This is a genomic window from Neogemmobacter tilapiae (genome assembly GCF_014652215.1).
In the GTDB taxonomy this organism is placed as follows: Bacteria; Pseudomonadota; Alphaproteobacteria; order Rhodobacterales; family Rhodobacteraceae; genus Neogemmobacter; species Neogemmobacter tilapiae.
The window spans coordinates 223098-279029 of sequence record NZ_BMYJ01000002.1 but is presented as its reverse complement, the minus strand read 5'-3'; the positions used below and the strand labels follow the sequence as shown (position 1 = coordinate 279029).

55 protein-coding genes, 2 tRNA genes, 1 pseudogene and 1 riboswitch (2 of these 59 running past the window's edge) are annotated in these 55932 nt (G+C 60.8%); of the genes and pseudogenes, 29 read left to right on the top strand and 29 right to left on the bottom strand.

The genetic code is table 11. The annotated features are described in order from the left end of the window. Positions 1-242, bottom strand: partial view of a nucleoside deaminase gene (locus IE095_RS04445; RefSeq protein WP_229804527.1) — the 5' portion only. 193 nt of this gene lie to the left of the window's left edge; 242 of the gene's 435 nt are visible here — the first part of the coding sequence; it begins with the start codon at positions 240-242; its stop codon lies beyond the left edge, outside the window. A 79-nt stretch (positions 243-321) separates the two neighbouring features. Between IE095_RS04445 and IE095_RS04440 the strand changes: the two are divergent. The 4 genes and pseudogenes from IE095_RS04440 to IE095_RS04425 form a co-directional block, all read left to right on the top strand. Beyond that, positions 322-1083, top strand: a pseudogene (locus IE095_RS04440) (pseudouridine synthase); the annotation flags it as partial. A 304-nt stretch (positions 1084-1387) separates the two neighbouring features. Then, on the top strand, positions 1388-2362 hold the full coding sequence (locus tag IE095_RS04435) for a threonine ammonia-lyase (protein WP_189410412.1): 975 nt from the start codon (positions 1388-1390) through the stop codon (positions 2360-2362). Continuing rightward, entirely contained in the window at positions 2362-3150 is a 789-nt protein-coding gene (gene pcaD / locus IE095_RS04430; protein ID WP_189410411.1) for a 3-oxoadipate enol-lactonase, read from the top strand. Before IE095_RS04435 ends, pcaD begins: the two co-directional genes overlap by 1 nt. A 103-nt stretch (positions 3151-3253) precedes the next feature. After that, entirely contained in the window at positions 3254-4489 is a 1236-nt protein-coding gene (locus IE095_RS04425; protein WP_189410410.1) for a mandelate racemase/muconate lactonizing enzyme family protein, read from the top strand. On the opposite strand, the gene IE095_RS04420 is transcribed toward IE095_RS04425, so the two are convergent. The 3 genes from IE095_RS04420 to IE095_RS04410 all read right to left on the bottom strand — a co-directional run bounded on the left by IE095_RS04420 (position 4490) and on the right by IE095_RS04410 (position 6307). Next, positions 4490-4566, bottom strand: a tRNA-Arg gene (locus tag IE095_RS04420). An 83-nt stretch (positions 4567-4649) separates the two neighbouring features. Beyond that, positions 4650-5732, bottom strand: coding sequence for a calcium-binding protein (locus tag IE095_RS18560; RefSeq protein ID WP_189410409.1), 1083 nt, complete (start codon positions 5730-5732; stop codon positions 4650-4652). 113 nt (positions 5733-5845) lie between these two features. After that, a complete protein-coding gene (locus tag IE095_RS04410) occupies positions 5846-6307 on the bottom strand; it encodes a GNAT family N-acetyltransferase (RefSeq protein WP_189410408.1) in 462 nt (153 codons plus the stop codon). A gap of 133 nt (positions 6308-6440) precedes the next feature. Here IE095_RS04410 and IE095_RS04405 point away from each other — a divergent pair, with 133 nt between their 5' ends. Next, the gene (locus tag IE095_RS04405; protein ID WP_189410407.1) at positions 6441-7634 is read left to right on the top strand and encodes a hypothetical protein; all 1194 of its coding nucleotides are present in this window, start codon (positions 6441-6443) and stop codon (positions 7632-7634) included. Here the strand turns inward: IE095_RS04405 and IE095_RS04400 are convergent, their stop codons facing one another. Both IE095_RS04400 and IE095_RS04395 read right to left on the bottom strand, forming a co-directional pair. Beyond that, complete coding sequence (locus IE095_RS04400; protein WP_189410406.1) at positions 7635-7952, bottom strand: DMT family transporter; 318 nt, start codon at positions 7950-7952, stop codon at positions 7635-7637. It lies immediately after the preceding gene. A 106-nt stretch (positions 7953-8058) separates the two neighbouring features. Beyond that, positions 8059-8370, bottom strand: coding sequence for an ETC complex I subunit (locus IE095_RS04395; protein WP_189410405.1), 312 nt, complete (start codon positions 8368-8370; stop codon positions 8059-8061). Positions 8371-8689: 319 nt separating this feature from the next. Here IE095_RS04395 and uvrB point away from each other — a divergent pair, with 319 nt between their 5' ends. The 3 genes from uvrB to IE095_RS04380 are packed head-to-tail and all read left to right on the top strand — an operon-like array spanning position 8690 to position 11395. Then, positions 8690-10870 (top strand): excinuclease ABC subunit UvrB, encoded by a 2181-nt coding sequence (gene uvrB, locus IE095_RS04390; protein ID WP_189410404.1) that lies wholly within the window; start codon positions 8690-8692, stop codon positions 10868-10870. 38 nt (positions 10871-10908) lie between these two features. Further along, entirely contained in the window at positions 10909-11130 is a 222-nt protein-coding gene (locus IE095_RS04385; protein ID WP_189410403.1) for a hypothetical protein, read from the top strand. Further along, positions 11123-11395: a type II toxin-antitoxin system RelE/ParE family toxin gene (locus IE095_RS04380; RefSeq protein WP_268247708.1), complete on the top strand. Its 273-nt coding sequence runs from the start codon at positions 11123-11125 to the stop codon at positions 11393-11395. The genes IE095_RS04385 and IE095_RS04380 overlap by 8 nt, the downstream gene beginning before the upstream one ends. A gap of 75 nt (positions 11396-11470) precedes the next feature. On the opposite strand, the gene IE095_RS04375 is transcribed toward IE095_RS04380, so the two are convergent. The 3 genes from IE095_RS04375 to IE095_RS04365 form a co-directional block, all read right to left on the bottom strand. Continuing rightward, the gene (locus IE095_RS04375) at positions 11471-11725 is read right to left on the bottom strand and encodes a GlsB/YeaQ/YmgE family stress response membrane protein (RefSeq protein WP_189410401.1); all 255 of its coding nucleotides are present in this window, start codon (positions 11723-11725) and stop codon (positions 11471-11473) included. 88 nt (positions 11726-11813) lie between these two features. Then, complete coding sequence (locus IE095_RS04370) at positions 11814-12272, bottom strand: Lrp/AsnC family transcriptional regulator (protein WP_189410400.1); 459 nt, start codon at positions 12270-12272, stop codon at positions 11814-11816. Then, the gene (locus IE095_RS04365; RefSeq protein WP_189410399.1) at positions 12269-12727 is read right to left on the bottom strand and encodes an Lrp/AsnC family transcriptional regulator; all 459 of its coding nucleotides are present in this window, start codon (positions 12725-12727) and stop codon (positions 12269-12271) included. The genes IE095_RS04370 and IE095_RS04365 overlap by 4 nt, the downstream gene beginning before the upstream one ends. Positions 12728-12851: 124 nt before the next feature. Between IE095_RS04365 and ilvC the strand changes: the two genes are divergently transcribed. Continuing rightward, positions 12852-13874: a ketol-acid reductoisomerase gene (gene ilvC, locus IE095_RS04360; protein WP_189410398.1), complete on the top strand. Its 1023-nt coding sequence runs from the start codon at positions 12852-12854 to the stop codon at positions 13872-13874. A gap of 58 nt (positions 13875-13932) precedes the next feature. On the opposite strand, the gene IE095_RS04355 is transcribed toward ilvC, so the two are convergent. After that, on the bottom strand, positions 13933-15906 hold the full coding sequence (locus IE095_RS04355) for a hypothetical protein (RefSeq protein ID WP_189410397.1): 1974 nt from the start codon (positions 15904-15906) through the stop codon (positions 13933-13935). A gap of 241 nt (positions 15907-16147) precedes the next feature. On the opposite strand from IE095_RS04355, the gene IE095_RS04350 reads away from it, so the two are divergent. Continuing rightward, entirely contained in the window at positions 16148-16912 is a 765-nt protein-coding gene (locus IE095_RS04350; protein ID WP_229804492.1) for an SDR family NAD(P)-dependent oxidoreductase, read from the top strand. Here IE095_RS04350 and IE095_RS04345 read toward each other — a convergent pair whose 3' ends face one another. The 4 genes from IE095_RS04345 to IE095_RS04330 all read right to left on the bottom strand — a co-directional run bounded on the left by IE095_RS04345 (position 16913) and on the right by IE095_RS04330 (position 20950). Further along, positions 16913-17848, bottom strand: a complete 936-nt coding sequence (locus IE095_RS04345; RefSeq protein WP_189410396.1) for a LysR family transcriptional regulator — start codon at positions 17846-17848, stop codon at positions 16913-16915. A 9-nt stretch (positions 17849-17857) separates the two neighbouring features. Next, complete coding sequence (gene phaR, locus IE095_RS04340) at positions 17858-18412, bottom strand: polyhydroxyalkanoate synthesis repressor PhaR (RefSeq protein WP_189410395.1); 555 nt, start codon at positions 18410-18412, stop codon at positions 17858-17860. A 136-nt stretch (positions 18413-18548) separates the two neighbouring features. Then, entirely contained in the window at positions 18549-18998 is a 450-nt protein-coding gene (locus IE095_RS04335; protein ID WP_189410394.1) for a Phasin, read from the bottom strand. 152 nt (positions 18999-19150) lie between these two features. Continuing rightward, positions 19151-20950, bottom strand: coding sequence for a PHA/PHB synthase family protein (locus IE095_RS04330; protein ID WP_189410393.1), 1800 nt, complete (start codon positions 20948-20950; stop codon positions 19151-19153). A gap of 96 nt (positions 20951-21046) precedes the next feature. Here IE095_RS04330 and phaZ point away from each other — a divergent pair, with 96 nt between their 5' ends. The 4 genes from phaZ to IE095_RS18555 all read left to right on the top strand — a co-directional run bounded on the left by phaZ (position 21047) and on the right by IE095_RS18555 (position 25423). Beyond that, the gene (phaZ, locus tag IE095_RS04325; RefSeq protein WP_189410392.1) at positions 21047-22327 is read left to right on the top strand and encodes a polyhydroxyalkanoate depolymerase; all 1281 of its coding nucleotides are present in this window, start codon (positions 21047-21049) and stop codon (positions 22325-22327) included. Between the two features lie 61 nt (positions 22328-22388). After that, the gene (locus tag IE095_RS04320; protein WP_189410391.1) at positions 22389-23363 is read left to right on the top strand and encodes a calcium-binding protein; all 975 of its coding nucleotides are present in this window, start codon (positions 22389-22391) and stop codon (positions 23361-23363) included. A 68-nt stretch (positions 23364-23431) separates the two neighbouring features. Then, entirely contained in the window at positions 23432-24391 is a 960-nt protein-coding gene (locus tag IE095_RS04315; RefSeq protein WP_189410390.1) for a calcium-binding protein, read from the top strand. Positions 24392-24574: 183 nt separating this feature from the next. Continuing rightward, positions 24575-25423 (top strand): M10 family metallopeptidase C-terminal domain-containing protein, encoded by an 849-nt coding sequence (locus IE095_RS18555; RefSeq protein WP_189410389.1) that lies wholly within the window; start codon positions 24575-24577, stop codon positions 25421-25423. A gap of 6 nt (positions 25424-25429) precedes the next feature. Here IE095_RS18555 and IE095_RS04305 read toward each other — a convergent pair whose 3' ends face one another. Together IE095_RS04305 and IE095_RS04300 are read right to left on the bottom strand one after the other, a co-directional pair. Further along, positions 25430-26161, bottom strand: a complete 732-nt coding sequence (locus IE095_RS04305; RefSeq protein WP_189410388.1) for an alpha/beta fold hydrolase — start codon at positions 26159-26161, stop codon at positions 25430-25432. After that, the gene (locus tag IE095_RS04300; protein WP_189410387.1) at positions 26158-26904 is read right to left on the bottom strand and encodes an alpha/beta hydrolase; all 747 of its coding nucleotides are present in this window, start codon (positions 26902-26904) and stop codon (positions 26158-26160) included. The genes IE095_RS04305 and IE095_RS04300 overlap by 4 nt, the downstream gene beginning before the upstream one ends. A 135-nt stretch (positions 26905-27039) precedes the next feature. Between IE095_RS04300 and thrS the strand changes: the two genes are divergently transcribed. The 6 genes from thrS (at position 27040) to IE095_RS04270 (ending at position 31989) form a co-directional block, all read left to right on the top strand. Beyond that, a complete protein-coding gene (gene thrS, locus IE095_RS04295) occupies positions 27040-28983 on the top strand; it encodes a threonine--tRNA ligase (RefSeq protein WP_189410386.1) in 1944 nt (647 codons plus the stop codon). A 201-nt stretch (positions 28984-29184) separates the two neighbouring features. Next, positions 29185-29475, top strand: a complete 291-nt coding sequence (locus tag IE095_RS04290) for a BufA1 family periplasmic bufferin-type metallophore (RefSeq protein WP_189410385.1) — start codon at positions 29185-29187, stop codon at positions 29473-29475. A gap of 51 nt (positions 29476-29526) precedes the next feature. Then, positions 29527-30381: an MNIO family bufferin maturase gene (gene bufB / locus IE095_RS04285; RefSeq protein WP_189410384.1), complete on the top strand. Its 855-nt coding sequence runs from the start codon at positions 29527-29529 to the stop codon at positions 30379-30381. Continuing rightward, positions 30378-31082: an HvfC/BufC N-terminal domain-containing protein gene (locus tag IE095_RS04280; RefSeq protein WP_189410383.1), complete on the top strand. Its 705-nt coding sequence runs from the start codon at positions 30378-30380 to the stop codon at positions 31080-31082. Before bufB ends, IE095_RS04280 begins: the two co-directional genes overlap by 4 nt. Continuing rightward, complete coding sequence (locus IE095_RS04275) at positions 31079-31642, top strand: DoxX family protein (protein WP_189410382.1); 564 nt, start codon at positions 31079-31081, stop codon at positions 31640-31642. The genes IE095_RS04280 and IE095_RS04275 overlap by 4 nt, the downstream gene beginning before the upstream one ends. A gap of 140 nt (positions 31643-31782) precedes the next feature. Further along, positions 31783-31989: a cold-shock protein gene (locus IE095_RS04270; protein ID WP_189410381.1), complete on the top strand. Its 207-nt coding sequence runs from the start codon at positions 31783-31785 to the stop codon at positions 31987-31989. Positions 31990-32037: 48 nt separating this feature from the next. Here IE095_RS04270 and IE095_RS04265 read toward each other — a convergent pair whose 3' ends face one another. From IE095_RS04265 to IE095_RS04255, 3 genes are read right to left on the bottom strand one after another with little or no spacing between them, the layout of a single operon-like run. Continuing rightward, a complete protein-coding gene (locus tag IE095_RS04265) occupies positions 32038-32364 on the bottom strand; it encodes an arsenate reductase family protein (RefSeq protein ID WP_189410380.1) in 327 nt (108 codons plus the stop codon). Between the two features lie 48 nt (positions 32365-32412). Next, on the bottom strand, positions 32413-32808 hold the full coding sequence (locus IE095_RS04260; RefSeq protein WP_189410379.1) for a DUF2177 family protein: 396 nt from the start codon (positions 32806-32808) through the stop codon (positions 32413-32415). A 54-nt stretch (positions 32809-32862) separates the two neighbouring features. Continuing rightward, positions 32863-33621, bottom strand: coding sequence for an NAD kinase (locus tag IE095_RS04255; protein ID WP_189410378.1), 759 nt, complete (start codon positions 33619-33621; stop codon positions 32863-32865). A gap of 143 nt (positions 33622-33764) precedes the next feature. Between IE095_RS04255 and glyA the strand changes: the two genes are divergently transcribed. The 3 genes from glyA to IE095_RS04240 all read left to right on the top strand — a co-directional run bounded on the left by glyA (position 33765) and on the right by IE095_RS04240 (position 36564). Continuing rightward, on the top strand, positions 33765-35060 hold the full coding sequence (glyA, locus tag IE095_RS04250) for a serine hydroxymethyltransferase (RefSeq protein WP_189410377.1): 1296 nt from the start codon (positions 33765-33767) through the stop codon (positions 35058-35060). A gap of 164 nt (positions 35061-35224) precedes the next feature. Next, entirely contained in the window at positions 35225-35620 is a 396-nt protein-coding gene (locus tag IE095_RS04245; RefSeq protein WP_189410376.1) for a DUF805 domain-containing protein, read from the top strand. An 80-nt stretch (positions 35621-35700) separates the two neighbouring features. Beyond that, complete coding sequence (locus IE095_RS04240) at positions 35701-36564, top strand: DUF817 domain-containing protein (RefSeq protein WP_189410375.1); 864 nt, start codon at positions 35701-35703, stop codon at positions 36562-36564. Here the strand turns inward: IE095_RS04240 and IE095_RS04235 are convergent. Next, positions 36515-36880 carry a hypothetical protein gene (locus IE095_RS04235; RefSeq protein ID WP_189410374.1) on the bottom strand — a complete coding sequence of 122 codons (366 nt, stop codon included), beginning with the start codon at positions 36878-36880 and terminating at the stop codon, positions 36515-36517. The two genes, IE095_RS04240 and IE095_RS04235, sit on opposite strands and share 50 nt — an antisense overlap. An 80-nt stretch (positions 36881-36960) precedes the next feature. On the opposite strand from IE095_RS04235, the gene IE095_RS04230 reads away from it, so the two are divergent. After that, a complete protein-coding gene (locus IE095_RS04230; protein ID WP_189410373.1) occupies positions 36961-37728 on the top strand; it encodes an alpha/beta fold hydrolase in 768 nt (255 codons plus the stop codon). A 40-nt stretch (positions 37729-37768) separates the two neighbouring features. Here the strand turns inward: IE095_RS04230 and IE095_RS04225 are convergent. From IE095_RS04225 to gltX, 8 genes are all read right to left on the bottom strand, one after another. Continuing rightward, positions 37769-37844: transfer RNA gene (locus tag IE095_RS04225), tRNA-Ala, on the bottom strand. A 94-nt stretch (positions 37845-37938) separates the two neighbouring features. After that, positions 37939-41124 carry a beta strand repeat-containing protein gene (locus IE095_RS04220; protein WP_189410372.1) on the bottom strand — a complete coding sequence of 1062 codons (3186 nt, stop codon included), beginning with the start codon at positions 41122-41124 and terminating at the stop codon, positions 37939-37941. 198 nt (positions 41125-41322) lie between these two features. Beyond that, entirely contained in the window at positions 41323-44163 is a 2841-nt protein-coding gene (gcvP, locus tag IE095_RS04215) for an aminomethyl-transferring glycine dehydrogenase (protein ID WP_189410371.1), read from the bottom strand. 84 nt (positions 44164-44247) lie between these two features. Next, positions 44248-44607, bottom strand: coding sequence for a glycine cleavage system protein GcvH (gene gcvH, locus IE095_RS04210; RefSeq protein WP_189410370.1), 360 nt, complete (start codon positions 44605-44607; stop codon positions 44248-44250). 10 nt (positions 44608-44617) lie between these two features. Further along, positions 44618-45736 carry a glycine cleavage system aminomethyltransferase GcvT gene (gcvT, locus tag IE095_RS04205; RefSeq protein WP_189410369.1) on the bottom strand — a complete coding sequence of 373 codons (1119 nt, stop codon included), beginning with the start codon at positions 45734-45736 and terminating at the stop codon, positions 44618-44620. A gap of 150 nt (positions 45737-45886) precedes the next feature. Further along, a riboswitch (glycine riboswitch) is annotated at positions 45887-45980 on the bottom strand. Between the two features lie 65 nt (positions 45981-46045). Next, the gene (locus IE095_RS04200) at positions 46046-46909 is read right to left on the bottom strand and encodes a DUF1444 domain-containing protein (RefSeq protein ID WP_189410368.1); all 864 of its coding nucleotides are present in this window, start codon (positions 46907-46909) and stop codon (positions 46046-46048) included. A gap of 84 nt (positions 46910-46993) precedes the next feature. Further along, positions 46994-48283, bottom strand: a complete 1290-nt coding sequence (locus IE095_RS04195) for an MATE family efflux transporter (RefSeq protein WP_229804490.1) — start codon at positions 48281-48283, stop codon at positions 46994-46996. A 105-nt stretch (positions 48284-48388) separates the two neighbouring features. Continuing rightward, positions 48389-49714, bottom strand: coding sequence for a glutamate--tRNA ligase (gltX, locus tag IE095_RS04190; RefSeq protein ID WP_189410367.1), 1326 nt, complete (start codon positions 49712-49714; stop codon positions 48389-48391). 99 nt (positions 49715-49813) lie between these two features. Here gltX and IE095_RS04185 point away from each other — a divergent pair, with 99 nt between their 5' ends. The 3 genes from IE095_RS04185 (at position 49814) to IE095_RS04175 (ending at position 52251) form a co-directional block, all read left to right on the top strand. Next, entirely contained in the window at positions 49814-50212 is a 399-nt protein-coding gene (locus tag IE095_RS04185; protein ID WP_189410366.1) for a metallopeptidase family protein, read from the top strand. A gap of 71 nt (positions 50213-50283) precedes the next feature. Further along, positions 50284-51207 (top strand): MBL fold metallo-hydrolase, encoded by a 924-nt coding sequence (locus tag IE095_RS04180; protein WP_189410365.1) that lies wholly within the window; start codon positions 50284-50286, stop codon positions 51205-51207. Positions 51208-51300: 93 nt separating this feature from the next. After that, complete coding sequence (locus IE095_RS04175; RefSeq protein ID WP_189410364.1) at positions 51301-52251, top strand: 1-phosphofructokinase family hexose kinase; 951 nt, start codon at positions 51301-51303, stop codon at positions 52249-52251. 112 nt (positions 52252-52363) lie between these two features. Here IE095_RS04175 and IE095_RS04170 read toward each other — a convergent pair whose 3' ends face one another. Next, the gene (locus tag IE095_RS04170; protein WP_189410363.1) at positions 52364-54022 is read right to left on the bottom strand and encodes an NAD+ synthase; all 1659 of its coding nucleotides are present in this window, start codon (positions 54020-54022) and stop codon (positions 52364-52366) included. Between the two features lie 153 nt (positions 54023-54175). Here IE095_RS04170 and IE095_RS04165 point away from each other — a divergent pair, with 153 nt between their 5' ends. Both IE095_RS04165 and IE095_RS04160 read left to right on the top strand, forming a co-directional pair. Continuing rightward, positions 54176-55576, top strand: coding sequence for a 2-isopropylmalate synthase (locus tag IE095_RS04165; protein ID WP_189410362.1), 1401 nt, complete (start codon positions 54176-54178; stop codon positions 55574-55576). Between the two features lie 248 nt (positions 55577-55824). Further along, a protein-coding gene (locus tag IE095_RS04160; protein WP_189410361.1) for a DNA breaking-rejoining protein crosses the window boundary here: on the top strand, positions 55825-55932 show its 5' portion. Its footprint extends 282 nt past the window's final position; the window shows 108 of its 390 coding nt (coding positions 1-108); it begins with the start codon at positions 55825-55827; its stop codon lies beyond the right edge, outside the window.

Genomic DNA, 55932 nt, shown 5'->3' with positions numbered 1-55932 from the left:
GCGCACATGGGGCAAGGCTCCAAGGTGACGTAAAGATCGTGGCCGGTAAGCCTTTCGCGGCCCAGGGCGGCGCAGGCGGCGCGGATGGCCAGAAGCTCGGCATGGGCGGTGGGATCGGAGAGTTCGCGGGTGCGGTTGCCGGTTTGGGCGACAATGCGGCCCTCGGGCGAAACGATCACCGCGCCGACCGGCACCTCGCCCCGCTGGGCGGCGGCGCGGGCCTGATCAAGGGCCAGATCCATATAGCTGCGAAAGCCTGTCACCCTGCGTTGCCCTTTGCTGGCCCTTGGCCTATCTTGGCCCACCCAAAGGATGACGCCCATGGCCGAAAAAGCAAAGACCCCATCGACAGCAGCGGCGGCATCAACGCCCGAAGGCGAGCGTATCGCCAAGGTCATGTCGCGCGCCGGGGTCGCCTCGCGCCGGGAGGCGGAGCGGCTGATCGAGTTGGGTGAGGTCACCGTCAATGGTAAGGTCATCACCAGCCCGGCGCTGAATGTCACCGCCCGCGACCGGATCACGGTTTCCGGCCAGCCTTTGGCCGCCGCCGAACCGGCGCGGTTGTGGCTGTATTACAAGCCTGAGGGGCTGGTCACCTCGGCCGCCGATGAAAAGGGCCGCCAGACCGTCTTTGAAACCCTGCCCGAGGATATGCCGCGTGTCATGTCGGTGGGACGGCTCGATCTGAATTCCGAAGGGCTGCTGCTGCTGACAAATGACGGCGAGTTGAAGCGCAAGTTGGAACTGCCCTCGACCGGGTGGCTGCGGAAATACCGGGTGCGGGTCAAGGGCAACCCGATGGACACGGATCTGGAGCCGCTGCGCAAAGGCATCACGGTGGAGGGTGAGACGTTTCAGCCGATGGCTGTGACGGTGGACAAGCATCAGGGTGCCAATGCCTGGCTGACGGTGGGTCTGCGCGAGGGCAAGAACCGCGAGATCCGGCGGGCGATGAATGCCATTGGCCTGATCGTGAACCGGCTGATCCGGGTGAGTTACGGCCCCTTCCGTCTGGGCGAGATGGTGCCCGGGCAGGTGGAGGAAGTGCGGCCCAAGGTGCTGCGCGATCAGTTGGGGTTGGACGAATTGCCGCAGCCCGCGCCGCCCGCCAAAACCGGGCGCAGCGTGCCGCGCGGCACGCCGGGTTCCAAACCCGCGCCGCGTGGCCCAGCCAAGGCCGAAGGCGGCAAGCCGGGACCGCGCCCAGCCGCAAAGGCCGAGGGTGGCAAAGCCGAAGGGGGAAGGCCCGCGCCGCGTGGCGGGGCCAAGCCGGATGCCGCCCGTGGCCCGGCCAAACCCCGCCGTCCGACACGCTGAACGGCTTTTCCCTGTCTTGACCGGCGGTTGATCTTTGGCCCATCTGGCCCAAGGAACGAAAGGACATGCCATGACCGACATCGCCACCATCGAGGCCGCTGCTTTTCGTCTGGCGGGCCATGCGCGGCGGACGCCGCTTTTATCCTCGCCCGTGCTGGACGCTTTGGCGGGGCGGCAGGTGCTGATCAAGGCGGAGTGTCTGCAACACACCGGATCGTTCAAGTTTCGCGGCGGCTGGTCGGCGGTCAGCGGGATAGATGCCGAGGCGCGGGAACGGGGCGTCATCGCCTTTTCCAGCGGCAACCATGCGCAGGGCATGGCGGCGGCCGCCAAGGCGCATGGCTGCCCCTGTGTGATCCTGATGCCCAGTGACGCGCCGCCAGTCAAAATCGCGCGGACACGGGCCTTGGGGGCCGAGGTGATCCTGTATGACCGGGTCAAGGATGATCGGCAGGCGATGGGCGATGCCTTGGCCGCGGAACGGGGGCTGACGCTGGTGCCGCCCTTTGATCACCCTTTGGTTATTGCGGGGCAAGCCAGCATCGGTTTGGAACTGGCGGAACAGGCGGCGCATCTGGGGCTGTTGCGGGCCGATGTGCTGTTGCCCTGCTCGGGTGGCGGGCTGGCGGCGGGGGTGGCCTTGGCCGCCGAAAGCCGCGCGCCGGGGTTGCGGGTGCGCCCGGTAGAGCCAGAGGGCTTTGACGATATGGCCCGCAGTTTGGCCAGCGGTGCGCCTTGCCGCAATGCCCGGCTGACCGGATCGGTCTGTGACGCGATCCTGTCGCCCGAGCCGGGAAAGCTGACGCTGCCGGTGTTGCAGCGGCTGGCGGGGCCGGGCCTGAGCGTGACGGATGATCAGGCGTTGGAAGCAATGGCACTGGCCTTTCGGCATTTGCGGATCGTGGTGGAACCGGGCGGGGCGGTGGCCTTGGCGGCGGCGCTGTTCCGGGCGGAAGAGATTGAGGGCGATACGGTGATCGCGATTGCGAGCGGTGGGAATGTGGACGAAGACCTGTTCATTGCGACGCTGCAAAGGTTTGCCTGATGCCGCATCTGTTCCTGCCTGATCTGCGGCTGCACTATCACGACGACGGGCCAAAAGACGGCCCAGCGCTGGTTCTGCTGCATTGTCTGGGGCTGGATGGGACCATCTGGGACGAAGTGCTGCCGTTACTGCCAAAGGGCCTGCGGCTGATCCGGCCGGATATGCGGGGGCATGGGGGTTCGGATATGCCGCCGCCGCCCTATGCGATGGGGGCGCTGATCCGGGATGTGGAGCGGCTGCTGGATCATCTGGGGCTGCGTGAGGCGGTGGTTCTGGGCCTGTCGATCGGGGGGCTTGTGGCGCAGGGTCTGGCGGTAAAGCGGCTGGATCTGGTGCGGGGTTTGATCCTGTCGAACACGGCGCATCGGTTGGGGGCGCCTTCGCTGTGGGAAGGGCGGATTGCGGCGGTGGAACAGGGCGGGCTGGCGGCGATTGCAGAGTCCACGATGGAGCGCTGGTTTTCGCGGCCCTTCCGGGCGGAGATGCGGCACAAGCCGTGGCAGGATCGGCTGTTGGCGGGTTCGGTCGAGGGTTGGCTGGGGGCGGCCCAGGCGATTGCGCATACGGATTTTTACGACACGACCAGCGGGCTGCGCTTGCCGACGATGGTGATTGCGGCGTCAGAGGATGGATCGACACCGCCCGATCTGGTGCGGGATCTGGCGGATCTGATCCCCGGATCGCGGTTTCATCTGATGCGGCGGGCGGGTCATTTGCCCTTTGTGGAACAGCCTGCGGGCTATGCGGCGCTGATCGACGCCTTTCTGACGGATATTGGGCATATCTGAAACCGGCAGGAATCTGTCGCTGGGGGACGCGCGCAGGGCCGGATGCTTTCGGCATCTTGGCACGCAAGGGGCATAGGCCCTGCTTTGACCAAGGAGCGGCCGGATGCGCCTGAAGGATCTGGAAATCTTTGTGGTGGCCCCCCCTGCCCCCGGCTGGGGCGGACGGTACTGGATCTTTCCCAAGCTGACGACGGACAATGGGATTGTGGGCTATGGCGAATGCTATGCCTCGACCGTGGGGCCGAAGGCGATGCAGGCGGTGATCGAGGATGTGTTCGAGCGGCATATGCTGGGGCAGTCGCCGGAAGACATCGAGCTGATGTTCCGGCGGGCCTATTCGGCGGGGTTCACGCAAAGGCCGGATCCGACGGTGATGGGGGCGTTCAGCGGGCTGGAGATCGCCTGCTGGGACATTCTGGGTAAGGCGCGGGGGCGGCCGGTTTGGGCTTTGCTGGGCGGGCGGATGAATGAAAGGGTGCGGTCCTATACCTATCTTTACCCCGAGGCGGGGCAGGAAAGTGCGGAATTCTGGGTGAACCCGGATCTGGCGGCCAAGGCGGCGCTGCGCTTTGTGGATCAGGGGTTTACGGCGGTGAAGTTTGATCCGGCGGGGCCTTACACGATCCGGGGAGGGCACCAGCCGGCGATGTCGGACATCAGCCGGTCGGCGGCCTTCTGCAAGGCGATCCGCGAGGCGGTGGGGGATCGGGCGGATCTGTTGTTCGGGACACATGGGCAGTTCACGACGGGGGGGGCGATCCGGCTGGGGCAGGCTTTGGAGCCCTATGCGCCGCTGTGGTATGAAGAGCCGATCCCGCCGGACAATCTGCTGGAATTCGCGGCGGTGGCGGGACAGGTGCGGATTCCGCTGGCGACGGGGGAAAGGCTGACGACAAAGGCCGAGTTCGGCACGCTTTTGCGGGCGGGGGGGGTGAAGATCCTGCAACCGGCGCTGGGGCGTGTGGGGGGGATTTGGGAGGCGAAGAAGATCAGCGCGATGGCAGAGGTGTTCAACGCAGAAATGGCGCCACATCTGTATGCGGGGCCGGTGGAATGGGCGGCGAACATTCATCTGGCGGCGTCGATCCCGAACCTTTTGATTGCCGAGACGATTGAAACGGGGGGGGCCTTTCACCAGCGGCTGATCAAGCATTCGATCCGCTGGGAGGAGGGCTATATCCACCCGCCGGAAAGCCCCGGTCTGGGGATTGATTTCGACGAAGAGGTGGCGCGGGCGCATCCCTATACGGGCGACCGGCTGCATCTGGATATGCAGGAAGCGCCCTGCGACTATGCGCGGCCGAACCGGTTTGAAGGGGGCGCGCCAAGAAAGGAATAATGGCGGGCCCAGAAGGAATCGAACCCTCAACCTCGGACTTAGAAGGTCCTTGCTCTATCCAGTTGAGCTATGGGCCCCGCACGGGGTCTGTTTTGCGGGAAGTGGGGCGAAGGGGCAAGGGGTTTCCTTGCCCTTTGTCCTGATCTGAGGGCCCCGCGTCTCAGGCGATGCCGAAGAGGTCGAAGTCGCCGGGGCGGAGTTCGGTGCCGGGATTGAGTTGGGCGAAAAGGATCTTGTTCTGACCGCCCACGCCATCGAGATCGGCATAAAGCTTGCCGGTGGCGCGGTGATAGATCAGGCGGTCATTGGCATCCTGCGCCGTCGTGCCGAGGCGGAAGGCGGTGGCCAGGCTGCTGCCAATATTGAAGTCGGTGATCGAGAGGCGGATCTTGTCCTGACCCGACACGAAATCCGTGATCTGATCGGTTTTCAGGCTGCTGACCGTGCCAGAGAATTTGAAGAAATCGGCCCCGGCCCCGCCCGTCAGCCGGTCAAAACCTGTCTCCCCCTCCAGCAAGTCTTGGCCGGCACCACCGCGCAGAACGTCGCTGCCCGCACCGCCGCGCAGGGCATCGGCCCCGGTTGATCCGGTGACGCTGTCATGGCCGCTACCGCCGGTGAAGGTGAAGGATTCAAAATTCTTGTAGTGGACCTGCCCAAGCCGCCCGCCTGCGGCCCCGGCCGCAAGCACCAGCGACCAATCGCGGGTCGATGAGGCCGCGTTGAATTCAAACCTGTCAGCGCCGGTGCCGCCGTCGCAGGTGTCGGCCCCATCGGCCAGCCCGAGATTGAGCGCGATCAAGTCGCGCCCTGCCCCACCGAAGACGACATCATTGCCACGCTCGCCCACCAGTTCATCATTGTCATCGCCGCCATAGAGCAGATCATTCCCGTGACGACCCAGAATGAAATCCTTGCCATCGCCGCCATAGATCGTGTCACGGCCATCATCCAAACCCAGCAAGTCCGAGCCGCCAGCCAGCCAATCGGCCCCGTTGCCGCCAAAGAGACTGTCGCCGCCCTGCCCGCCAAAGACGGTGTCGCGCCCCTCACCGCCGTAAAGCGTGTCGGTGCCCCCGCCGCCAGAGACGAGGTCGGCCCCGTTTTCGCCTTGTAAACGATCATCATCGCCTGCGGGGCCCTCGTCGCCGGGGGCGTTGCCCTCGGCCCAGCCAAAAATTTCGTCCCCTGCCGCTGTTCCAACCAGCGTTTGCGAGGAATTTGTCCCGTAAATGATTGCCATAATCCGCTCCTGTCCAAAAAGATGCGGGCAGGATGCGCTTTCCGAGGGGAAAGTCAATTTCTAATACGGAAACAATATCTTGGTGTGGCGGATGATCGTGAAGCGGCAGGCCGTCACGCGATGGTCTTGGTCATGTAGACGCTGTTCGGGTCCAGCGTATAGCCTTCGAACGGGTCGCATTCGGTGAAACCGGCGCGGGCATAAAGGCCACGGGCCGGGGCGAACATGTCTTGGCTGCCGGTTTCAAGGCTGAGGCGTTTAAAGCCTTGGGCCGCGGCTTGGGCCAAAAGATGATCAAGCATCCGGCGGGAAAGCCCCTGCCCGCGGCGTTCGATCAGGACATGCATGGATTTGATTTCGGCGTGATGGGTGTCGATGCGTTTGAAAGCGCCCATGCCCACCGGCTCGGCCCCGTCGCGCATGACATAGAACCAGATGCCCGGCACGGCCAATTGGCTGGCATCCATCATATGGATGCTTTCCGGGGGGGTGTCGGCATGCATGTCGGCGGTGTGGCGGGACATCAGCAGGGTCAGATCGGCCCCAAGCGGGCTTTCAAGCGCAATGGTCAGCATTTTCAACCTCTTTCCCGCGTTGGTGCCATGCGGCAAAGGACGCGGCAAGGGCGATTTCCTGCCCAATGGTCTACAGCATTGTTGCCAATCGATGGGGCAATCGGCCAGATGGGGCCATTGCAAAGAGGTTTCCATGAAACGTTTGATCGCCGCCATTTGTTTGCTGGCCAGCCCTGCCTTTGCCGAGGATCGGCAGCATGGCAATGTGATCTTTGCCGTGCCGCCGGGTTGGGCGATGGGGTCGGTGAGCGATGGGGCGCTGACCCTGCGCAACACGGTGGATGATGGGCCCTGCGAATATTGCACCTTTCGGATCACCGAAGGTCTGGCGTCCAAGGCGCGGCTGGACACTTTCCTGTTTTCGGAACGGTTCCGCTTTGTCGAGGCCGAGGATCGGGCCGGGCTGGAGGTGCTGATCGAGCCGGAGATGACGCAGGAAAACGGGCACGAAATGGCCATGATGGGCCAAAAGGCGGATAGCCGTCTGCAAATTCTGGTGGCGATCCGACTGGAGGATCGGCTGGAATTGGTGGTGTTTGAAGGGCCGGCCTATGATGCGGAAGATGTGGAAAAGACGTTGACGACCTTTCAGAACGATGGGGCGGCGCTGCTGGGGGCCTTGCGCTTTGTGTCGGAAGGGGCGGCCCCTTTGATGCCTGCGCCCAAGGCGGGGGATCTGACGGGGCTTTATTGGGGGACGCGGACCGGCTGGACGATGCAGCTGGACGGGATGATGCGGATGGAGATTTACCATCGGCATCTGGTGTTTTGGGAAAACGGTTTGTTCTATGACGGTGCGCCGTTCGAGGGGGTGACAAATCCGCCGGAGGCGGGGGCCTTGCTGGGCCGGGGGGATATGGATTTCGGCAGCTATGCGGTGTCGGGTTCGACAGTGACGCTGCATTTTGCGGATGGGGCGGTGGAAAGCCTGACGCTGGATGGCGAAACGCTGACGGGCGGCGATGAGGTGATGCATCCTGTGACGCCCTTGGCGGATGGGGCGCGGCTGGACGGGATGATTTCGCATTTCTTCTATACCGGCTTTTCGCCGGGAAGCGGGTTGGCGGGGGGCATGTCGAGCAGTTCCAACACCTATTTCGCGCCGGATGGGCGTTATTCAGGGGAAAGTTTTCAGGGCGCAAGTGCGAGTTTCGACACGGGCGGGGGCTTTACCTCGGCGGCGAACAAGGGGGATTCGGGGCATTATGAGATCAGGGACGGGCTTTTGTTTCTGAAGCCATTGGATGGGGCCGCGCGGGGCCCCCGATTGGTCTTTCAATCGGGGGATGAGATTCTGATCGGGGATCAATTTCTAGAGAAACAGTGATCAGGCCGTGGTGATTTTCATCAGAATCAGACCGCCGATGATCATGCCTGCGGCGAGCAGGCGGAGGGGGGTGAGGGCTTCGCCGAACATCAGGATGCCCAGCACAAAGGCCCCAACAGCACCGATGCCGGTCCAGATGACATAGGCGGTGCCGAGGGGCAGGCTGCGCATGGCCAGCGAAAGCAGGAAGAAACTGCCCGCCATGGTGATCAGCATGAGGATGGTGGGGAGGGGGCGGGTGAAGCCGTGCGATTGTTTCATCGCGGTGGCCCAGACGATTTCGAGAAGTCCGGCGAACAGAAGATAGAGCCAAGGCATGGGACGCTTCCTAAAAGCGCCAGGCCGTCCTGGTCATGATACCCGATGGGGGAGGTCGTCCTCTGCGGCCGATATAAGACCGCCCTGCCCCTCGGGCAAGGCTTGGTTAGTGGGTCCAAGCGCCTTTGCGCCCGGTGGCAAAATTTTCGCCATAGCCGCCAGCGCGGATGTTCGGCTTGCGGGCATGGGGCTGCACCACTTCGGCGTCGATGCCGTTTTCCTGGGCATAGGCCATTGCCGCCTCGGCCGTGTCAAAGCGCAGTTTGACTTGGGTGTTGGTGTCGCGGGTCGAGGTCCAGCCCATCAGGGGGTCAATCTCCCGCGCGGAGCCTTGCAGATATTCCAGAACCCAGCCCTTGGTCTTGGCAGTGCCCGACTGCATGGCGGTTTTCGCTGGCTGATAGATTCTGGCGCGCATGGCAAATATCCCGGTTCGGCTTGCCCCCTTCTGCCCAAGGACGGCCCATAGATCAAGGGGTTTGGGAAAAGGCTGTCGGCGGGCCCTGGGGAGTGTGGATGGGGTGTGTGTGGGGCCCGCCGACAGCTTCAGTTTGCTGCTTGCCCCACCACCATGGCGCAAGTCTTACCGCAATACAACCGAAAGATGCATTTGCCAAAGTAAATTTTCCGCAAGGTGAATCATTATCGTTATCGGTAGGTTAACACTTCATCACGCTTGCCCTCTTGAACAAGAACAAAAACAGACCATTCTAGGCATCTGCGCGCAGGAGAGTTCGATGCCCCATAACAATGTGAATGCCCTGACCGAACGCCCCGATGTGCTGACGCGGCCCAAGCTGGAGGGGGGGCGGCGCTTTGTGCTGAACACGCCGTTCCAACCCGCGGGCGACCAGCCGACCGCGATTGCGGAATTGGCGGGCGGCGTTCTGGCGGGGGAGCGGGATCAGGTTCTGCTGGGGGCGACGGGCACGGGCAAGACTTTCACGATGGCGAAGATCATCGAGGAAACGCAGCGCCCGGCGATCATTCTGGCCCCGAACAAGACGCTGGCCGCGCAATTGTATGGGGAATTCAAAGGCTTCTTCCCCGAGAATGCCGTCGAATATTTCGTGTCCTACTACGATTACTATCAGCCCGAGGCCTATGTGGCGCGGTCGGACACCTATATCGAGAAGGAATCCCAGATCAACGAACAGATCGACCGGATGCGCCATTCGGCGACACGGGCGCTGCTGGAGCGGGATGATGTGATCATCGTGGCGTCGGTGTCCTGCATCTATGGCATCGGTTCGGTCGAGACCTATTCGGCGATGACGCAGGATATGATCGTGGGGGCGGCCTATGATCAGCGCAAGGTGATGGCGGAACTGGTGTCGCAGCAATACCGGCGGAACGATCAGGCCTTTGCGCGGGGATCGTTCCGGGTGCGGGGCGATTCGGTGGAGGTTTGGCCAGCGCACCTTGAAGACCGGGCTTGGCGGTTTTCGTTCTTTGGCGAGGAGTTGGAGGCGATTGTCGAGTTTGATCCGCTGACGGGGGCCAAGACGGACAATTTCAAACAGGTGCGGATCTATGCGAACAGCCATTATGTGACGCCGCGCCCGACGATGCAGCAGGCGACCAAGGGGATCAAAGCTGAGCTGCAACAGCGGCTGGATCAGTTGGTGGGCGAGGGCAAACTGCTGGAGGCACAGCGGCTGGAGCAGCGGACCAATTTCGATCTGGAGATGCTGGAGGCGACAGGGGTCTGCAACGGGATCGAGAACTATTCGCGCTATCTGACGGGGCGGGCACCAGGGGAACCGCCGCCGACGCTGTTCGAGTTCATCCCGGACAATGCGATTGTCTTTGCCGACGAAAGCCATGTCAGCGTGCCGCAGATCGGGGGGATGTATAAGGGCGACTATCGGCGCAAATTCACGCTGGCGGAACATGGGTTCCGGTTGCCGTCCTGCATGGACAACCGGCCTTTGAAGTTCGAGGAATGGGATGCGATGCGGCCACAGTCGATTTTCGTGTCGGCAACGCCAGCAGCCTGGGAGATGGAACAGGCGGGTGGGGTTTTCGCGGAACAGGTGATCCGCCCGACGGGTTTGCTGGACCCGGTGGTGGAAATCCGGCCGGTGGAAATGCAGGTGGATGACCTGCTGGATGAAATCCGCAAGGTGGCCTTGCAGGGCTTGCGGGTGCTGGTGACGGTGCTGACGAAACGGATGGCCGAGGATCTGACGGAATATTTCCACGAACAGGGCATCCGCATCCGTTACATGCACAGCGACATTGATACGCTGGAACGCATTGAAATCCTGCGCGATTTGCGGCTGGGGGCCTTTGACGTGCTGGTGGGGATCAACCTGCTGCGCGAGGGTCTGGATATTCCGGAATGCGGGCTGGTGGCCATTCTGGATGCGGATAAGGAAGGGTTCCTGCGGTCGGAAACGTCTTTGATCCAGACCATCGGGCGGGCGGCGCGGAATGCGGATGGCCGGGTGATCATGTATGCCGACCGGATCACGGGCAGCATGGAACGGGCCTTGGCCGAAACCAACCGGCGGCGGGAAAAGCAGCAGGCCTATAATCTGGCGCATGGGATCACACCGCAGACGGTGAAGAAGAACGTGGAAGACGTGCTGGCGGGCCTGTGGCAGGGCGACACCGATCAGGCGCGGGTGACGACCAAAGTCGACAAGGCGATGGTCGGATCGAACCTTGCGGCGCATCTGGACGCGCTGCGGGCGCAGATGCGGAAGGCGGCGGAGAACCTGGAATTCGAAGAGGCAGCCCGTCTGCGGGATGAGGTGAAGCGGCTGGAGGCGGTGGAACTGGCGGTGGCGGATGACCCCTTGGCACGGCAGTCGGTGATCGAGGAAGCGGCGGAAGAGGCGGTGAAAGGGTCCGGGCGTTCGACAGCAGGGCGGGCTGGGCAAAGGGGCGGGAATAAAAGGCGGTGGAAGTGATGTCTTTCAATCGCACGCCAATCTGCTAAGAATTTCGTATGAACATTCGCCTTCAATCCCTGTTGAACGAAGCCGAAAGCCGCCTTGCGCAGGCGGAACAGGATCGTTTGGCTGAGTTGGTGGAAACCTTTTTGGCGACCACCGGTGCTGAGGCGGATTTTACGCCTGCGGAACTGGCTTACCTGCGGACCTTGGACGCCGAACCTTTTGAGCCGGCGTCAGAGGATCAGGTCGCCGCAGTCTTTGGTCGTCGTGCCTGATATCGGCTATTCAAGCCGGGCTTTGGCCAGCATGGACAGTTTTTCAAGCTATTTCCGCGCACGCAATCCGGAGGTCGCTGAGGCACTGCTGTCGGAAATTGAATCGCTTTGCATTTTGCTTTTGGATTTTCCCGAGTTGGGGCGGAAAATTCCAGGAACGAGCCTGCGCTATGCGGTGACGCGAAAATATCGCTATCGGGTCGTCTATCGCATGGACAATTTACAGCTGTCTGTCGTCGATATTCTGCACCCTAAAGCGCGATAGTATCCGCCCGCAAAGTAGGGCGGGGTTCACCCCGCCGCACCGTTTATTGATGTCGGTGTCGGGCCGAGGCCCGGCCTACGCGCGGCGGATCAGCCGCAACAGGAACAGCAGGATCACCGCACCCAAGGTGGCGAAGAGGATGGAGTCGATGATGCCACCTCCCAAGGTCAGGCCTGCGCGGGGCAGCAAAAGACCGGCGATGAACGCGCCCACGATCCCCACCACGATATTGCCGATCAGGCCAAAGCCATAACCCGACACGATTTGCCCGGCCAGCCAACCGGCAATGGCCCCGATCAGCAGAAAGATGATCAGACTTTCGATACCCATTCTTCTCTCCCTCGTTGGCGCGGGTTGGTCCCGCGCGGTTGCCTGTCGTCAACGCAAGATAGCAGAATGCGTTCCACTTGCGGGAAAATTAACCCAAGGGGCCGAGGCGACGTTCTTCGGTCAGCAGAACATTCGCCTCTACCTGCCCCATCCCCGGTAGCGTCATGATCCGCCGCCGCAGAACGCGTTCAAAGTCGGCGATGTCGCGGGCCACGACCCGCAGGCGGTAATCGAACAGGCCCAGCACATGCTGGACCACCTGAACCTCGGGAATGGCGGACACGGCGCGTTCAAAATCCTCCAGCCCCACGCGGCCCTTGGCGGCGAGTTTCACCCCCAGAAAGACGGTCACCCCAAAACCCAGCGCGGCGCGGTCCACCTCCACCCGCAGGCCGCGGAGGATCCCCGCCTCTTCCAGCCGTTTGATCCGCCGCCATGTCGCAGGCTGGCTTAGGCCAAAGCGCCGCCCCAAAGCCCCGGCGGATTGGGTGCCGTCCATCGCCAAGGCGCGCAGCAGGGCGCGGTCGGTGTCATCAAGGTCGATCACAGCGGCAGACCCCCTTCGTCTTTCAGGGTCGCAATCAGCATCAGGGATTCGATGTCGGCGATATGCGGAAGGGGCAAAATCCGGTCGCGGTAGATTTCCTGATAATGGCCCAAGTCCCGCGCAATCACATTCAGGCGCACATCGACCCGGCCCAGAAAGGTTTCGATGTTGATCACCTCGGGCACGTCCCTTGCCGCGCCGATGAATTCGTCAAAGGCGCGGGGGTTGGTCTTGTCGAGGGTGAAGCGCAGCGAAACCTCCACCGCATAGCCCAAGGCGCGCCAGTCGATCCGCGCCGGGCGGGCCTTGATCAGGCCTTCGCTTTCCAGCCGTTCGATGCGCCGCCAAGCGGTGGCGGTGGCGACCCCTGCCCTTTCGGCAAGGTCGGGCATCGACAGGCCGGGATCGGCGAGAAGCTGGCGCAGGATGCGACGGTCGGTGTCGTCAATAGGCATGAATTTTTCACTTGTACCATTTTGGCGCATGATCGTTTAACATATCTGAAAAAATCTTCAAACACCGCACGAAAAGACGCCCAAAACCCCCTATGCTGCGCTCAGCAAACCAAAGGAGCGTGACATGCGCGTTTATTACGATCGCGATTGCGATGTGAACCTGATCAAGGACAAAAAGGTCGCCATTCTGGGCTATGGCAGCCAAGGCCACGCCCATGCGCTGAACCTGCGCGATTCGGGCGCGAAGAACCTTGTCGTCGCGCTGCGCGAAGGTTCGCCCTCGGCCAAGAAAGCCGAAGGCGAAGGGCTGAAGGTGATGGGCATTGCCGAAGCGGCGGCCTGGTGCGACGTGATCATGTTCACCATGCCCGACGAATTGCAGGCCGACACTTATAAGAAATACGTGCATGACAACCTGCGGGAAGGTTCGGCGATTGCCTTTGCGCATGGTCTGAACGTGCATTTCGGCCTGATCGAGCCGAAGCCAGGCGTGGACGTCATCATGATGGCGCCGAAAGGCCCGGGCCATACGGTGCGCGGCGAATACACCAAAGGCGGTGGCGTGCCCTGCCTTGTGGCGGTGCACAATGATGCAACGGGCAAGGCCATGGAAATCGGCCTGTCCTATTGCAGCGCCATTGGCGGCGGGCGTTCGGGGATCATCGAAACGAACTTCCGTCAGGAATGCGAAACCGACCTGTTCGGCGAACAGGCCGTGCTGTGCGGCGGTCTGGTGGAACTGATCCGCATGGGCTTTGAAACGCTGGTCGAAGCAGGCTATGAGCCTGAAATGGCCTATTTCGAATGCCTGCATGAAGTGAAACTGATCGTGGACCTGATCTATGAAGGCGGGATTGCCAACATGGATTACTCGATCAGCAACACTGCGGAATATGGCCAGTATGTTTCCGGCCCGCGGATCCTGCCCTATGACGAAACGAAAGCACGGATGAAGGCGGTTCTGTCGGACATCCAGTCGGGCAAATTCGTGCGCGACTTCATGCTGGAAAACTCGGTCGGTCAGCCGACGCTGAAAGCCTCGCGTCGGTCGAACGACGAACACCAGATCGAGTTGGTGGGCAAAAAGCTGCGCGACATGATGCCTTGGATTTCCAAGGGCAAAATGGTCGACCGCGCGCGGAACTGATCATGATGGGCCAATAGCCCATCCTACGGTTGGGGGGCGGCCTTTGGGTCGCCCCTTTTCATTTGCGGCAACCTTGATCTTGGAAATACCAATAAGGCGTGGCTTTGGCGGCTTGGGTATCGGGGAAGCGGCTTTGCAGCAATGCGAAGGCTTGTTGCCCGGCGGGTTTGCCATCCACCAACGCACCCGAGGCATACCGACCCATCACAACAATCTTGCGCAAGGCTTCGGCCATCATTTCATCCTGATCAGTCCAATTGTCGAACCAACCATCACTGCTCTCGTCAGCCCAATGAATGATAACTTCCGCCAAGCGTTGACTAAGCCCGTGGCAAACACCCAACTGATGCACTTCATCCCAGGCCAGCAGCGTTAAGACAGGGAATCGCTGTGAATATCTGTCTTGCGGACCCGTCGGAAAAAAGGTCTCCAGATCCGGTACGGACGGAAAATCGTGCCGACGCAGGGCGCGCCACATTGCGGGCACACCACCGCCGTAACTGGGTTTCTGCAGCATGTAATATTCATAGTCACGGTTTAAAAATGCGCCCGTCTGAAACTCCAAGCCGAGGTCTATGCTTTCGCGGCTGTCCATCCGAAGCTGAAGTCCAAAATCTCGGGCAAAAGGGGTGCCTGCGGACCGCAGCCAGACGCTGGGCTTTCCCATATCGAGCAATCGCAATGCGACACGCACCTCTTGCGGGGCGTGATAGCGCCGCTTTGGTGCGCTATCCTGATCGAGCCGCGCCAGCTCATATAAGGTACGCTCTGCCCCATCAGAATCATCCAAAGCAAACTGCCTTGCAGCAACGGCCCGCAGTATCAAAATCTTTTCTTCGGGACGTGCGCTGACCGCACCAGCCAGCTCCTGCAGTTCCGCGACCGAGAAAAGATTCAACATCCGAAAACTGCGCGCATCAATCGGTGTCTGTCGATACAAATCCAGCAGCTCTGGATATGAGGTGGCAACATAGCCTCGCGCGACATTGACCCAAGAAAGCAGTTCTGGATCATCCGTATAGGATGCCAGTTCCATCAAAACCTGCGACACAACCTTGGCCTGCCCCGGATCGCGCGCAGACACTATGGTCAATAGGGTCATATTCATGATCGCATGTTTCTTCATTGCATCCGGCAACGCAGCAAGCACAGGAAACGGCCCCAAAAGATCGGGGCGGCGTTTTGCCCACGTGTCGTAGGGCAGCCATGACCTGCGCATCTCTTCATAGGTCTGGATCATGGTTTTGGCATATTCTGCATCGCTTGCCGCGCAGTCGCGGATTTTTTCCGGCAATTTGGCTGTCGCAGACGAAGAGTAATTTGAACTGGAAGATCCGGCGATGTTGCGCAAAACATCCCAAGCGGGCGATTGATATAGTTCGGCCTTGCGCTCAATGTCCTCTAGCAAGTTCTTTGGCAGAGTCCCACGCTCACCGAAATATGGAACGCGGTAGCGCCAGACGATTGCGCTGGGTTGTTGGGAAATGCTCAGCGTATATTGCACCCAATCCAAAAACGGTTCTTTACCCGCGACATCTGCAATGTTTGGAAAAGCATCACCGTAAAATTCATCTATTCTCCGTTGTTTGACAATTGCAGGATCAAGCCACCAACCAGGTGGACCAGCAAGGGTCATTCTGTTCAGGTAAGTCCTGACAATTGATCGTGTCTGCCGTGAGAGTGGCACATCAGAGCGGCGGGTCGCCACTTGGACGGCAAACTCTAAAGCCTCTTTCCTTCCCTCAGGTGGAAGCTCATCAAACCATGTGAAGTAATAGGCCGGAAATTCGCCTTCTTTTTCCGCTTCTCGCGAGTCGTAGTAAAACGGCTGACGAAAATTCAAATCCGGCAGCCCCTCTAACAGCCGATATAGGTCAATCAGACCGCCAAGATGCCCAGGCCCGTAACGCTCGCCACCGGGGTAGAGCGTGCCGAAGGGGCCATAAGCCGCATCCAGCATTTCCTGCGCCAGCGCATATTTGCCATCGCAAAAGGCTTGATCATCCTTGGCCATCAGGGCGGCGGGCAGCATCCACAAGGCTAAGAAAGTTAGAAATTTAAGTGGCATGGGATCACAGAATACAAGGAATCGCGCTTGCTCGCACAACTATCAGATGAAGGCCGAGCCGCACAGGGCGCGGCATTCAGTTGACATTGAAAAATGGTCGACCGCGCGCGGAACTGATCTGGAACTTTGATTGACGGCGGGGTGAACCCCGCCCTACCAAGGAAAGGCGGCCCATTAGGGCTGCCTTTTTTCTTTGGAGCGGATCATGGGACGTTTGGCGGGCAAGGTGGCATTGATCACGGGCGGGGCGACGGGGATGGGCGGGGCCTCCAGCCGGTTGTTCGCGGCGGAAGGGGCCAAGGTCGGGATTCTGGACCACAACCTTGCCGCGGCCGAGGAAACGGCAGCGGCGATCCGGGCGGCGGGCGGTCAGGCCATCGCAGTGCAGGCCGATGTGTCGGATGCGGGTCAGGTGACGGCGGCGGTGGCCAAGGTGACGGAAGCCTTTGGGGCCATCACCGTGCTGTTCAACCACGCGGGCACGATTGTCATCAAACCCTTCCTTGAAACGACAGAACAGGAATGGGACCGGCTGCATGCGATCAACGTCAAGGGCATGTTCCTGACGACCAAGGCGGTTTTGCCGCAGATGATCGCGGCGGGGGGTGGGTCGATTGTCTGCACTTCATCGATCAGCGCGGTGGCGGGAACGCCGATGGAGGTGCTTTACGACACGACGAAAGGCGCTTGCCATATGTTTGCGCGGGCGATTGCGGTGGAGTTTCGGGATCAGAACATCCGCTGCAATGCGGTTTGCCCCGGTTTCATTGAAACGCCGCATGGGTTGCGTGAGGTCAGGGATTTGCAGGCTTTGGGGGTGGATGTGTCCGAGGCGGCGATTGCGGCGGCGCAGGGGCGGATCGGTAAGCCCGAGGAAGTGGCCCGTGCGGCGCTGTTTTTGGCCAGCGACGAGGCGTCTTTTGTGAACGGCACGCATCTGTTCGTGGACAACGCCTTTACGGCGATCTGATCAGAGAACCCGCAGTTCCCCCGCCAGCCAGGGGAATTGCGCCGCCATCGGCCCCACGACCTGCACCTGCAAAAGGTCACGCAGCGTGAATGCCACCCGTTCCGGCATATCGCGCAAGACGCCTTGGCGGGCGGTCAGGCTGATGCGGCGCGACAGGGGGGCAAAGGGCAAGGGTTCGACAACCAGTGCTGGGGACAAGGCGCCCGCATGGTGCAGGGCCAAGGGGGGCAGGATCGCCCAGCCCGCCCCTGCCGCAACCATCGCCAGAATGGCGGCATAGCTGTCAGCCTCGACCCGGCTGGGGAATTGCAGGCCTTGGCGGGTCAGGTGTTGGGCGATCTGGCGGCCCATCACCTGACGGGCGGAATAGCGGATCAGCGGCAGGTCGGCGGGGCCATGCAAGGGGGCGACGCGCAAAAAGGGTTCGGCGAGCAGCGGAAAAACATCGAAACCTTCGCCCTCACCCTCCAGATCGGCCGCCACGACCAGATCCAAGGCCCGCGCCTCAAGCTGATCATGCAGGCGGTGGCTGGGGCCGGTTTCCAGAAGAAAGCGGCTGGTGCGGAGATCGCCTGCCAAGGCTGACAAGAGCGCGGGTGTGACGCTGCCCTCAAAATCCTCGATCATGCCCAGACGCAGGGTAAGGCCCGCCCCCGGATCGGCCAAGGCCATGTCCACGCGCGCCTCGCTGGCGGCGTTCAGCATCACTTGGGCATGGATGCGGAACCTTTGGCCTGCCGCCGTCATCTGCAAGGGGCGCGCGGCGCGGTCGATCAGCACCGCACCCAACGCAGCCTCAAGCCCTGCCAGTTGCTGGCTGACGGCTGAGGCGGAAACACCCAGCCGACGGGCAGCAGCGGAAACCGAGCCTTCCTCGGCCGCCGCCAAAAAAACCTCGATCCCCCACAGGGTGATCCGCCCCTGCGGTTCGGCCATGCCCCTGCCCTACAGTTTCGACAGTTTCGATTGCAGCGCCGCCAGTTGCGCCTTGATCTCGGCCAGTTCGTCGCCCTTGGGGGCTTCGTCCTCTTCCCTTGCAGGGCCGGAGGAACCCCAGCCGGGCACGCCGCCCATCATCGCCTTCATAAAGGCCTCTTGTTGCTGGCGCATCAGATCAAAGCCCGGCATCCCAGCCATCGGATTTGGAAAGGACGACAGGTTTTCCATGACCTTTGACTGACCATCACGCAGCATTTCAAAGCTGGCGGCCAGAAACTGGGGGACGACGCTGTTCATGCCCGAGGTATAGCTGCGGACGAGATCGGTCAGCACATTGATCGGCAGGACGCTTTCGCCTTTGCTTTCATGTTCGGCCACGATTTGCAGCAGATACTGGCGGGTCAGGTCATCACCGCTTTTCAGATCGACAATCTGCACCTCGCGCCCGGCGCGGATGAAACCGGCAATATCCTCGAGCGTGACGTAGTCGCTGGTCTCGGTGTTGTACAACCGGCGCGAGGCGTAGCGCTTGATCAAGAGCGGCTTGTTTGCATCTGCCATGGCGAAGGCCCTTCCCTGTTGCAGTGCAGAGAACCTTAACAGCGCAGTTGCAAAAAGAAAGGGCGGGCTTTGGGAAGCCCGCCCTTGGCGTCCAGCCGACAGGGAGGAGGGGGAGGAAGGCGGGACGCCGGAAGGATTACTTCGCAGCCGCAGCAGCTTTTTTCGCAGCGGTCGTCACTTCGGCGGTGGCTTTTTTCACCGCAGCGGTGGCGTCTTCGGAAAAGTCCTTGCCAGCAGCCAGCATCAGTTCGACGGTTTCCATCTGAACTTTTTTCGCCACTTCGGCGAAAGCGGCCATGTTTTCGGCAGCCATTTCAGCAGCAGCCGAAGCGAAATCGGTGGCCGCTTTGGTATAGTCGGCGACTTCCGACTTGGCTTTCGAGGCAGCGCCCAGCTTGGAAAGGGTGTCTTTCGCCCATTTCGAGCTGATCTCGGTCGATTTTTCAGCGGCTTCCAGCGCCACTTTCGACAGTTTCTCGCCCATTGCGGCTTGGGTTTTGAAGGCGTTCTGGAACGCGGTCATGTCCACCGGGAAAGCCGCAACAGCGTCTTGGAAGGTCTTGGTGAAGTCGGTCGTCTTGGTCATCGGATGCTCCCACCGTTATGCCCATGGGCCAGCGTGGCCCCGTGTTTCGATGAGACAGATATAGATGCTGCATTGCAGAAAATCAAGTTCTTTTTCTGCAATGCAGCAAAACCTTGGGTTGTTTCCCGGGCGCCCAAAATCTGTGCGCCAGATCAATCGCTTGGCTGGGCTGTGACATAGGTGCCGGGGGCTGGGGCCAGGATTTCTGCCCCCGAATCACCGGGCTGTCGCGCAGCAATTTTCTTGCCTGAACGCGCGGCAAGCCATTCACCCCAATGAGGCCACCACGAGCCTTTGTGGAAATCCGCACCCTCTTTGAAGGCCCTGGCCGATTCCATTGGGGCGTCATTCAGGTAGTGGCCGTATTTGTCTTTCGTGGGCGGATTGACGATGCCCGCGATATGGCCGCTTTCCGAAAGGACAAAGGTCTTGTCCTTGGACCCCATCTGGCGGATGCCGTTGAAAGAGCCGACCCAGGGCGCGATATGGTCTGTTTCGCAGGCGATGGCACAAAGCGGAACCTTGACGTCCTTTAAGGTGACTTCGGTGCCCAGCACGGGAAAGCCGCTGGTGGCGAAACGGTCCTGTTGGCAGAGGCCGCGCAGATATTCGACGGCCATCTTGCCGGGCAGATTGGTGCCGTCGCCGTTCCAGTAAAGCAGATCAAAGGCGGGCGGAGCCTCGCCCAGCATGTAGCTTTTGATGGCAGGGGTGTAGATCAGGTCGTTGGAGCGGAGGAAGGAAAAGGTCCGCGCCATGAAGAATTTGTCGAGGATGCCATCCTGCGCGCATTGGCGTTCGATGCCATCGACAAAGTCGTTGTCCAGAAAAACCCCCACCTCACCCGGTTCGGAAAAATCGGTGAGGGTGGTGAAGAAAGTCGCCGATTTGACCGACTTGTCGCCCGCCTTTTGCAGGTAGGCCAAGGTCAGGGCGAGGGTCGTGCCTGCGATGCAATAGCCCACCGCATTGACCTGCGGCTGGTCGGTGATGCGCCGCACCTCGGCCATCGCGCGCATGTAGCCGTCTCGGATATAGTCATCCATGCTGACTTGCGCATAGGAGGCGTCCGGGTTCACCCAAGAGACGACAAAAACGGTAAAGCCCTGATCGACCAGCCATTTGATCAGGCTGTTCTGGGGTTTCATGTCGAGGATGTAGAATTTGTTGATCCAAGGCGGAAAGATCAGCAAAGGCACCGCATAGACCTTTTCGGTCGTGGGCGCGTATTGGATCAGCTCCATCATCTTGTTGCGATAGACGACGGAACCGGCACTGGTCGCCAGATTGCGCCCCGGCTGAAAGGCGTGGGGATCGGCCAGCGTGACAAGGACATCCCCCTGATTCGCCTCGATATCCCGGACCAGATTTTCCAAGCCCTGCACCAGACTTTCACCATCGGTGGCCACCGCCTTTTCCAAGGCGTCGGGGTTGGTGCCCAGAAAATTGGTGGGGGAAAACATGTCGACGATCTGTTTGGTGAAATATTCCACGCGCTTGCGGTCGCCGGGTTCCAGCGTTTCCAGCCCTGACACCGCCCCCGTCATCGCCTCGGCGTTCAATAGGTATTGCTGTTTCAGATAGTTAAAGAAGGGGTGGTTGTCCCACATCGGATTGGCAAAGCGCTTGTCTTTTGGACCCGGATCCTCGGGTGCTTTCAATTCGCCTTTGGACAGGGCCTGCTGCGCCTCGACATAGTGCTTCAGGCTTTTGCCCCAGTAATTGATCTGATGTTCCAAGACCTTGGCCGGGTTTTGCATCATTTCCGCCAGATAGGCGGCGGCGGCTTTCATATAGACCTCTTGGCTGGGCGCATGCAGCGCTGGATCGGCCTGCCGCTTGTGCGACATGGCCTGCGTCAGGCGGCGGGCCAGATCCTCCATCCGGGCGATATTTTCGTTCAGGCGGTCCAGACGGGCGGTAGCATCATTGTCACTGTCTTGTGTTGTCATATTAACGCTTCCACCCTATTCTCGCCGCTATGCAGCATTACTCTGCTCCTTCGGGGGTGCCGCTGCGACAGCACCCGATCCGGGGCAGGAGACGTGATGAAGTATATGTTCGCTTACGACCTGATGGAAAGCGTCCGCAACACGAATGAGTGGATGGGCGCCACCGCAAGGGCGATGGCCAGTTACCCTGCCTTTGCCATGTCGATGAACCCAGCCCTGCCGCTGATCGCCGCTTGGGGCGAAGTGGCCGAGCGCAGCTTTTCGCGGATGAATGACAAACCCGACTGGGGCATCCGGTCGATCGTGGGGCCGGACGGCACGGATCACATCGTCGATGTGGTGCCGGTGGTGGAACGGCCCTTTGGCAGTTTGATGCATTTTTCGGTGCGTCGACGTGAGCCGATGGCGCGCAAGGTTCTGCTGATCGCGCCGATGTCAGGGCATTATGCCACCCTGCTGCGGTCGACGGTGGCGAGCCTTTTGCCCGATTGCGATGTCTATGTGACCGACTGGCACAATGCGCGCGACATTCCGGTGTCGGCGGGCAAGTTCGATGTCGAGGATTACACGCTGTATATCGTCGATTTTCTGCGGGCCTTGGGGCCAGAGACGCATGTGATCGCGGTTTGTCAGCCAGCACCGCTGGCCTTGGCGGCGACGGCTTATCTCGCGGCGGAAGAACCGGCCGCGCAGCCGCGTTCGCTGGTGCTGATCGGCGGGCCGGTTGATCCGGATGCGGCGGCAACGGAGGTCACCGATTTCGGGCGGACGGTGACGATGGGCCAGTTGGAACAGTCGATGATCCAGCGGGTTGGTTTCAAATATAAAGGTGCGGGGCGGGCGGTTTATCCGGGCCTTTTGCAGTTGAACGGGTTCATTTCGATGAACATGGAACGGCACACCAAGGCCTTTACCGAACAGATTTTCCGCGTCGCGCGGGGCGAGGCGGGGGATCACGATGCCCACAACCGTTTCTACGACGAATATCTGGCGGTGATGGATATGACCGCCGAATTCTATCTTTCGACGGTGGAGCGGATCTTTAAGAACCGCGAGATTGCGAAGAATGAATTCGTAGTGGCGGGTCGTCGTGTCGATATTGGCGCGATCACCAATGTGGCTGTTATGACGGTCGAAGGGGCGAACGACGATATTTCAGCGCCGGGCCAATGTGTCGCCGCCCTGCCCTTGCTGACGGGGTTGGAAGAAAGCAAGAAATCGCACCATCTGGAACCGGGTGCCGGGCATTACGGCATCTTTGCCGGGCGCAGCTGGAGGATTAACATCCGGCCTTTGGTGCTGTCTTTCATCGACATTCATTCAGGCGGACCCAAGGCGAAAGCCAAGGGTGGAATCCGGCTGGCCGCATCGAAATAGGCTTTGCAGAAACGGGCATCCTCGATAAGTCATTCTTGAGTTTCATGAATGGAGATTGAGGATGGCCGTTTTCAAATTTGGCCCGGTGCCAAATGTTCCCCCAACCGGCGCAAGCCCCGAATTTCTGGCGGTCTTTGGTGAATTCGACACAATCCGCCTGACAGAGGATCGGATCAGGCTGAGCGGGTTTAACTCGGCCCCGATATCGATCACCAGCCAGTTGATCGGGACCAATTTCTCGATTGCCTTGGGCAATGCGCCGAATGTGACTTTCCCCACCGGGCAGATCCATGAAATCCGGCTTTTCGCGGATGATCAGAGCCTGATGCAGGTGACGGGACTGAAGTTGTCGCTGAAGGCGTTCGGCCAAGCGATGCAGGGTGACCCGATGGCGCTGATGCAGCTGATCATCGCAGGCGACGACAGGATGATCCTGACGGGACGCGCTGACATGATGATGGGCGGGGCCGGTCATGACACGATGCTGGGGGGCAATGGCGGCGATGTACTGACGGGTGAGGCTGGGAATGATCGCGTGCTGGGAGAAAACGGCAACGACTATCTGTTCTCTGGGACGGGCGCAGACCGGCTTTTTGGCGGCAAAGGCAATGACCTGCTGGTGGGTGAGGAAGGGGCGGATCAGCTGTTTGGTGGGGCTGGGGCCGATACGCTGTATGGCGACCTTGGCAAAGACGGGCTGACCGGCGGGGCGGGGGCAGATACGTTCCAATTCGTTGTCGATCAAACAGCTGCGGACGCCGAGCGGGTCTATGACTTTGGCGTGGGGGCTGATCGGATCGCGATTGACCCGGACGAGACCGGTTTTTCCGCCGGACCTTTGCCGACCGGTGCTTTCCGCAAGGGCACGGTGGCGAAAGATGCCAATGACCGGCTGATTTATGACAAGGCCACCGGACGGCTGATGTTTGATGCCGACGGCAATGGGGCGGAAGCGGCAAAGCTGCTGGCGATCTTTGACAACAAGCCGGCGCTGGAAGCATCAGATTTTGTCATCGGGCTGTTTTTGGTGGCCTAGCACAGGGATTTCAGCGTGCCCGATCACGCCGTGGTCGGGCCTGATAAACAATCTTGAAGGAGCATGTTATGGCGCTGTTCAAATTTGCAATTCCGGCCGGGGCACCCGTGGGTCAAGGCGTCTCGCTGGCGTTTATGGAAATTCTGACCGACCCTGAAACGCTGCGTTTTGGCAAGGATAGCCTGAATACCACGATGAGTGCGGGGGTTTCGGCGGTCTTGTCTGGACAGAATTTTGCCTTGCAGTTGACGGAAGGCGACATCAGCTTTCCATCGGGCAAGGTGACCAGCCTGACGCTGATGATTGAGGGCGTGACGGCGATGAATGTGACCGGCTTGAATTTGGCGCTGGGGCCGTTTGCGGACTTTATCCGGGATGATGATGAATCCGGGCTGATCGGATGGCTGTTGTCGGGCAATGACCGGATGATCCTGACTTCGCAAAGCGACAATATGACAGGTGGTGGAGGCGACGACACTTTGCTGGGCAATGGCGCGGCCGATTCGCTGGCAGGCGGCACAGGCCATGACAGCATTTTGGGCGGGGCGGGCAATGATCGGCTGTTTGGCCAACAGGGCAACGATCATTTGCTGGGCGGCAAAGGCAATGACTTTTTGCACGGCGATGCGGGAAATGACCGACTGTCGGGTAACGCGGGGGCGGACATTCTGCTGGGTGCCGCGGGGAAAGATACTTTGACCGGGGGGGCGGGGGCGGACAAATTTATGTTCATTTCTGCCGCAGCGGGGAACAAGGCCGATGTGATCAGTGATTTCACCAGCGGCAATGATCAGATCATCATCGACCCAGGCGCCTTTGCGATGCCCGAGGGTGTTTTGCCTGCCAATGCCTTCCGAAAGGGGACGGCGGCACAGGACCTGGACGACCGTTTCATCTATGACAAAGCGACAGGGCGGCTGTTCTTTGATGTGGATGGCAGCGGCAATGACCCGGCGATCCTGCTGGCAACACTGACAAACAAACCGAACCTTGTGGCCAGCGACATCGTGATCGACATATTGGTTTGAGACAACGCGCCCCCCTGGTCCAAGACCGGTGGGGGCGGTTTCAAGACGTTGGTCCGGCGACTGGCCGCGAAGGCAATCCTTTGCCTCCATCCCCTACAGAGGGCGACGCGAAGTGTGAAATAGTTTGCGCTTGAGAGAAAACACGCCATAGTTGCGACATTCATTTATCGCAGCGAGTTTATCATGGCAGAATTCAAGTTTGGTCGCCCGCCGGTCGGCGAACTGACGCAAGGCGTCACTCTACAATATTTCCATTGGCTCCATTCGCCGGACTGGATCAGGGTCTGGGATGACAGGGTCAAGATGGAGAGCTTCAGCAGTGCGGTCACGACCTTTTATGGCAGCGATTTTGCCCGCAGGCAGGCATCCGATGGGACCGTGTTCGTATCGGGCCTTGTGAACAGCCTCTACACAGTGGTTGACAACAGCTTTGCAATGAAGATCAGTGATCTGTCCCTGTCCATGAAGCGGATAAGCTATTTCTTTCAGGTGGATGACAGCGAGGGCTGCGCGCGATACATCCTGCGGGGGGATGACCAGATCACCTTGACCTCTGGCTGGGACATATTTTTCGGTGGCAGAGGGGATGACGTTCTTTGGGGCAAAGGGCAGAATGACGAATTGTCAGGGGATAGTGGCAACGACAGTCTTTTTGGCGGGCGCGGCGACGATGTACTGACAGGCGGGCGCGGCCGTGACGAATTGACAGGGGATGCGGGTGCGGATCATTTCCGGTTTCGGAACGCACGGGAAGGCGACGCTGACAAGATCATGGATTTCGCCGTAGGTGAGGACAAGATCGTGGTCAATGCTGCCTTTTTCGACTTGCCCGAAGGGGCGTTGGACGACGATGCCTTTCATCTGGGCAAGGTGGCCGAAGATGCCGAAGACCGCTTTCTCTATGATGCGGCAACTGGGCGATTGCTGTTCGACGCCGATGGAACTGGGGATGGGCAGGCCGTTCTGCTGGCCAGGCTTATGAACCGGCCCGCTTTGCAAGCCAGCGATTTTCTGGTCGGGCTTTTTGGCTAGCGGGCGCTATTCCAACACCAGAGGGGGCAGTTTCAAGACCATCGGCCCTGCCAGAAAATCCAGAAGCGCCGCGTTCACCGCATCCGGCGCTTCCATCGTGGGCAAGTGGCCCGCGCCTGGGATGATCTGCATCCGGGCAAAGGGCAGCATGCCGGCCATGAATTCCTGACGGCGGACGGGAACCAGCGTGTCCTGTTCGCCCGCAAGGATCAGGCAGGGCACGTTCGTCTGGCGCAGGGTGCGCTGATGGTCGGGGCGGCGCTGCATGGCTTTGGACTGGCGCAGGAAGACATCGACGCCAAGGCCTTTCCACATCTCTTCCAACTTGCGGCGCACCCGCGCACGCAGGGGGCTGTCAGCAAGGGCAGCATCGGGGATTTCATCGGCCAAGGCATCCATCAGCCGCCCGGCGCGGGCGGCGATCATGCGGCCCTCGCGGGCCATCATCACGGCCTGCGGTTCGGCCAAGGGATCGGTGGAGATCAGCACCATGCGGCTGATCCGGTCGGGTGCGCGGCGGGCCATGTCGAGCGCGATGTCACCACCCAAGCCCAAGCCGACCAGCGAAAAGCGCGGCGGGGCCTGTTCCAGAAAGGTCTTGGCCATATCCTCGACCTTGGTGCCTTGCAGGGGCAAGGCCATCGTCACCAGCCGATCCGCCCCCAGCGCATTCACCTGATGCAGGAACGCGCGGGCGTCACACATCAGGCCGGGGATCATCAGCACGGGTTCGGTCATGGGCTGGCCAGCCCCTTGGCCGTGTCCCAGATGAGCGTCAGACATTCCGTCGTGGAAAGCCGGTGGTCCGCCCCCTTGATCAGCGTCAGGCGGATATCGGGGCCTGTGGCATGGTCGAACAGCCGAAGGGCATGGGCGACGGGCACATCGGTATCGGCAGTGCCCTGCAACAGACGCACCGGCATGGGCAGGTGCAAAGGATCGCGGAGGACAAGGTTGGCGCGGCCATCCTCGATCAGTTTCAGGGTGATGGGATAGCCCGCGGGATCATAGTCGGAGGGTTGAGTGATCTGGCCCTTTTCCACCAACTCGGCGCGTTGGGCGGCGGTGGCGGTGGCCCACATCAGGTCTTCTGTAAAATCCGGGGCGGCGGCGACGCCGACTAGGCCCGCGACCCTTTCCGGCAAAGCGCGGGCCAGAAGGAGAGCCATCCAGCCGCCCATTGAGGAGCCGATCAGAATTTGGGGGCCGGTTGTCAGCGCCAAGGCGGCGCGGGCATCGGCAAGCCAGTCGCCAATGCAGCCATCCTGAAACCGGCCTGACGATTGGCCGTGACCGGAATAGTCAAAGCGCAAAAAGGCGCGGCCTTCGGCGCGGGCGCGTTCCTCAAGATAAAGGGCTTTCGATCCGGTCATGTCGGACCGGAAACCGCCCAGAAAGACGATACCCGGCCCGGTGCCGGGCGTCTGGTGATAGGCGATCCGCCGGGCCTGGGGCGTTTCGTGAAAGCTTGGCTCTGTCATGTTGGAATCATAGCCGAAAATCCGTCTCTGGAAAGGCCTTTCCCCGTTGACAATCGCGCGGCCCAAGGGCACCAAGCGCCCCACATAACCCGCAACCGGGCGTTTCGTAGGCGCCAAACAGACGAGGATCAGGCCATGGCCCAGATTTCCCTGACATTCCCCGACGGCAACAAGCGCGATTTCGCGGCCGGTGTGACGCCCGCCGAAGTGGCGGCCAGCATCAGCCCCGGCCTTGCGAAAAAGGCGATCAGTGCGACCGTCAACGGCGCGCATTTCGATCTGCAATGGCCTATCCAAGCCGACGCCACCATCGCCATCCACACGATGCAGGATGAGGCGCAGGGGCTGGAGCTGATCCGGCACGATCTGGCGCATATCATGGCGCGGGCGGTGCAGGAAATTTGGCCGGACGTGAAAGTGACCATCGGGCCAGTGCGGGATTACGGCTGGTTCTATGACTTTGACCGGAAAGAGCCCTTCAGCCCCGAAGACCTTGGCCAGATCGAACAGCGGATGAAACAGATCATCGCGGCGCGCGATCCGGTCAAGACCGAGGTCTGGGACAGGGCGCGGGCGATTGCGCATTACGAAGCGGCGGGCGAGCCGTTCAAGGTGGAGCTGATCAACCGGATCCCCGAGGGCGAGGATCTGCGGATGTATTGGCATGGCGACTGGCAGGATTTCTGCCGAGGTCCGCATTTGCAGCATACGGGCCAGGTGCCCGCCGATGCGTTCAAGCTGACGCATGTTGCGGGTGCCTATTGGCTGGGCGATGCGACACGGCCGATGTTGCAGCGGATTTACGGCGTGGCCTTCCGCAACCGGGATGACCTGAAAGCGCATATGACCATGCTGGAGGAAGCGGCAAAGCGCGACCATCGCAAGCTTGGCCGCGAGATGGAGCTGTTCCATCTGCAAGAAGAAGCGCCGGGGATGGTGTTCTGGCATCCGAACGGCTGGATGGTCTGGCGGACGCTGGAAGATTACATGCGGGGCCGGTTGCGCAAGGCGGGCTATAAGGAAATCCGCACGCCGCAGGTGGTGGACCGCATTCTTTGGGAAAAGTCGGGCCATTGGGAGGCCTACCGCGAGAATATGTTCATCGTCGAGGTGGACGAGGAAGGCGCCAAGGAAAAGCGCATCAACGCGCTGAAACCGATGAACTGCCCCTGCCATGTGCAGGTCTATAATCAGGGCCTGAAATCCTATCGCGACCTGCCCCTGCGGCTGGCCGAATTCGGCGCTTGCCACCGGTATGAAAGCTCAGGTTCCATGCATGGGCTGATGCGGGTGCGGGGCTTTACGCAGGATGATGCGCATATCTTCTGCACCGAGGACCAGATTCAGGCCGAATGCGCCAGTTTCATCGCGCTTTTGTCCTCGGTCTACAAAGATCTGGGTTTTGAGAAATTCGACATCAAACTGTCGACCCGGCCCGAGGTGCGGATCGGGACGGATGCGCAATGGGACAAGGTTGAAGGCGCGTTGACAGCGGCGATTGAGGCGCTGGGGCTTCCCTATGAAATCAACGAAGGCGATGGGGCGTTCTATGGCCCGAAGCTGGACTTCAAATTGACCGATGCGATTGGCCGCGAATGGCAATGCGGGACGTTCCAGGTGGACCCGAACCTGCCGGAACGGCTGGGCGCGGAATATGTCGGCGAAGACGGGGCCAAGCATCGGCCCTATATGCTGCACCGGGCGATCCTTGGGTCGTTTGAACGCTTCATCGGCATCCTGATCGAAAACTATGCGGGCAAGCTGCCCTTCTGGCTGGCCCCGCGTCAGGTGGTTGTCGCCTCCATCGTGTCGGATGCCGATGGTTTCGTGCATGAGGTGACGAATGCCCTGCGCGCGGCGGGGGTGCGGGCCGAGGCGGACGTGCGCAATGAAAAGATCAACTACAAGGTTCGGGAACATTCCGTGGGCAAAGTTCCCGTGATCTTGGCGATTGGTCAGAAAGAAGTCGAAGAGCGGACTGTTTCAGTGCGGCGTCTGGGTGAGAACCGGACTGAAACAATGTCGCTGGAAGCCGCGATTGCGGAATTCGCTGGGCTGGCGCAACTGCCCCAGCACTAACCCACTGCGATAAATCAATTTTCAAAGCCCGTGCCGAGCAATTGGCGCGGGCTTTTTTGTCTGCCCTAGAGTTAGATGCATCTGCAAAACGTTTCCTTTGTTCACCTACGCGTGGGCCACGGCCGCGTGATTGGCGAGTGATCGTACACCGCGACTATCCCTTGGTCATCGCAATGAAGCGATTTTTCAGGAGGATTGAAGATGTCGCAGATGAAAACCTTGGCTGTTGCTGGTGCTTTGGCCGCAGCGTTCAGCGGAACTTTGGTCGGGACGGCCAGCGCGCAGGAAATGGAAAAGTGCTTTGGCGTGGCCCTGGCAGGGCAGAACGATTGTGCTGCGGGCGAGGGGACGACATGCGCGGGGACGTCGAAGGTCGACTATCAGGGCAATGCGTGGAAGTCCGTCGCGAAAGGCACCTGCACCACGATGGAACTGCCGGATGGCCGCATGGGCTCGCTGGAGGCCCTGGACCGCGACCTGCCGAAGGCTTGATCGGTTTCGGGCTGGCCTGGTGGGGCCAGCCCTTTTCAAACGGGGGATCAGATGCTGGACCAAACGCACCGCAACAACCTGCCGGCCGCGCCGGGCGTGGGATACAAGCCACAGCACTTTTCCGACATACTCACAGCGCCCCAGCCCGTTGAATGGCTGGAAATTCATGCCGAAAACTACATGGGGGACGGCGGGCGGCCCTTGGCCCAACTTCGTCATCTGGCGGCGCGCTTTCCCATTTCGGTGCATGGCGTGGGCCTTTCCATCGGAGGCGAAAGTGCCTTGGACGTGGATCACTTGGCCCGTCTGCGGCATCTGTGCGACTGGCTGCAACCGGCCAGCTTTTCGGAGCATCTGGCCTGGTCCACCCATGACGCCGATTTTCTGAATGACCTTTTGCCCCTGCCCTATACCGCCGCCACGCTGGCCCGCGTCTGCGCGCATGTGGATCAGGTGCAGGATGTGCTGGGGCGCAAGATGCTGCTGGAAAACCCCTCGACCTATCTGGCGTTCCAAGAAACCGATATGGACGAGGTCGATTTTCTGACCCAGATCGCCCAGCGCACGGGCTGCGGCCTGCTGCTGGATGTGAACAATGTTTTCGTCAACTGCACCAATCAGGCGCGCGATCCTTGGGACTATATCCGCCGCTTTCCGCTGCATCTGGTCGGCGAAATCCATCTGGGCGGGCATGATGCCCAGACCGATGACCACGGGGCGCCTTTGCTGATCGACAGCCATGGGGCAGCAGTGGTCGATCCGGTTTGGCGGCTGTATGCGGAAGCCATTCGGATAGGCGGGCCACTTCCGACCTTGATCGAATGGGACAATGATGTGCCGGATTGGCCAACCTTGGTTGCCGAGGCGGGGCTGGCGGCGGGTATCTTGCAGGGGGTCTTGGCATGAACCAAACGGCTTTTCGGCAAGCACTTTTGAACCCAGCGATGGTCCCGCCTGCCAACCTGATCGATCCGCAGGGTCGTCCGGCCGGTCGCCGCTTTGACGTCTATCGCAACAATGTTGCCGCCAGCCTGACCCGCGCGCTGGAAGCGGGCTTTCCGTTGATCCGCCGGATCGTGGGTGAAGCATTTTTCTCGGCGATGGCTGGGGCTTATTTGAGAGTCTGTCCGCCAAAGTCACGGCTGATCATGCTTTATGGGCAAGACATGCCTGATTTCTTGGCCAGCTTCGCGCCTTTGGCCCATCTGCCCTATCTGCCGGATGTCGCCCGTGCGGAACTGGCCCTGCGCGAAAGCTATCACGCCGCGGACCATGTTCGGCCCGATCTTGCCGCGCTGACACCTGCGATGGGCTTGGCACTTGCGCCGTCGCTGCGCTTGGTGCGGTCAGATTGGCCGATCCAGACCATCTGGGCGATGAACACTGGCGGGACGCCTGGCCCTCTGCCCTTGCAGGCACAGAACCTGTTGATCCTGAGGCCCGAATTTGACCCGGTGGTGCAGGGTATCGCGGCACAGGCCGCCGATTTCATCGCAGCGCTGCAAGCCGGGCAAAGCATCGAACAGGCCGCGTCGGATGACCTGGACCTGCAAGCGATTCTGATCTTGTTGCTCCAGAACAATGCCATTGCAGGAGTAAGGCCATGATAGGCAAAGTCATCCCATGGGCGAACCAAGCGGGCCTTGCCATTTTGCCGACCCTTGCGCGCATCATCTTTGCAGCCGTGCTGCTGTTCTATTTCTGGAACGCCGCATTGACGAAAATCGGCCCCGGTCCGTTTGGCCTTTTAAGCCCGTCGGTCGCCGCCTATGCTCAGATTTTTCCCAAGACGATGGAAAGCCTGGGCTATGATATCAGCCAGCTGGGCCTGTTTCATTGGGCCGTGGCGGTTGCGGGGACTTTGGCAGAGTTCATGCTGCCCGCGCTGATCGTACTGGGGCTGCTGACGCGGCTTGCGGCATTGGGAATGGTGAGCTTTGTTATGATGCAAAGCTGGGTCGATGTTCACGGGCATGGCGTCAGTGCCGAAACGATTGGCGCCTGGTTCGATGGGCCGTCTGACGGCACGATCCTAGATCAGCGCGCGTTGTGGATGCTGCTTTTTGCAGTGCTGATCCTGCTGGGTCCGGGGCCACTTTCAGTTGATCGTCTGGTCTTTGGTCGCCGTGTAAGCGGCGTTTCCAAAGGCCAATCAATTCCTGCTTGATTTTTTAAAGACCTTTGGCATCCTTCCGCTCGTGACAACCGCCTTTTGACCGCCTCTGCCAACGGCAGCCGGACTATCCAAGGAATGGCTGCACGGCCCGTGGCAATAACGCCAAGGGATGATTGGAATGGGAGGACGGCATGCCGACCGGCACCGTAAAATGGTTCAACACGACCAAGGGCTATGGTTTCATTGCGCCGGACAATGGCGGCAAGGACATCTTCGTTCACATCTCGGCCGTCGAGCGCGCCGGGCTTAAAGGTCTGAGCGACAATCAGAAAATTGGCTACGAGCTGCAATCGGGCCGCGACGGGCGCGAATCGGCCTCCGATCTGCGGCTGCTTTGAACTCCGGGCTTTGCCCCTGATAAGGCCCCTGCATGACAGGGGCCTTTGTCATTTCAAAAGCGCCGCCTGAACATCCTCGTCCCAACCCAGATAAAGGCTGTCGCCATCGCGGATGACGGGGCGTTTCATCACAGTGGGCTGCGCGGCCAATTGCGCCTCGGCCTCTGATTCCCGCAGGAATTCATTGAAACCGCGATAGGTCGTTGATTGCTTATTGATCAGCCGGTCGCCAAATTCGCCCACGAGTTCGGCAATTTCAGCCTCGGAAAGTGGCGATTGGCGGATGTCGCGGAACTCGACCTTGTGATCTGCCGCTTGCAGGGCTTTCAGAGCCTTTTTGCAGGTGTCACAGGTCGAAATGCCATAGAGGATCATGCGCCGCTCCTTTGTCTGCCGCCCTTCTGGCATGGGTGGGGCTGTGGCTCAAGCCGTGAACAGGCGCGTCAGCGTCAGCCCGGCCCAGCAGGAAAAGGCGGTCAGGCAAGTGCCCCATGTCAGATCGGTGGCGACCATCACCGGATGCCAGCCTTTCAGCGTTGCGAGATTGGTGAATTCATAGGTGCCATAGGCCATGGCCCCGATGATCGCCGCCGCAATCAGCACTGGCCCCCCTGTTTTCAGCGCGGGGGCGGACACCAGATAGACCAGCCCCGCGACATAGAACAGGTAGAACACAGCGGCGGGGATCAACTTGGCTTCCGGTGCCAAAAGGTCAGGCACATGGCGTTCGAAGAGGGGGGCCATGACCATGCGGAGCATGACGACATCCAGCGCCAGAAAGATCACCGCCGTCAGCAGATAAAGAACAAGATATGACATCACAGGCCCCCTTTGATCGGGAACTAGGCCAACCTTCACCAAAGGCCAGTGCTTTCAGACAAATTGTTCGTTCAAAAGCCGTTCTTCCAGCCCATGCCCTGGATCAAAGCGCAGGCGGTGGCGCACCGATGGATCGGAACGCACCTCGACCGAGGTGACGGCCCGCACATTGCGCCGCCCGTCAGCATCGGCCATCACCGGGCGTTTTTCCGGTTCTAGCACGTCAAAGCGCACCACGGCACTGTTGGGCAGCAACGCCCCCCGCCAACGGCGGGGGCGAAAGGCCGCCACCGCCGTCAGGGCCAGAACATCCGAACCAATGGGCAAGATCGGGCCGTGGGCGGAATAATTGTAGGCCGTCGATCCGGCGGGCGTGGCGACCAAGGCCCCGTCGCAGACCAGTTCCGGCATCCGTTCCTTGCCATCCACAGTGATCTTCAGCTTCGCCGCCTGCGGCCCGGCGCGGAACAGGCTGACCTCGTTGATGGCCAGCGCCGTCGTCACCTGCCCATCCGCCGTTTCGGCGCGCATCGACAGCGGCAAAACCACCTCTTCCACCGAATCCGCCAGACGTTCCGGCAAGCCATCCACCTGAAAGCCGTTCATCAGAAAACCGATGGTGCCGCAGTTCATGCCATAGACCGGCAGCCCCGCCCCCTGCTGTTCATGCAGGCATTGCAGCATGAAGCCATCCCCGCCCAAGGCCACGATGACCTGCGCCTGATCGACCGCGAATTGGCCATAGCGTGCCGACAACTCGGCCAAGGCCATTTGGGCCGCAGGGGCCGTGCTTGCCAGAAATGCGATCTTCATCAAGCCCCCCGCTTTCCCGGCACTGTGTCGGGGGGAAAAGACAAAGGCAAGCGGCCCTGCAACAAAAGCGTCGTTTCCTGCCTTTTGCGACCTGCCGGGATGGTGTATCCCCCCGTCAACCGCCATGCCTTAGGGAGAGCCCCATGAACGCCCCGCACCGTGACGCCGGTTTCTTCACCGAAAACCTATCCTCGCGCGATCCCGAACTGTTCGGATCAATCACCCAGGAACTGGGCCGCCAGCGCGATGAGATCGAATTGATCGCCTCCGAGAACATCGTAAGCCTTGCCGTCATGCAGGCCCAGGGCTCGGTCATGACGAACAAATACGCCGAAGGCTATCCGGGCAAGCGTTACTATGGCGGCTGCCAGTATGTGGACATTGCCGAGACGCTGGCCATTGAACGGGCGAAGGCGCTGTTCGGCTGCGCCTATGCGAATGTGCAGCCGAATTCGGGCAGCCAGATGAACCAAGCGGTGTTTCTGGCGCTGCTGCAACCGGGCGACACTTTCATGGGGCTGGACCTGAATTCGGGTGGGCACCTGACGCATGGCTCGCCGGTGAACATGTCGGGCAAATGGTTCAACGTCGTGTCCTATGGCGTGCGCAAGCAGGACGAGATGCTGGATATGGAGCAGATCCGCGAAACGGCGCTGACCCATAAGCCCAAGCTGATCATTGCGGGGGGCACGGCCTATAGCCGCGTCTGGGATTGGGCCGCCTTCCGCAAGATCGCGGATGAGGTGGGGGCCTATCTGATGGTCGATATGGCGCATATCGCCGGTCTGGTGGCTGGTGGGGTGCATCCGTCGCCCCTGCCCCATGCCGATGTGGTGACGACAACGACGCACAAATCCCTGCGCGGGCCGCGTGGCGGGATGGTGCTGACCAACAACGAAGAGATTGCCAAAAAGATCAACTCGGCCGTCTTCCCCGGCCTGCAAGGCGGGCCGTTGATGCATGTGATCGCGGCAAAAGCTGTGGCCTTTGGCGAGGCGCTGCGGCCCGAGTTCAAGGATTATGCCGCGCAAGTGGTGAAAAACGCCAAGGCGATGGCGGATCAGCTGATGAAGGGTGGGATCAACATCGTGTCGGGTGGGACGGACAACCACCTGATGCTGGCTGACCTGCGTCCGAAAGGCGTGACGGGCAAGGCGACCGAGGCCGCTTTGGGCCGGGCGCATATCACCTGCAACAAGAACGGCGTGCCGTTTGACCCGGAAAAGCCCTTTGTGACCAGCGGTGTGCGACTGGGCACGCCCGCGGGCACGACCCGTGGCTTCACCGAGGTCGAATTCCGCCAGATCGCCGACTGGATCGTGCAGGTGGTGGACGGTCTGGCCGCGAATGGTGAGGCGGGCAATGCCGAAGTGGAGGCATCGGTGCGTAAGGGCGTGTCGGAGCTCTGCGCAAAGTTCCCGCTGTATCCGGGACTTTGATCACCTGAAGCCGGCAGCAACCATGTATGACAAACGGCCTTTGGGAATGCCCAGAGGCCGTTTCAATTTCGCGCTCCACGCGAAACGGATAAAATTCGCGATAGACGAGTGGCACTTTGATTACTTCTGGTATTTATTGCCGAAATCAAACACAGGGCAAATAAATGTCAAAACCGGTTTTCGAAGATATGTTCGCCTTTTCGGGTCGTCGCAATCGGATGAGTTACTTTCTTTTATACCTTAGCTGGATGACCCTGGCCTTTGTTGGGGTGGTTTTGGCGGTCTTGCTTACACCAAAAGGCAGCGAATCGCCGGGGATGGTCATGCTGATTGGGATGCTTTTCATCATTCCTGCTGGGCTATCAAACCTTGCCGCCTCGACCCAGCGCTGCCGCGACATCGGCTGGACAGGATGGGCTATTTTGATCACCGCCATCCCCCTCGTTGGGGCCATCTTTTCCCTTGTCTTGCTCTTCATGCCCGGAACCGTCGGGCCGAACCAATATGGCCCGGATCCCTTGCGCCTCGGCTCGGACCTTGACGCAAAGGTGTTCGAATAGGCCGCGCATCATCCGGTGATGCTGACAGTCTAAGCAATATTTGCTGATTTTCTTCTTCATCTGTCCGGTGCAGAGGGACCATGAACAATCAATCCACCCGTCTTGAACGATCCCTTGGCGATTATGCCCGTGCCCGCCTGCCCTTTGCCTTGGCGGAACTGGTCATGTTCGTGCTGAAACAGGGCTGGGCCTGCCTGTTCGGGGGCCTGCTGTTGCTGGCCATCATCGCCACGAAACTGGTCTGGCAGGCGAATTGGCCCCTGCAACGCTATGACGCGCTGTTTCTGTTTGCGGTGGGCATCCAAGCCGTCTTTCTGTGGCGTGGCTTGGAGACATGGGAAGAGGCGCGGGTGATCCTGCTGTTCCATCTGACGGGCACGGCGATGGAATGGTTCAAGGTCAGCGCTGGTTCTTGGGCCTATCCTGAACCTGGGCTGTTCAAACTGCTGGGCGTGCCGCTGTTTTCCGGTTTCATGTATGCTTCGGTGGGCAGCTATATGGCCCGCGTCATCCGCATCTTTGACATGCGTTTCACCCCCTATCCGCCGTTCTGGGTGACGCTGGTACTGGCCTCCGCCATCTATCTGAACTTTTTCGCGCATCACTTTGTCATGGACATCCGCATCGCCCTGTTCGCCGCCACTCTGATCATCTTCGGCCGCACCCGCATCTGGTTCCGCATTTCCCGCCGCGACTGGTGGATGCCTCTGCCCTTGGCCGCCATTCTGTCGGCTTTGGCGCTTTGGGTCGCTGAAAACGTCGGCACGATGACCGGCACTTGGGTCTATGCGGGGCAGGCCGACTGGCAGATGGTCAGCCTGCAAAAGCTGGGGTCGTGGTATTTGCTGCTTTATGTGGCCTTTGTCACCGTGACGCTGGTGATGCGGCCCGATGCTAAAGAAAGCCCCGCCAGCCGAGCAGCGAGCCCGTCACCAGCGCCGTGACGACCAGCGCCCCGACGACAGCCAGTCCGGTGGAGATCAGCAAATCCTTGCGCTTTTCCCATGGATTTACCGCTTTCAGGTGCTTCATGCACAGATCATAGGCCGCCTGCACCTTGGCGTCGTCAATCTGGACCGCCAATTTCGGATGACCTTCCAACGCGGCCGCCCGGTCGATCAGGGCCGCCGCTTCACGCACCTTGCGCGGCAAAAGCCGCTGTCCGCGGCGCAGCTTTTCGCCAAGACTGGCCCCCTTCAGCCGCAACTTGCTGGCCAGCGCCTCGGCCAGACGGTCGGCCATTTGCGAGTAGTCGGTCATCACCTGCCCCATTGCCCGCCGAATGCTTATCCGCCCCCTGCCCCGCTTTCAACCGGCCCGCTGCTTTGCTAGGAAAGGATATGCTCAACCTTGTTTCTTTCCCCTCTGACGGCCCCGGAACATCCCTGTTGATCGTGCATGGCCTGTTCGGTTCGGCGCGCAACTGGAACGCCATTGCCCGCAATCTGTCGGCGGGCCGTCCGGTTTATGCCGTCGATCAAAGGAACCACGGCGAAAGCCCCTGGTTTGACAGCCAGTCCTATACCGACATGGCGCGCGATCTGGTCGAAATCATTGAAGCCATCGGCGGGCCGGTGGATGTGCTGGGTCATTCGATGGGGGGCAAGGCCGCGATGGTGCTGGCCCTGACCCGGCCTGATCTGATCCGCCGTCTGGTGGTGGGTGACATCGCGCCGGTGGCCTATGCCCATGACAACACGCAGCATATCTCAGCGATGAAGGCCTTGAACCTGAACGGGATCACGACGCGCAGCGAGGCGAACAAGCGGCTAGAGCCGCTGGTACCCGATGCAGGTCTGCGAGCCTTCTTTCTGCAATCGCTGGACCTGAAGGCCGAAGGCGGGGCGCGCTGGCGGCTGAATCTGGATGTTCTGGCGCGGGACATGCCGCAGATCATCGGTTGGCCTGGGGTTTCGGGTCAGTTTCCCGGGGCAACACTGTTCCTGACTGGGGCGCTGTCGCATTACATGCAGCCGGAATATCGCGCGCCGATCAAGGCGATGTTTCCAAAGGCCCGCTTTGCCAAGCTGCCCGAAGCGGGTCACTGGCTGCACGCCGACCAACCGCGGGCCTTTGAAGAAACGGTGCGGGTATTTCTGGACGCCTGAAGCGCAAAAGCCGCCCCTTGGGCGGCTTTGCGAGGGTGTCTGGTGGAGCAGAGGGGGATCGAACCCCTGACCTCGTCATTGCGAACGACGCGCTCTCCCAACTGAGCTACTGCCCCAGACGAGGGTGGTTTGGCGCGTCACCTTGCCAAAGTCAAGATGTGGAAACGCCCCGGCTTTTGGCCGGGGCGTTTCGGTATTGTCGTCTGCGGGTTAGATGAAGTCAAAGTCCGCAGCGGTGATCGAGGCTTTGGCCGTGTCGTCCAGAACCAGGAACGTGCCGCGCGAAATCTTGATTTCGAGATCGCCGTTGGTGCGCTGACGGATATCCAAGTCTGCGAAGACAACACCCGAAATCTGGATCGTGTCGACGCCATCTTGGAAGTCGGTGATCCGATCACCGCCCTGCTGGATTGCGCTGGAGAAGATGAACAGATCTGCGCCAGAACCACCCGTCATAACGTCGGCTGCGCCGCCGCCCGTGATGGTGTCGTTGCCAGCACCGGCCATGATCCGATCCTGACCCGCTGCGCCGAGGATGATATCATCGCCGTCGCCGCCCGTGATCGTGTCGTTGCCGTCACCACCGTTGACGCTGTCGTTGCCGCCACCGGTGTTCAGGTTGTCACCACCAGCAGCGCCGGTCACGGTGTCATTGCCGTCACCCGACTTGATCACGTCAGCGCCAGACAGACCCAGCAGCAGGTCGTTGCCGGTGCCAACAGCCGTGTAGAACAGACGCTCAAACGAGTCGAAGTTGATCGTGTCGAGGCCCGATACCAGCGTGCTGCCGGTCATGGTGGTGGCTGCCACCAGATCACGACCCGTCACTTCCAGAATGTCGGTGCCAGCGCCGCCAAAGAATTCATCCTGGCCGCCCATGATCATTTCAACCCGGTCGTTGCCGTTGCGCATGACCAGAACGTCATTCAGGGCCGAGGTGTTGTGGAGGGTGATCCAGTCGCTTTTGTTGCTGGCCGAGAAGTTCATGCCTTCGATAAAGCGAATGCGGCCTTGCGAACCTTGATAGACGCTGGTGGTGTTCAGGTCGATCGACACAACGATGTCAAGATATTTGCCTGCATCGCCATACCAGTAGTCCACACCGGCATCGCCATAGATGTAGTCACGATCCAGACCGCCATAGAATACGTCGTTGCCTGCGCCGCCATACAGGAACTCGCGGTCGTCCCCACCGGTCAGCACGTCATTGCCGTTGCCGCCATAGGCGTAGTCGAGGTTCGAAGCAAAGAGAGCGTCGTCGCCATCGTCGCCATAGATTTTGTCGTTGCCCGAGCCGCCGGTGATCGAGTCATTGCCCAGACCACCGCGCAAAGTATCGGCGCCAGCCGCACCATTGATGGTGTCGTCGCCAGCCAAACCATTGATCGAGTCATTCCCTGCACCGCCATCAAGCAGGTCATTGCCAATTGTACCGTCTACCATATCATTGCCTCCGCCAGCATTAACTGTGTTTGCGCCTTCAATTACGTCGTCGCCATCAACATTGTCGACAAATCGGATAATTTCGATTCCCGAAAAACTGACAGAGTGACCCGACGACAAGAACGTGCCTGAGTAGGTGCCAGCACCGCTCAGGTTAGTCAAGTTTACTGAAGTCCCGACACGGTTGTTTATAACTTCAATGACATCCGTGCCATTGCCGCCCACAACCACGTCATTCCCACCCAGGAAAACCTGGACCGTATCATTGCCCGACCCTGCATCCAGATAGTCATCGGCAATATGCGACTGCGCCGAAACCAGCGAGTCGTTTCCAGAGCCCAAGGTGACATCCAGCACCTCAAGACCATTTGCATTGGCGTCCAGGACGCGGCTTGTGATGTCCGCGCTCCAATCAGCTTGAAGGGTATCAATCCCGGCACCACCGATCACGGTGTCAAACGTGCCATAAACCTCGACATAGTCGTTGCCGATGCCAGCATCGATGTTGTCAGCGCCTGTGCCGCCATAGATCGTGTCATTGCCATCGCCCGCGACAACAACATCATCGCCACTCCCTGCGGTGATGTAATCGGCCCCGGCGCCGGTGTTCAGGGTGTCGTTGCCCTGCCCGCCATCGACCGTGTCATCGCCGCTGCCCGTGGTCATGTTGTCCGCTGCGGTCGAGCCCGTGATGTTGAAACGGTCAATACCGGACAAGGTTACCGTGTCAGCGCCGCGCGTGATATTGGTCAGGGTCAGGGTGATCGCCGTCGCCCCGCCGATGTTGACGTTCAGACGGTCGTTGCCGTTCCCGCCGTTGACACTGTCGGTGCCGCCCACTTCCAGCGTGATGTAGTCATCGCCGTCGCCGGTGTTGATGCTGTCAGAACCAGCACCCGACAGGACAGTGTCGCTGCCATTGCCGGTGGTGACATTGTCGTTGCCATTGCCGCCTTCGACGTAGTTGTTGCCATTGCCAGCGTTGATGGTGTCGTTGTCGTCGCCGCCGTAAATGTTGTCACTGCCGGTTCCGGCAGTGATCTGATCATCGCCAGCGCCGCCGTAGACGTTGTTCCAACCTTCGCCTGCGTTGATTGTGTCGTTGCCCGCGCCACCGCTGACGGAATCGCTGGACCCGCCCGTGGTGATATTGTCGGCGACCGAAGAGCCGGTGACATCAAAACGTTCGACGTTGGTCAGGTTGGCTGTGCCAGCGGCCGAGCTGATGGAAGTGGTCGTCACTGTCAGGGCCGCCCCCGCGCCGACGACAACAACCGTGTCAGTGTCCGCGCCGCCGTCAATCGTGTCCGTCCCACCGAGGTTGATGATGATCCGGTCGTTGCCCGCGCCAGCGTTGACCGAATCGGCCCCGCTGCCCGCGTCAATCGTATCGTCGCCACCGCCCGCGTTGATCGTGTCGTTGCCGGTGCCGGTGGTGATCGTGTCAGCCGCCGAAGAGCCCGTGACGTTGAATTGTTCGATGCCCGCGATGGTCGCGGTGCCCGCGCCGGAAATAGCCGAGGTCGTGAGGGTAAAGCCCGTGCTGCCGCCCACAACGTTCAGCGTGTCGTTGTTCGCGCCGCCGTCGATCACATCGGTGCCGTCGACAACAATGGTCAACAGATCGTCGCCGTTGCCGCCATACAGGCTGTCGCTGCCCGCTGCGCCATTCAGCGTGTCATTGCCACCGCCGCCGACCAACGAGTCATTGCCATCGCCGGTGGTGATGCTGTCGGCACTGCCTGCATTGTCGGTGAAGGTGAAATGCTCAATGCCGCTGAACGTGCCATCATTGCCGCCCGGCCCGTTGAAGGTGCCTGAATAGCCCGTGGCCAGCGATCCTGTCATCCCCGTAAGGGTCACACCGCCCGCAACGGTGATGTTGTAGATAACTTTGTCGGACCCGGCAGCGCCCGTCGCAGTTCCGGAATTGTTAATTGGATAGTCGACCATAATTTTTCCCCAGGGCACGACATTAACTTTGACCGCACAATTGTTGAGGATGTGGACTTTTGTAGGATGGATTCCCGGTCAAAAGTGTTCGACATGCGGCAAGTTCGGGGAATTCCTCAACGGAATGTGAAGCGCCGGGAACCTATTTTGGCCCCGGCGCTTTTTTGTTTCTTAAAGCAATCCAATTCAGGGGTGTTTTTATTCCGCTGCCTGAGCATACGACTCGACCGGCGGGCAGATGCACACCAGATTCCGGTCGCCATAAACGTTGTCGACCCGACCGATGGGCGGCCAGTATTTGTCGACGCGGAAGGAACCCGGCGGGAAGCAGCCCTGTTCGCGGCTGTATTTCCTGTCCCATTCGGCGACCAGATCGTTCACCGTATGTGGCGCATGGCGCAGGGGGCTGTCCTCGGCCGCGATTTCACCCGCCTCGACCGCCCGGATTTCGGCGCGGATGGCCAGAAACGCCAGGATCAGCCGGTCAATCTCGGCCTTGGTCTCGCTTTCTGTGGGTTCCACCATCAGCGTTCCGGCCACAGGCCAGCTCATCGTCGGCGCATGGAAACCGTTGTCGATCAACCGTTTCGCGATGTCGTCCACGGTCACACCACAATCGGCAAAGACGCGGGTATCCAGAATGCATTCATGCGCGACACGGCCCCGGTTGCCCATGAACAGCACCGGATATTCCGATTTCAGACGTGAGGCGATGTAGTTCGCGTTCAAGATCGCGACCCGCGTCGCCTGCGTCAGACCCTCGCCCCCCATCATCAGGCAATAGGCCCAAGAGATCAGCAAGATGGAGGCCGAGCCATAGGGTGCCGCCGAAACCGGCCCTTCATCCCCGCCCGTTTCGGGATGCCCCGGCAGAAAGGGTGCAAGATGCGCCTTAACGCCAATCGGACCCATCCCCGGCCCACCACCACCATGCGGAATGGCAAAGGTCTTGTGGAGGTTCAGGTGACTGACATCCGACCCGATCTCACCCGGTTTCACCAGCCCCACCAGCGCGTTCATATTCGCGCCGTCCAGATAGACTTGGCCGCCATGGTCATGGGTGATCTTGCAGATCTCGCGCACCGTTTCCTCGAACACGCCATGCGTGCTGGGATAGGTGATCATGCAGGCCGCCAGACGGTCGCCCGCCGCATCGGCCTTGGCGCGGAAATCTTCGATATCGACATCGCCATTGGGCATGGAGCCGACAACCACCACCTGCATCCCTGCCATCTGGGCAGAGGCCGGGTTGGTGCCATGCGCCGAAACCGGAATCAGGCAGACATCGCGCTGATCATCGCCCCGCGAACGGTGATAGGCCTGAATGGTCAGGAGGCCCGCATATTCCCCCTGCGCGCCAGAGTTCGGCTGCATGGAAAAGGCGTCATAGCCGGTGATCTGGCAAAGTTTCTCAGACAGATCGTCAATCGCCTCTTTATAGCCCAGCGCCTGATCCATCGGCGCGAACGGATGCAGCGAGCCGAATTCCGGCCAGGTGATCGGCATCATTTCCGCCGCCGCGTTCAACTTCATCGTGCAAGACCCCAAGGGGATCATCGCCCGGTCCAGCGCCAGATCGCGGTCGGACAGGCGGCGCATGTAGCGCATCATTTCTGATTCCGCCCGGTTCATGTGGAAAACGGGATGGGTCAGATAGTCGGTTTCCCGCAGCATGGTTTCGGGAAAGCCCAGATCGGCGCGATGGGGCGGCGCGGTGTGAATGCCAAAGGCGCGCAGAACGCGGTGCAGCACATCCTCGGTCGTGGTTTCATCACAGGAAATCCCCACGCGGTCAGTGCCAATCTTGCGCAGGTTCACCCCTTCGGCACGTGCCGCGGCCAGAATGCCCGCTTGGCCCACGCCCACCTCAACCGTAATCGTGTCGAAAAAGGCTTTGGGCGAGACTTCAGCCCCCGCCACGCGCAACGCCTTCGCCAGACGCACGGTGTTGAAATGCACCCGTTCGGCAATCGCCCGCAGACCCATCGGCCCGTGAAACACCGCATACATCGAGGCCATCACCGCCAGCAGCGCCTGCGCGGTGCAGACGTTGCTGGTCGCTTTTTCGCGACGGATATGCTGTTCACGGGTTTGCAGCGACAGGCGATAGGCCTTGTTGCCCCGCGCATCAATCGAAACGCCCACAATCCGCCCCGGCATCGCCCGTTTCAGATCGTCCCGGCAGGACAGAAAGGCCGCGTGCGGCCCGCCGTAACCCATCGGCACGCCGAAACGTTGCGAGGAACCCACCGCAATATCGGCCCCCATCGCCCCCGGTTCCTTGATCATCGTCAGCGCCAAAAGGTCCGTCGCCAGGATCGCCAAGGCCTTGGCCCCGTGCAGCCGTTCGATCACGCCGGTAAAATCCGTGATCTCGCCATAAGTCCCCGGATACTGGAAGATCGCGCCAAAGACCTTCTCAGGCTCCAGCGTTTCGGTGGCCCCAACGATCACCTCAATCCCCAGCGGCAGTGCGCGGGTCTGGATCACGGCAATCGTCTGCGGATGCAGGTTTTCGTCAACGAAGAACCCTTTCGCTTTCGACTTGGCGCTGCGTTCTGCCATCGCCATCGCCTCGGCCGCCGCCGTCGCCTCGTCCAACAGCGACGCATTCGCCACCGGCAAGCCGGTCAGATCAGCGACCATCGTCTGGTAATTCAACAAAGCCTCCAGCCGTCCCTGCGCGATTTCGGGCTGATAGGGGGTATAAGCGGTATACCAAGCTGGGTTTTCCAGAATGTTCCGCTGGATCGCGGGGGGCGTGACCGTCCCGTAGTAACCCTGCCCGATCAAGCTGTGCATGACCTTGTTCTTGCCCGCCACCGCCCGCATCTTGGCCAGAAGATCCGCCTCGGACAAAGGCAGCCAATCCAGGGGCGTCGATTGCCGGATCGAGGGCGGCACAGTTTCGCCAATCAGCGCGTCCAAGCTGGGCGTGCCCACCGCTTGCAGCATTTCGGCCATTTCGGCAGGCGATGGGCCGATGTGCCGACGGTTGGCAAAATCATAGGGGTTGTAGGTCGAAGGGGTGAAGGTCATCACTGGTTTTCCGCATGGGCCCGATCCCCGCGCAGGGGCATCTGAAACTCTTCAATGAAAATTCAGATGGGGCGTTGAATAGGATCAGCCGATCAGCTCGTTATACTCGTCTTCGTCCATGAACTGATCCAGCACGGACAGATCATCCAGTTTCATCTTAAAGAACCAAGCGGCCCCCGTCGGGTCTTCGTTCACCAGACCCGGTGCCTCGGTCAGCTTGTCATTCACAGCGACAATCTGGCCATCAACCGGGGCCAGAATATCCGACGCCGCCTTGACGCTTTCGATGACGCAAACCTCGTCGCCCTCGGCCATCATCGTCTCGACTTCGGGCAGTTCCACAAACACCACATCGCCCAGCGCGGCCGCCGCATGTTCGGTGATGCCCACGACCACCAGATCGCCTTCGACCCGCAGCCATTCGTGTTCTTTGGTGTATTTCATTTGCGATCTCCTAGCGTTTGAAGGTGGCGGGGATAAAGGGAAGGGCGGCCACGGTGACGGGCAAGCGCTTGCCGCGGACCTCGCCTTCCAGATCGGTGCCGATGTCGGCATGGGCGCGGGCGACATAGCCCATGGCTATCGGCGCGTTCAGGCTGGGCCCAAAGCCACCGCTGGTCACTTCACCGATGGGCGTGCCATCCGTGGCAAACAGTGGCACATGTTCGCGCATCGGCGCGCGGGTTTGCGGGGCAAGGCCCACCCGCAGGCGTTCGGGGCCGTTTTCCAATTCGTGCAGAATGCGGGTGTCGCCTGCGAAACCACCGGCCCGCGCCCCGCCCGCGCGGCGGGCTTTCTGGATAGCCCAGGTCAGGCCAGCCTCCACCGGGCTGGTGGTTTCGTCAATGTCATGGCCGTAAAGACAAAGCCCCGCCTCCAGCCGCAGGCTGTCGCGCGCGCCAAGGCCGATGGGCATCACATCCGGCTGCGCCAGCAGCGCCTGCGCCAGATCCAAGGCCTGCGCATGGGATACCGAAATCTCAAACCCATCCTCGCCGGTATAGCCCGACCGCGAAATCCACAGCTCGCCACCCTGCCAACCGAAAATCCCCTGATCCATGAAGCGCATCGCGGCAACACCCGGCACCAGCGCCGCCAAGGCCGTCTCGGCCAAAGGCCCTTGCAGGGCCAGAAGGCCACGCTCTACGGGCTGCACCTCGGCCACGTCCGACAGATGTTGGGTCAGATGGGCAATGTCCTGTGCCTTGCAGGCGGCGTTCACCACCACGAACAGGTGGTCCCCCCGGTTCGCGAACATCAGATCGTCCAGAATCCCGCCCTGATCATTCGTCAGCAGCCCATAGCGCTGCCGCCCCGCCGCCAGACCCAGAACATCCATCGGCATCAGCCGCTCGAACGCCAAGGCCAGCGTTTCCATGTCGGTTTTCGGCCGCAGGATCACCTGCCCCATATGGCTGACGTCAAACAGACCCGCCCGCGTGCGCGTGTGCAAATGTTCGGCCATCACCCCTGCCGGATATTGCACCGGCATGTCATAGCCTGCGAAGGGCACCATCTTGCCCCCCAGACCCAAATGCAGGTCATGCAGACCCAGCCGCAGAAGATCGCTCATCCCGCCCCCATTCCTTGCCAGCCTGAAAAAGCCGACAGCACAACGAACGGTTCCCGCCGTCCGACCGTGCCCCCTCTGTCCTTGCCCGTTCCGGGCGCCTGAGATCGTTATCCCTTCGGCGGGCGCATCCGCGCCACTCTCCAGAGTCTTTCTGCCAGAACGGTCCCTTGCGCCTGAGAGTTTACCGGGGCGGTTGCTCCTTCGGCACCGAGGCATGACCCCCGGATTCTCCCGAACTGACGGGCAAAGGGGTAGCGCGGCCCGCGAAAGCTGGCAAGAGGAATCGACGCTTTATCGCGCTTTTGCGACCTAATGGCGGCGTTGGATCGGCAGCGGGCTGAACCCTGCCCCGGTCCATTTCTGCCAAGGTTCCAGCCATGGTGTGTCGGCAGACAGGCGGAAGATCAATTCCGACTGGGGCTGGGCACCCGCCAGATCCTGCGCCAGATCGGCCTGCATCAAGGCCATCGCCTCGTCATCGCCGCTGTCGGCCAAACGGATCGTGCCCCGTGCCGCAGCACCAATGCCCGCGACCCGCCAACCCTGTTGCCGCACCAAGGCCGCCAGAATGCCCGAGGCGAGCAGGATCGAGCCGCTGAGAACCGGGTTGTCCGGCCAGCGGATGGTCAGATAACCCGGCGCTTCTGGCGTGGCATCAAACTGGCCCAACGCGCGACGCAGGTTGATCCCCGCGGCCTGCCAAAGATCCTCGACCGACTTGCCCCCCAATTCGCAGGCCGTGATGGTCGCCAAACTGTCGCCCAAGTCCTGCATGACGACCGTGATCATATCGCCTGCCAAGGGACGCACCAAAGGCGATTCCAGATCAACGATGCGATCCCTGTGGCGCACGACAGGATAAAGTTGTGACAGGTCCAGCGCCGCCTGAGCCTGCGGCAGGATTGATGCAAGGAATCGGTCAATCTGCGCCAAACGCTGAGCGCAGGGCATCTGGACCCTTTCGGCGGAACAGGCCATGGCGCGGGCATTCAAGGTCAAAACCGGGCCATCGGCAGACATGCCTGCCTTGCGGAAACACAGGATCATGTGATCGCGGTCCGTCACCTGCACATCGGTCAAATCGGGGCGATGTCGAAGATGTTCCACCAATTCATCGAACATCATCGCCGACAAATGCGGCTCCAAAGAACGCGGCGCAAACCAAGTCGTCATCACAGACCCCCTACATCGCCCCTTTGCAGAAGCGTCACAAGTTGTCCCCACCTAAGCTCAGCTTGCGCCTCGAAAGGCTTGACGTCAAGAACCACCTTGAGTTGTTTCTTGTCGCGAACGAATAACCCTTGTCGCGACAAGATGCGCCAGCAAAGCGAACAAAACCCCGCCCAAGGCTTGCCCGATCAGCACGCCATCTGCCCCCCACCAGCCCGCCATCAGAATGACCAAGGGAATCGTGCCCACAGTGTTGCGACCCCAGTTGATGACGGTCGACCAAAAGGGCCTGCCCAGATTGTTGCAGGTGGCATTGCCAACAAAGATGACGCCGTTAAAGAACCACAGCAGCGCCAGCGGGCCGCAGAACAGATAAAGCAGATCGCGCGTCTGGCCGGTTGCATGAAACAGATCGGCCAAGGGCGCTCGCAGCAAGAACAGCAGGGCCGAGACCAGAACGACCGAGAGGGCGGTGAACTTCAGCGATTCCCAATAGGTCTGCTTGACGCGGTCCATCCGCCCTGCCCCAAGGTTCTGGCCCATGATCGGCCCCACAGCGCTGGACAGGGCAAAGATCACGCCAAAGGCCACCGGCACCAGGCGGCCCGCAATCGCCATAGCCCCGACGGCATCCTCGCCAAAAGGCGACATAGCGGCGGTGACATAGGCCTGACCCACCGGCGTCGCGATCTGCGTCAGGATGGCGGGGCCACCGATGGCAAACAGGGGCACAGCATCCTGCCGCAACCCCACCCAATCGGGTCGGTTCAGCCCCCCGTGGTGGCGCAGAATGAACCAGACCGGAACCACCGCCATGACGATCCGCGAAATCACCGAAACAATGGCCGCCCCGGTCAGGCCCATATCCAGCACAAAGATAAAAATCGGATCCAGCGCCGCCGTGACCATCGCAGCCCCCAACGTGATCCACATCGCGCGGGGCGCGTCGCCATGCGACCGCAGGATCGCGCCACCGGTCATGCCGATCATGACCAAGGGCTGCGAGGGTGTGACAATCTGCAAGAACCACAGCGCATGGGCGTGGGTCTCGCCCGTCGCCCCCAGCACGCTCAGCAGCGGTGACAGAAAGACCCAGATGGTCAGGGCAAACAGCCCGCCCGTGATGCCCGCCAGCCAAAGGCCGCTTGTCGCCCTTTGCCGGGCCATCGCCGGATCCCGCGCGCCCACCGCACGGGCGACCAAGGCCGACGAGGCGATGGAAAGGCCAATGCCGAAAGAGGTGGTCATGAACAGAATGGCCGCCGCATAGCCCAAAGCCGCCTGCAAATGCGGATTGCCCAGCCACGAGATGTAAAGGATGTTGATCAGATCGACGGAAAACACCGCGACCAGCCCCAGCGAAGTGGTCAGCGACATGACCGCGACGTGACGCCAAAGCGAGCCCTGAACAAAGCGGGCTTGGGGGTTTTCCATCTGCATCATCCCGAATGTGAAAGGCCGCCCCTTGGGCGGCCTTGGCGGTTACTGGCGCGGGGCCTTTTCCATCAGCGCCATCAGGGCCGACATGTCCGGCCCCCGGTCCATCCCGGTCAGCGCCCGCCGCAGCGGCTGGAACAGCCCCTTGCCGCTGCGCCCCGTTGCGGCCTTGACCGCACCCGTCCATTCGCCCCAGCTTGCCGCCGTATAGGGCAAGGGCGGCAGCATGGTCAGCGCTTGGGCCACGAAATCGGCATCCTCAGGGGCCACCAGCGGTTCAGCCCCATCGCGCAATAGCACCCACCAGCCTTCCAGATCTTCCAGCTTGGTGATGTTCTCCCGCGCCACAGCCCAAAAGGCCTGCGCCTTGTCAGCGGGCACACCCAAAGCCGCGATCCGATCCGCCACCGCCTCAAACGGCAGCGCAGCGTTGTGGGCGCGGGTCAAAGGCCAAAGGTCTTCGGCGTTGAACTTGGTCGGCGCGGTGCCGAAACTGCCTACATCAAAGCCATCGGCCAGCTCTTCCAGCGAGCCAAACAATTCCACGGGCTTTGACGATCCCAACCGTGCCATCAGCGACAGCAGCGCCATCGGTTGCACCCCCGCCGCCCGCAGGTCGCGCAGCGACAAGGTGCCCAGACGTTTCGACAGCTCTTCCCCCTGCGCCCCCGTCAAAAGGCTGTGGTGCGCAAAGCTGGGCGGCGTGCCCCCCATCGCCTGCATGATCTGAATCTGCGTCGCCGTGTTCGTTACGTGGTCGGCCCCGCGCACGATGTTCGTGACACCCATATCGACATCGTCCACCGACGAGGCAAAGGTATAAAGCACCTGCCCATCCGCCCGGATCAGCACCGGGTCCGACACGCTGGCCGCATCAATCGAAATTGGCCCGACGATGCCATCCTCCCATTCGATCCGGTTCTGATCCAGCAGGAACCGCCAGTAACCCGGCTTGCCCTCGGCCCGTTGTGCCGCGCGCCCCGCCTCGTCCAGCTTCAGGCTGGCGCGGTCATAGACCGGCGGCTTGCCCATGTTCAGTTGCTTTTTGCGCTTTAGGTCCAGCTCGACCGGCGTTTCAAAGCATTCGTAAAAACGCCCCTTCGCCTTCAATTCTTCGGCCACCGTGCGATAGCGATCCATCCGCAGCGATTGCTTTTCCACCCGGTCCCAATGCAGGCCCAGCCATTCCAGATCGGCCATGATCCCGTCGGCATATTCCTGTTTGGAGCGTTCCTGATCGGTGTCATCCAGACGCAGAATGAACTGGCCGCCGGATTTCCGGGCGATCAGATAGTTCATCAGCGCGGTGCGCAGATTGCCAATGTGGATATAGCCGGTGGGCGACGGGGCAAAGCGGGTAACGGTGGTCATTTCAGGCTCCTTCGGGAACCCCGGTGGTCTGTCATAGTGCTGCGGGCTTGTCCAGTTCAGCCTCTGGCAGCATGGACGCACAGGCCCTATATCACCGCGATGGATGACATTTTGCCCCCCTCGCTTGCCGACATCGAAACCCTCGCCCTGGCCGCCCTGTCGAACCTGCCGCCGATCTATGCCCGCGCGGCCCAAGCCATCGTGATCAGGGTGGAGGATTTCCCATCCGAAGATATGGCGGATGAGATGGATCTGGATGATCCCTATTCGCTGACCGGGCTGTATGACGGCATCCCCCTGACCGAAAAGTCGGTGATGGATCAACAGATGCAGCCCGACATGATCTGGCTGTTCCGCAGGCCGATTTTGGACGAATGGGCCGAACGCGGCGACATCGGCCTGTCGCATCTGGTGTCGCATGTCATGGTGCATGAACTGGCGCATCACTTTGGCTGGACCGATGAGCAGATTGCCGAAATCGACCGCTGGTGGGAATGAACACGCAGCCGTGAATGGCCAAGGGAAATTGTCGGACTAGGATCGTCTGATCCATCAGACAGGAGACGACGATGCCGATGCTTTCCCGACGTCACGCCCTTCTTGCCAGTGCAACGCTTCCCCTTACCGCCCTCGCCCCGCAGGTTTCCATGGCCAAAGCCGAACCCCTTGGGGCCGCGACCCCCAGCTTCAACCGCTTTAAGCTGGGCGATTTTGAGGTGACAACCCTGCTCGCGGGCACGCGCCTGAACGAAACGCCGCGCGAAACCTTTGGGCTGAATGTCAGCGATGATGAATTCGCGGCGGCCTCTGCCGCCAATTTCATCCCAGCGGACAAAGCGCAGAACTTCTTTACCCCCACCATCGTCAACACCGGCAGTGAACTGGTGCTGTTCGACACAGGTCTTGCCCCCGACGCGATCACCGCCGTTCTGGCCAATGCAGGCTATACCCCGGATCAGGTCGATATCGTCGTGCTGACCCATATGCACGGCGACCATATCGGCGGGATTGCGGGCGATGCGGGGCCGACCTTTCCCAACGCCCGCTATGTGACGGGAGCCATCGAACACAACCATTGGTCGGCGGCGGGGAACGAAGGTTTCGACAAGCTGGTGAAACCCCTGTCCGACAAGATGACCATGCTGGACGATGGTGGTTCGGTCGTGTCTGGCATCACCGCGATGGCCGCCTTTGGCCATTCACCGGGCCATTTCGCCTATCGGCTGGAAAGCAACGGCCAGAACCTGATTCTGACCGCCGATACGGCGAACCACTATGTCTGGTCCCTTGCCTATCCCGATTGGGAAGTCCGCTTTGATGCTGACAAGGCGGCAGCGGCGGCGACGCGCAAAACTGTCTTGGGCATGCTCGCCGCCGACAAAATTCCCTTTATCGGCTATCACATGCCCTTCCCCGGCCTTGGTTATGTCGAGACCCGCGACAGCGGTTTCCGCTATGTCCCGGCCAGCTATCAGATGCTGTTGAACGGCTAAAATCCCGCAGGTCAGCGGCTCAACCGCTGGCCTGCACGAAAATGTTTCCTCAGGGCCTTCGCTTCACTATGATAGCGGTAACAGGAGGCCCCGATGACTCAGACCCACCCGATCTTGACCCTGACCCTGAACCCGGCGCTGGACATGGCAACCAGCGTGGCCACGATGGAACCCGGTCACAAATTGCGCTGTTCGGAACCCCTGCTGGATCCGGGCGGCGGTGGCTTGAACGTCAGCCGCGCGGTGAAAGCCTTGGGGGGGGATTCGCTGGCCTTGGTGGCTTTGGGTGGCTTGACGGGCGACCGTCTGGCCGGGTTGATCCGGGCCGAAGGCGTCACCTTCCTGTCCATCCTTGGCCCCGGTGAAACGCGCCAAAGCCTGACCGTGACCGAGGATGCGACCGGCAAACAGTTCCGTTTCATGCTGCCCGGCCCGCTGTGGACCGAGACTGAACGCGCTCGCGTCTTTACCCTGCTGCGCGCCACCTCCCGCCCCGGCGGTCTGTCGGTGATTTCCGGCAGCCAGCCGCCCGGCGTGCCCGCCGACTTCCCGGCACAACTGGCGGCTTCGATGCTGGGTTCGCGCGTGGTACTGGATACTTCCGGTGCGGCCTTGGTGCAGGCGATGAAAAGCCCGATCCCCGGTCTGGCCGTGTTGCGGATGGATACGGAAGAGGCCGAAGGTCTGGCCGGCCGCAAGCTGACCACCCAGAAGGACACCGCCGATTTCGCGCAATCCTTGGTGCATCGCGGTGTGGCCGAACAGGTGATCATGGCGCGCGGGGCCGAGGGGAATATTCTTGCACTGGCCGACCGCCGGGTTTTCGCCAAGGCGGCGAAGGTCAAAGTGAAAAGCACCGTGGGCGCAGGCGACAGCTTTGTCGCGGCCTTTGTGCTGGCCATGGCGCGGGACGAAACGCCCGAACAGGCACTGGCCTGGGGCTGTGCGGCGGCCAGCGCGGCGGTGACGACCGATGCCACGCAACTGTGCCGGTTGGAGGATGTGAAGGCCCTGCTGCCGCAATGCGAAGTGAGCGCGATTTAGGAACAAGGTCGCCCCGGGCTTGACCCGGGGCCGCAAGACGACAGGAGAAGAGGGCCGCGGGTGTGCGCGGCCCGGCTGGTCGCCGGGCGGTCTGTTTGACAACCGTTAATCGTTAACTCTGATCCCGCCACCGGTTCGCAATCGGATAGCGCCGATCCAGCCAGAACGCCTTTTGCGTCAGCCGCGTGCCAGGGGCAGACTGGAACCGCTTGTATTCGGCGATATAGAGCAGGCTTTCGACCTTTTTCACCACCGTCCGGTCATGTCCTTTGGCAACAATTTCCGCCACCGACATGTCCTTTTCCACTAGGCATTCCAGAATGTCGTCCAGCACCTCATAGGGCGGCAGGCTGTCCTGATCGGTCTGGTTCGCCCGCAGCTCGGCGCTTGGCGCTTTCGTCAAAATCCGCTCCGGGATCACCTCGCCCGCAGGCCCCTTCATCCAATCCCGATGGTTTTCGTTCCGCCACCGCGCCGTCAGGAACATGCGCGTCTTGTACATGTCCTTGACCGGGTTATAGCCGCCGTTCATGTCGCCATAGATCGTGCAATAACCCACCGCCATTTCCGACTTGTTCCCCGTCGTCAGCAGCATCGCTCCGAACTTGTTCGACAGCGCCATCAGCATCACACCGCGCAGACGGCTTTGGATGTTTTCCTCAGCAATCCCCGGCTCCAACCCCTCAAACAACCCCGCTAAGGTTTCCCCCACCGCCTTTTGCGCCGCCGTGATGGGCAAGGTGTCCAACCGGCAGCCCAGCCGCCCCGCACAATCGGCAGCGTCATCCAGCGAATGCTGGCTGGTGAATTCGCTGGGCAGCATCACACAATGCACATTTTCCGGCCCCAAAGCGTCACAAGCCATCGCCGCCACAATCGCGCTGTCGATCCCCCCCGACAGGCCCAGCACCGCCTTTTTGAACCCCGTCTTCGCCATGTAATCGGCAAGAGAAAGCACACAGGCCCGGTAATCCGCCTCGCCAATCGGCGGCAGCGCGGCCAGCATCCCCTGATCCGCCTCCCATCCCCTTGCGGTGCGGCGGAAATCGACATGGGTCACGCATTCATCAAACTGCGGCATCTGCACCGCCAATTGGCCGCCCCCGTTCAAGACCATCGAGGATCCGTCAAACACCTGATCATCCTGCCCGCCAACCATGTTCAGATAGACCAGCGGCAAGCCGGTTTCGACGACCCGTTCCACCATCAGGTTCAGCCGCAGGTTCGGCTTTCCCCGATGATAGGGCGACCCGTTCGGCACCAGCAAGATCTCAGCCCCCGTTTCCGCCAGCGTTTCCGCCACATCGGGGTGCCAGGCATCCTCACAAATGGGTGAGCCGATCCGCACCCCATCCACCACATAGGGCCCATGCACATCGGCGGGCGTGAACACCCGCTTTTCATCGAAAACCGCGTTGTTCGGCAGATGATGTTTCAGCACCACCGCCGTCACCTTTCCCCCCTGCAAGATGTGATAGGCGTTATAAATCTGGCCATCCTGCACATAGGGTGCGCCGATCCCCAAAGCGGGGCCCTCCGCACAATCCGCCGCCAACTGCGCCAGAACCGTCGCGCAATCGGCCAGAAAGGCCGGTTTCAGGATCAGATCCTGCGTCTGATAGCCCGTCAGGAACATTTCCGTCAGCGCCACCATATGCGCGCCTGCGGCCTTGCCCTCGGCCCAGGCCTTCCGCGCCTTTTCCGCATTGCCCCGCAGATCGCCCAAGCTTGGGTTCAATTGGGCGAGGGTCAGTCGGAAATGGTCGGTCATCGTTTCACCTTTCGGGACATTTCGCACAAAGCTATCCCCTTCGTCCCGAAAGCGAAAGGTGGCCGATCCGAACTTGTCCGAATCCCCGCAAACGGTTTAGGCTTCCATCAAGCGCGCCCAAGTTAGCGCAAACGGCGGGGAGGCCGGGGTATCATGTTCAAGCTTGCAACCAAGGGCGCTTTGGCCCTGACCGTCGCCCTGACCCTGACCCAAGGGGCGATGGCGCAGGGTGAGGTCGTCATCAAACAATATGCCGATGGCAGCGTTTATGAGGGCACCTTCAACGCCGAGGGGAAGCAGGACGGCACCGGCACCTATCGGCTGCCCAATGGCTATGAATACACCGGCGCTTGGGTCAACGGCGAAATCAAGGGCCAAGGCACCGCCCGGTTCCCCAATGGCTCGGTCTATGAAGGCGAATTCGCGGGCGGCAAACCGGCGGGCAAGGGCAAGATCACCTTTGCCGATGGCGGCACCTATGAGGGCGACTGGACGGACGGCCAGATGACCGGCACGGGCAAGATCACCTATGCGGACAAGTCGATCTATGAAGGGGCCGTGGTGGCGGGGGTGCATGAGGGCAAGGGCAAGCTGACCAGCCCGAACGGCACGATCTATGACGGCGACTGGCTGAAAGGCGTCAAGGAAGGCGCGGGGGTCATCACCTATTCCGACGGGACGAAATACGAAGGGGCCTTCAAAGCCGGGGAACGTGCGGGGGATGGCACGTTGATCCTTCCGGGGGGGCTGACCTATGTCGGCCAATGGACGGCGGGGCAGATCAACGGCACGGGCAAGCTGACCCAGCCGAATGGGGATGTCTATGAAGGCGCGTTCGTCAATGGGCTGCGTGAGGGCAAGGGCAAGGTCACCTATGCGAACGGGGCGGTTTATGACGGCGGGTTCGTGAAGGACAAGAAGGAAGGCAAGGGCGTCTTCACCGGGACGGATCGCTATGCCTATGACGGCGATTGGAAGGCCGATCAGATGGAGGGGACGGGCAAGATCGTCTATCCAGACGGGTCCGTCTATGAAGGTGCCGTCAAGGCCGGCAAGGCCGAGGGCAAGGGACGCATCAATTATCCGGACGGAACCTGGTATGAGGGCGACTGGAAAGCGGGCGTGATCGAGGGCACGGGCAAGGCCACCTATGCGGGCGAGGTCGCCTATGAAGGCCAGTTCAAGGCCGCCAAGCCCGAGGGCAAAGGGGTCATGACCTATCCCGGCGGGTATTCCTATAATGGCGATTTCAAGGATGGGCTGCGGGACGGCCAAGGGGTCGCCACCTATGCGGACGGGTCGGTCTATACCGGCGCTTTCGTGAAGGGGGAAAGGGAAGGCCAGGGCGAGATCGTCATGCAGGACGGGTTCCGTTATTCCGGCGCTTGGAAGGCCGGCGAGATGGAAGGCAAGGGCAAGGCCACCTATGCGAACGGCGATATTTACGAGGGTGATTTCGTCGCCGGAAAACGGCAGGGCAAGGGCAAGCTGACCTATGCCAGCGGGCAGGTCTCGGAAGGGGACTGGGAGAATGGGCTGCTGAAGGCCGAGTAGGTTTTCACGCGTGAAATGGGTAGTAAGGGGTTGTATTCCATCATATATTTAATTTTTGGAATACACAAACCAGCCCCTGTTGTCCCTGCCCGTTTGGGATAAAATCAGGCCGGATCTCCGCCCGAGATCCGGCTTTTTCGTAACAGCGCAAAGTCGCCTGAAAAATTTGCGCCATGAAAACTTGCATTACCTTGGGGCGACTTTAAAGTCGCAAGGTAAAGCTAATCATCTTGCGAAAGGATATCCCCATGAAAATCCTGTCTTTGTCCCTGATGCTGGCTCTGGCCGCCCCTGCCTTTGCTGATGATGTCAAACGCCATGTGGTGCATTTTGCGGCGGGTACCTCGGGCACCACG

Excerpts from the sequence above, each read along its gene's own strand:
- IE095_RS04435 (WP_189410412.1), top strand. The coding sequence starts at position 1,388 with ATGACCGACATCGCCACCATCGAGGCCGCTGCTTTTCGTCTGGCGGGC.
- pcaD (WP_189410411.1), top strand. The coding sequence starts at position 2,362 with ATGCCGCATCTGTTCCTGCCTGATCTGCGGCTGCACTATCACGACGAC.
- IE095_RS04425 (WP_189410410.1), top strand. The coding sequence starts at position 3,254 with ATGCGCCTGAAGGATCTGGAAATCTTTGTGGTGGCCCCCCCTGCCCCC.
- IE095_RS18560 (WP_189410409.1), bottom strand. The coding sequence starts at position 5,732 with ATGGCAATCATTTACGGGACAAATTCCTCGCAAACGCTGGTTGGAACA.
- IE095_RS04410 (WP_189410408.1), bottom strand. The coding sequence starts at position 6,307 with ATGCTGACCATTGCGCTTGAAAGCCCGCTTGGGGCCGATCTGACCCTG.
- IE095_RS04405 (WP_189410407.1), top strand. The coding sequence starts at position 6,441 with ATGAAACGTTTGATCGCCGCCATTTGTTTGCTGGCCAGCCCTGCCTTT.
- IE095_RS04400 (WP_189410406.1), bottom strand. The coding sequence starts at position 7,952 with ATGCCTTGGCTCTATCTTCTGTTCGCCGGACTTCTCGAAATCGTCTGG.
- IE095_RS04395 (WP_189410405.1), bottom strand. The coding sequence starts at position 8,370 with ATGCGCGCCAGAATCTATCAGCCAGCGAAAACCGCCATGCAGTCGGGC.
- uvrB (WP_189410404.1), top strand. The coding sequence starts at position 8,690 with ATGCCCCATAACAATGTGAATGCCCTGACCGAACGCCCCGATGTGCTG.
- IE095_RS04385 (WP_189410403.1), top strand. The coding sequence starts at position 10,909 with ATGAACATTCGCCTTCAATCCCTGTTGAACGAAGCCGAAAGCCGCCTT.
- IE095_RS04375 (WP_189410401.1), bottom strand. The coding sequence starts at position 11,725 with ATGGGTATCGAAAGTCTGATCATCTTTCTGCTGATCGGGGCCATTGCC.
- IE095_RS04365 (WP_189410399.1), bottom strand. The coding sequence starts at position 12,727 with ATGCCTATTGACGACACCGACCGTCGCATCCTGCGCCAGCTTCTCGCC.
- ilvC (WP_189410398.1), top strand. The coding sequence starts at position 12,852 with ATGCGCGTTTATTACGATCGCGATTGCGATGTGAACCTGATCAAGGAC.
- IE095_RS04355 (WP_189410397.1), bottom strand. The coding sequence starts at position 15,906 with ATGCTGCCCGCCGCCCTGATGGCCAAGGATGATCAAGCCTTTTGCGAT.
- IE095_RS04350 (WP_229804492.1), top strand. The coding sequence starts at position 16,148 with ATGGGACGTTTGGCGGGCAAGGTGGCATTGATCACGGGCGGGGCGACG.
- IE095_RS04345 (WP_189410396.1), bottom strand. The coding sequence starts at position 17,848 with ATGGCCGAACCGCAGGGGCGGATCACCCTGTGGGGGATCGAGGTTTTT.
- phaR (WP_189410395.1), bottom strand. The coding sequence starts at position 18,412 with ATGGCAGATGCAAACAAGCCGCTCTTGATCAAGCGCTACGCCTCGCGC.
- IE095_RS04335 (WP_189410394.1), bottom strand. The coding sequence starts at position 18,998 with ATGACCAAGACGACCGACTTCACCAAGACCTTCCAAGACGCTGTTGCG.
- IE095_RS04330 (WP_189410393.1), bottom strand. The coding sequence starts at position 20,950 with ATGACAACACAAGACAGTGACAATGATGCTACCGCCCGTCTGGACCGC.
- phaZ (WP_189410392.1), top strand. The coding sequence starts at position 21,047 with ATGAAGTATATGTTCGCTTACGACCTGATGGAAAGCGTCCGCAACACG.
- IE095_RS04320 (WP_189410391.1), top strand. The coding sequence starts at position 22,389 with ATGGCCGTTTTCAAATTTGGCCCGGTGCCAAATGTTCCCCCAACCGGC.
- IE095_RS04315 (WP_189410390.1), top strand. The coding sequence starts at position 23,432 with ATGGCGCTGTTCAAATTTGCAATTCCGGCCGGGGCACCCGTGGGTCAA.
- IE095_RS18555 (WP_189410389.1), top strand. The coding sequence starts at position 24,575 with ATGGCAGAATTCAAGTTTGGTCGCCCGCCGGTCGGCGAACTGACGCAA.
- IE095_RS04305 (WP_189410388.1), bottom strand. The coding sequence starts at position 26,161 with ATGACCGAACCCGTGCTGATGATCCCCGGCCTGATGTGTGACGCCCGC.
- IE095_RS04300 (WP_189410387.1), bottom strand. The coding sequence starts at position 26,904 with ATGACAGAGCCAAGCTTTCACGAAACGCCCCAGGCCCGGCGGATCGCC.
- thrS (WP_189410386.1), top strand. The coding sequence starts at position 27,040 with ATGGCCCAGATTTCCCTGACATTCCCCGACGGCAACAAGCGCGATTTC.
- IE095_RS04290 (WP_189410385.1), top strand. The coding sequence starts at position 29,185 with ATGTCGCAGATGAAAACCTTGGCTGTTGCTGGTGCTTTGGCCGCAGCG.
- bufB (WP_189410384.1), top strand. The coding sequence starts at position 29,527 with ATGCTGGACCAAACGCACCGCAACAACCTGCCGGCCGCGCCGGGCGTG.
- IE095_RS04280 (WP_189410383.1), top strand. The coding sequence starts at position 30,378 with ATGAACCAAACGGCTTTTCGGCAAGCACTTTTGAACCCAGCGATGGTC.
- IE095_RS04275 (WP_189410382.1), top strand. The coding sequence starts at position 31,079 with ATGATAGGCAAAGTCATCCCATGGGCGAACCAAGCGGGCCTTGCCATT.
- IE095_RS04270 (WP_189410381.1), top strand. The coding sequence starts at position 31,783 with ATGCCGACCGGCACCGTAAAATGGTTCAACACGACCAAGGGCTATGGT.
- IE095_RS04265 (WP_189410380.1), bottom strand. The coding sequence starts at position 32,364 with ATGATCCTCTATGGCATTTCGACCTGTGACACCTGCAAAAAGGCTCTG.
- IE095_RS04260 (WP_189410379.1), bottom strand. The coding sequence starts at position 32,808 with ATGTCATATCTTGTTCTTTATCTGCTGACGGCGGTGATCTTTCTGGCG.
- IE095_RS04255 (WP_189410378.1), bottom strand. The coding sequence starts at position 33,621 with ATGAAGATCGCATTTCTGGCAAGCACGGCCCCTGCGGCCCAAATGGCC.
- glyA (WP_189410377.1), top strand. The coding sequence starts at position 33,765 with ATGAACGCCCCGCACCGTGACGCCGGTTTCTTCACCGAAAACCTATCC.
- IE095_RS04245 (WP_189410376.1), top strand. The coding sequence starts at position 35,225 with ATGTCAAAACCGGTTTTCGAAGATATGTTCGCCTTTTCGGGTCGTCGC.
- IE095_RS04240 (WP_189410375.1), top strand. The coding sequence starts at position 35,701 with ATGAACAATCAATCCACCCGTCTTGAACGATCCCTTGGCGATTATGCC.
- IE095_RS04235 (WP_189410374.1), bottom strand. The coding sequence starts at position 36,880 with ATGACCGACTACTCGCAAATGGCCGACCGTCTGGCCGAGGCGCTGGCC.
- IE095_RS04230 (WP_189410373.1), top strand. The coding sequence starts at position 36,961 with ATGCTCAACCTTGTTTCTTTCCCCTCTGACGGCCCCGGAACATCCCTG.
- IE095_RS04220 (WP_189410372.1), bottom strand. The coding sequence starts at position 41,124 with ATGGTCGACTATCCAATTAACAATTCCGGAACTGCGACGGGCGCTGCC.
- gcvP (WP_189410371.1), bottom strand. The coding sequence starts at position 44,163 with ATGACCTTCACCCCTTCGACCTACAACCCCTATGATTTTGCCAACCGT.
- gcvH (WP_189410370.1), bottom strand. The coding sequence starts at position 44,607 with ATGAAATACACCAAAGAACACGAATGGCTGCGGGTCGAAGGCGATCTG.
- gcvT (WP_189410369.1), bottom strand. The coding sequence starts at position 45,736 with ATGAGCGATCTTCTGCGGCTGGGTCTGCATGACCTGCATTTGGGTCTG.
- IE095_RS04200 (WP_189410368.1), bottom strand. The coding sequence starts at position 46,909 with ATGACGACTTGGTTTGCGCCGCGTTCTTTGGAGCCGCATTTGTCGGCG.
- IE095_RS04195 (WP_229804490.1), bottom strand. The coding sequence starts at position 48,283 with ATGTCGCTGACCACTTCGCTGGGGCTGGTCGCGGTGTTTTCCGTCGAT.
- gltX (WP_189410367.1), bottom strand. The coding sequence starts at position 49,714 with ATGACCACCGTTACCCGCTTTGCCCCGTCGCCCACCGGCTATATCCAC.
- IE095_RS04185 (WP_189410366.1), top strand. The coding sequence starts at position 49,814 with ATGGATGACATTTTGCCCCCCTCGCTTGCCGACATCGAAACCCTCGCC.
- IE095_RS04180 (WP_189410365.1), top strand. The coding sequence starts at position 50,284 with ATGCCGATGCTTTCCCGACGTCACGCCCTTCTTGCCAGTGCAACGCTT.
- IE095_RS04175 (WP_189410364.1), top strand. The coding sequence starts at position 51,301 with ATGACTCAGACCCACCCGATCTTGACCCTGACCCTGAACCCGGCGCTG.
- IE095_RS04170 (WP_189410363.1), bottom strand. The coding sequence starts at position 54,022 with ATGACCGACCATTTCCGACTGACCCTCGCCCAATTGAACCCAAGCTTG.
- IE095_RS04165 (WP_189410362.1), top strand. The coding sequence starts at position 54,176 with ATGTTCAAGCTTGCAACCAAGGGCGCTTTGGCCCTGACCGTCGCCCTG.